Below are 55,315 nucleotides of genomic sequence, written 5' to 3'. Positions count from 1 at the left end.
CACGATCATCAACGGCTGATTCAGCCGGCCGCCGAGTAGCCTCCGTCGTCCGCCGGGCGCGCCGTGATGACCGGTTCGATGTCCAGCGTCAGGTCGATGATCGCGCGGAGGAGGCCGCCCATCGTCGTCGAGCGCAGCAGCAGCTGGCGGTCCAGCTCGCCCAGGGGCGCGAGGGCGGCCAGCTGCCAGGCGGCCTCGACCGGATCGTCCGACAGCGGGGTCGCGGCATCCCACCGCACGGCCTCGAGGCTGTCGGACGCGGCATCGCTGGCCCGGGCCACCACGCGGCGCACGATGGCCTCGGCCTCGCGGCGGAGCGCGGTCAGGGCGTCGTCCCACTCCAGCTCCGGCACGCCGGTGACCCGGGCACGTGGATGCGGGTCGTCGTCGAGCCATTCCGCGACCTCGAACCGACCACCCCCGACAGCGACGGCGTACATCGCCTCGTTCGCCGCCTCCACCCGGATCAGCCGCGCGAACGTCCCGATGCCGGTGCGCACGTCGCCGCCCCCGACCTCGCGCCCCCGCTCGATGAGCACGACCCCGAAACGCGGGTCCACCTCGTCCAGCAGCCTGCCGAGCATCGTCAGGTAGCGAGGCTCGAAGATGCGCACGAGGAGCGGCGTGTGGGGGAACAGCACGCTTCCCAGCGGGAACATCGCCACTTCGCGCATGGTCTCAGTCAAGCACGCACCCGGTCCCGCCCGGCCGTTCTGCCCGAACCCGCTCCCGACGGCCGGGGCCTGCCTAGACTTCGACCACGGGCATCCGTCCGCGGTGCGCCCGACCGACGAGTGAGGAGCGGCGATGCAGCTGGGAATGGTGGGCCTCGGCCGGATGGGTGGGAACATCGTCCGGCGTCTGATGCGCGACGGTCACGAGTGCGTGGTGTACGACGTCAGCCCTGATGCCGTCGCGACGCTCGCCGGCGAGGGGGCGGTAGGGGCCGCAAGCCTTGCCGACCTGGTGTCGAAGCTGGCCGCGCCCCGCGCGGTGTGGCTCATGATCCCGGCGGGACTGACGGGCAAGGTCGTCGACGAGGTGGCGGCCCTGCTCGAGCCGGGCGACATCGTCATCGACGGCGGCAACTCCAACTACCGCGACGACGTACGGCGCGCGGTCGCGCTGCAGCCCACCGGCGTCCACTACGTCGATGTCGGCACGAGCGGCGGCGTGTTCGGCCTGGAGCGCGGCTACTGCCTCATGGTGGGCGGGCCCGACGAGGCGTTCCAGCGTATCGAGCCGATCCTGCGCACCATCGCGCCGGGCAGCGGCGAGGCATCGCGCACGCCCGGACGCGAGGGCGACTTCGCGCCCGAGGAGCTGGGCTATCTGCACTGCGGACCGTCGGGGGCCGGGCACTTCGTGAAGATGGTGCACAACGGCATCGAATACGGCGTCATGGCCGCCCTGGCGGAGGGGCTGAACATCCTCGAGCACGCCGATGCGGGTGTCCAGGAGGCGGAGCACTCCGCCGAAGTGGCGCCGCTGGAGGAGCCGGAGTTCTACCAGTTCACGATCGACACGCCCCGGGTCGCCGAGCTGTGGCGACGGGGCTCGGTGATCTCCTCGTGGCTTCTGGATCTGACGGCGGCCGCGCTGCACGGGAATTCGACGCTCGACGGCCTCGCGGGCCGTGTGTCGGACTCGGGTGAGGGCCGGTGGACGGTCAAGGCGGCGGTCGACACCGGCGTCCCCGCCCCGGTGCTCGCGGCCTCGCTGTTCGAGAGGTTCGCCTCGCGCGACGAGGACCGCTTCGCCAACCAGGTGCTCTCGGCCATGCGGCTGCAGTTCGGCGGCCACCAGGAGCTCCCGGCCGGCGACGTCCTCGAGGCGGGCGGGCGGAAGTCCGAGTCGTCCGCGCATGGGCAGTCGCAGACAGCCGAGGACGCGGTTTGACGAAGGTCGACCTGAAGCGGACGATTCCCTCGTACACCGCCCGCCGGGGCGTGTTCGAGGTGGTCGAGGTGCCCGCGCTGCGGTATCTCATGGTCGACGGCTACGGCGATCCCAACACCTCCGCCGACTATGCCGACGCGGTCGCCGCGCTCTACGGCGTGTCGTATCGCATCAAGTTCCTCAGCAAGTCAGAGCTCGACCGCGACTACGTCGTCATGCCGCTCGAGGGGCTGTGGTGGTCCGATGACATGGAGACGTTCACGACCTCGCGCGACAAGTCGAGGTGGAGCTGGACGATGATGATCCTCGTGCCCGAGTGGATCGACGAGGCCGACGTGGAGCGCGCCCGCCGGTCCGTGGCCGACAAGGGCGGCACGCCTGCCGTCTCTTCGCTCCGGCTGGCAGAGCTCGCCGAGGGGACGTGCGTCCAGACGCTGCACATCGGCTCGTACGACGACGAGGCGCCGGTGCTGGCCGAGATGCACGACCGGTTCATCCCGTCGCGGGGACTGCGCATGACCGGACGTCACCACGAGATCTACCTCGCCGACCCGCGGCGGTCGGCTCCGGAGCGGCTGCGCACGATCCTGCGTCAGCCGGTCGAGCCCGTCGAGCCGACGGTGCCGGTCGAGCCGGTCGCGGACGACGGGGCGTAGACGAGCGGATGCCGCACCCCGGCCGGGGTGCGGCATCCGCTGTCCGTCGCGCCGGCGTCAGCGCGGAACGTCACCGCGCCAGGCGCCCGTCTCGCGCGGCGCCTTCTCGATGAACTCCTTGAAGTTCTCGAGATCCTTCTTCACGGCGTGCTTGCCGGCGCCGACGAGAGAGCCGAGCTTCTCGATCGCATCGGTCGGCTCCCAGTCGATCTGCACCGTCACGCGGGTCTTGTCCTCGTCCAGCTTGTGGAACGTCACCACGCCGGCGTGGGCGGTCTCGCCGCCGGTGCTGCGCCACGCGACGCGCTCGTCGGGATGCTGCTCGGTGATCTCGGTGTCGAACTCCCGCTCGAAGGGTCCGATCTTCACCTTCCAGCGGTTGTGGGTGTCGTCGATCTGGGTGATCGACTCCACCTCCTCCAGGAAGTGCGGGAAGCTCTCGAACTGGGTCCACTGGTTGTACGCCATCGTGACGGGCACGTCGACGTCGATGGTCTCGATGATCTGCGTCATGGTTCCAGCGTGCGCGGCGCACGCGACGCGGCGCACCCTCTTGACGAACGGCGGGCATCGCCCTATGGGGTCGCCGGACGCTGACTGCGCCCGAAAAGCTGGCGGATGTGCGCACTCTTCTGGTACTGCTGGTGGTCAGCGGCCCGATGGAGGGCCGCTCCGTGACCTCTGGGGTGGGGAGAGCGCATGCGAGGACGAGTGAAGATCGCCGCGATCGGGGCAGCCGCCGGAGTGGCGATCGCGGTCGCGCTGGCCGTGTCGCCAGCGTCGGCCGCGAAGCCCGGCGGCGGCGGAGGTGCCGTCACGACGGCGTACTCGTGCGCCACCTTCGAAGGGCTGACGTCGACGCAGTCGTCCGTGGTCTACAGCGGTGTCGGGCTGCGGGCGGGGGAGTCGATCACCGCGCGGGTGTCGCCTGCCGGGGCAGGCGACCAGATCAGTCTTAGCATGTCGACCGGACTGTCGTTCACGTTCTACGCGGCGGACGCATCGCAGGGCATCACCTTCGTGGCTCCCGCGAACGGGTCGTACAGTCTGGGCTGGAGCCTGCTGCCGGCGGGCACAGCGCCCGCGGCGGTCACGTGGACGTTCGACTGTTCGAGCGCGTCCGGCGGCGGCACGACACCCGTCCCGTCCGATGCCGACAGGGATGGCGCACCGGACACCGCCGACGCGTGCCCGGGCACCGTCCTGCCCGACGCGGTCAGCAAGCCCCTCGCCGGCCGGTACTTCGCCGACCGCGCGGGGCAGTTCATCGACGGAACCGGCCGCAGCGCCGGCGTGACGGTGGTCGACGCCGGCGGCTGCTCGACGCTGCAGATCGCGAAGGCGCTGCGACTGAGTGCGAAGGACTCCAAGTCGGGGATCCCGCTCACGACGCTCACGGCGTGGGCTTCGTCGCACTGACATGACGGATGCCGCGGCCTCGGGCCGCGGCATCCGATCCCGGTCACGTCACGCGGTGGCGTCGGCGCGCTTGGGCAGCACCCACCCGGCCCGCGGGAAGTGGCAGGTGTACCCGTTCGGGATGCGCAGCAGGTAGTCCTGGTGCTCGGGCTCGGCCTCCCAGAACGGCCCCGCGGGCTCGATTGTGGTGACAGCCTTGCCGGGCCACAGACCCGAGGCGTCGACATCGGCGATGGTCTCGCGCGCGACCTGCTCCTGCTCGGGCGTCAGGGGGAAGATGGCCGAGCGGTAGCTCGTGCCGATGTCGTTGCCCTGGCGGTTCAGCGTCGACGGGTCGTGGATCTGGAAGAAGAACGCGAGGATGTCGCGATACGAGGTCTTCGTGGGATCGAAGACGATCTCGACAGCCTCGGCGTGACCCGGGTGCTTGCGGTAGGTCGCGTGCGCGTTCTCGCCGCCGGTGTACCCGACGCGGGTGGCGAGCACGCCGGGCTGGCGGCGGATGAGGTCCTCCATGCCCCAGAAGCAGCCGCCGGCGAGGACCGCCGTCTCGGTGCCCGGGGTGCGGGTGATCTCGCCGGTGTCGAAGGGACCGCTGGTCATGATGCGTGCTCCTGGTTCTCGGTGGTGAAGAGGTGTCGGTAGGCCCCGTAGCCCTCGTCCTCGAGTGACGATGCGGGCACGAAGCGCAGTGCAGCCGAGTTCATGCAGTATCTCAGCCCGCCGGCCTGGCGGGGGCCGTCGCGGAAGACGGGGGGTTCTGCGGTACTCGATGCTCACGATTCCTCCTGAAGCGACGCAGCTGGCTGCGGCGTCACTGAGGAGAACGGATGCCGCGCCCGTTTTGGTCCCGCCAACCTGGGAGCGGGCTAGGAGTTCCCCGGCCGGCACCCCGTCGCGTCGCCGCAACGACGGAGATCACCGGAAACGCGGTCGGATGCGCCGCATCGGTCCGACGTTGCGGTGATCTCCGACATCCTGGCGCGGCGGGGCGAGAATCGGGGGATGGCGACCAGGCTCCTCCTCATCTCCGATACCCACATCCCGGGGCGGGCTCGCCGTCTGCCCGACGCGGTGCTGCGGGCGGCGGACGCCGCAGACCTCGTGATCCACGCGGGCGACTGGGTGGCGGCATCCGTCCTCGACGAGCTCGCACAGCACGCGGAGGTGTTCGGCGTCTGGGGCAACAACGACGGCCCCGACGTGCGGGCCCGGCTCTCTGAGGTCGCCCGCCGCACGATCGACGGCGTGCGGGTGGCGGTCGTCCACGAGACCGGGGATGCCCGCGGCCGGGAGCTGCGGATGGACGCGGCCTTCGCCGGCGCCGACGTGCTGGTGTTCGGCCACAGCCACATCCCCTGGGACACCGTGACGCCGGGTGGGATGCGGCTGCTCAACCCCGGATCGCCGACGGACCGTCGCCGTCAGCCCGCGCACACCATGATGACGGCGACCCTGGATTCCGGCGCGGTGGGTGAGGTGGTGCTGGCGGAGATCAGTCCTCGAGGAGCCTGACCCGCGCCACGAGGAGGCCGGCGGTCAGTCCTCCCAGTCCGCCGGCGGCCATGTCGCCGATGGTGTCCTGGTAGGCGACGAAGATCTCGTCCGAGATGAACCGCCAGCCGATCCACTCCAGCATCTCCCACACCGCGCTGAGGGCGAGGCCCAGCGTCGTGACGATGAGGACGGGCGTGCCGCGGCGCGTCCCGGGGTCGCCCGGCAGGGGCACGAAGCCGAGCCGCGCCAGCAGCAGGTACCCCATGGCGGCGAGCACGCCGGTGCACGCGAAGTGGACCACCAGGTCCCACCCGGGCACGGTTTCGTAGAGGAGGAGGACGTTGCTCCAGGCCGCGACGAGCACGGTGACGCAGAACGCGATGTCGAAGCCGGGTCGCACCCCGACGAAGCGCGGCAGGACGAGGCCGATGAGCGTGAGGGCGAGCACTCCGGCCGCGGCGGGCGTCCACCAGACGAATCCCGCGATGACGCTGAGCGGTCCCAGCACCCGGACGGCGTCGGCGAGCCACTCCGCCGCGCCCTGCGGGCGCCGGAGGAAGCGGCGGATCACTGCGCACCGCCCGTGGCGGGGAGGGCCACCACGGCCTGGACCGGCAGGTGGTCGGACGGCCACACCTCCTCGTGGCGGAAGTCGTTGATCGCCGCCCGCTGCACCGCGACGTCCGCGGTCACGACGATCCAGTCGATGCGCGGCCGGTCCGGTCGCGGGGCGCGGTAGTTCGCGAAGGTGCCGACGGATGCCGTCACGCGCTGCTCCGCGGCCGTCCAGGCGTCCCGGAGGGACGCGTCCGCGAGGAGCGCCCGAAGGGTGCGCGACCCCTCTCCGGCGTTGAGGTCGCCGGTGAGGATCGCGGGGCCCCGGGTGAGCATGGCCTGGAGGGCCTCGACCGAGCGGATGCGCGATCGGGGCGAGAACGGATCGAGGTGGGTGTTGACCGCCGTGAACGCGAGACCGGTGACCCGGTCGCGCAGGCGCGCCTCCACCGCGATGCGCGGGATGAAGTTGCCCCATGACCGGGAGCCCGGCTCGCGGGAACGCTCGGACAGCGCCGTCTGCTCCCACTCGACGAGCTCGAGCCGCTCGGCGTCGAAGAACAGCGGACACCCCTCACCGCTGCCTCGCGGGCCGTGCCCGCGACCGACGAAGCGGTAGCGCCCGCCCAGGGCGTCCCGCATCGCTGCGGCCTGATCCGGCAGCACCTCCTGGGCGCCGAGGATCGTCGGCTGCTCGGTGCGCAGGAGAGCACGGACGGCCGCGGCGCGGTGGCGCCAGCGATCGGCTCGCCGCCACGACGTCCCGTTCATCCGCCGGCGGACGTTGAAGGTCATCACGTGGATCGCCGGGCCGTCGACCGGGCCGATCAGCGGTCCGGTCCCGCGCCGTCCAGCGGGCGTCGACGGTCGATTCTGCATCGCTCACGGTAGGCAGATCCGGCCTCCCCGACGCAAGTCCTTGCGCACCCCGGCGTGCGCCCCTCAGGCGCCGCCCAGCCCGCCGCTCAGCCGTCCGTGGAACGAGGCGGCCGCGTCGCTCATCCCCTCGAGCTGCACGTGGATGCCGCGCTGCTGGTACTTGGTGACGATGGCATCCAACGCGGCGACGGTCGAGGCGTCCCACACGTGGGTCCGCGAGAGGTCGATGACCACGCGTCGCGGATCGGACGCGTAGGCGAACTGGGTGGTGAGGTCGTTGCTCGACGCGAAGAAGAGCTCGCCGTCGACCCGGTAGCGCGCGGTGTCGCCGTCGAGGGTGCGCGTGACGGTCGTGAAGTGCGCCACCCGCCGGGCGAACAGCGCCATGGCCGCCAGCACGCCGAGGATCACGCCGACGGCGAGGTTGTGCGTCCACACGGTCGCGATGACAGTGATGAGCATGACAGCGGTCTCGCTCAGCGGCATGCGTTTCAACGTGGACGGCTGAACGCTGTGCCAGTCGAACGTCATCACCGAGACGGCGATCATGACGGCCACCAGCGCCGCCATCGGGATCAGCCCCACGATGTCGCCCAGCACGACGACCAGCACCAGCACCCACACGCCGGCGAAGAACGTCGAGATGCGCGTGCGTCCTCCGGACGTCTTGACGTTGATCATGGTCTGGCCGATCATCGCGCATCCACCCGTGCCGCCGAAGAAGGCGGCGGCGATGTTGGCCACCCCCAGGCCCCACGCTTCTCGGGTCTTGCGCGAGTGGGTGTCGGTGATGTCGTCGACGAGCTTCGCGGTCATGAGCGACTCGAGCAGGCCCACCAGCGCGGCGGCGAACGCGTAGGGCGCGACGATCCGCAGGGTCTCGATCGTGAGCGGCACGTCGGGGATCAGCAGCTCGGGAAGGCTGCGGGGAAGCTCGCCCTGGTCGGCGACGTTCGGGACAGCAGACAGGCCGAAGACCACCACGGCGGCGGTCAGCACGACGATCGCGATCAGGGGAGCCGGAACCGCGCGGGTGATCCGCGGCCAGAGCGCCAGGATCACGATCCCGGCGCCGACGAGGACGTACACCGCCCACGGAACGTCGATCAGCTGCGGCAGCTGCGAGAGGAAGATGAGGATCGCGAGGGCGTTGACGAAGCCCACCATGACGCTGCGCGGGATGAACCGCATCAGCCGCGCCAGTCCCAGCACCGCGAACAGCACCTGGATCACACCCGCCAGCACGATCGTCACGATGAGGTAATCGGGCCCGTGCTCGCGCGCGACCGGAGCGATCACGAGCGCGACAGCGCCGGCGGCCGCGGTGATCATCGCCGGGCGACCCCCGGTGAACGCGATCACGACGGCGAGGATGAACGACGAGAAGAGTCCGACGCGCGGATCCACGCCCGCCACCACCGAGAACGCGATCGCCTCCGGGATGAGGGCGAGCGCTACCACCAGCCCGGCGACGACCTCGCGCGTGAGCAGGCGGGGCCGGCGCAGCGCCTGCCCCACGGTCGGCTCGATGCGGTAGCGGTCGGGGGACTCGGCGGCGGCCACGGCTGCTCCTCACGTCGTGCGCACGAGCGAGCGCCCGGAAGTCTGCGGAAACGGGATGCCGCGGACAGGCGCAGCCTCCATGACTCTAGCCCCGCACATCGCCGTGTCCCGTCGATCTATCCGACACCGGGCCCGATCTCAAGAGGCTCCCCACCGGAGGACAAGCACGGCAGACTCGCGGAATGGTCTTCATCGGCTTCCACGCGTCCCACGAGCAGATCCTTCCCAGCGACCTGCTGACCGCCGTGCAGCGGGCAGAGTCCGCCGGGTTCGACGGCGCGATGTGCTCCGACCACCTCGCGCCGTGGAACCCCCGGCAGGGCGAGTCGGGCTTCGCCCTGAGCTGGCTGGGCGCCGCGCTCGCCCGCACGGAGTTCTCCATCGGGATGGTCAACGCCCCCGGGCAGCGCTATCACCCGGCGATCGTCGCACAGGCGTTCGCGACGCTCGAGGAGATGTTCCCCGGCCGCTTCTGGGCGGCGCTCGGCAGCGGTGAGGCGATGAACGAGCACGTCACCGGCGACCCCTGGCCGCCCAAGGACGTGCGGACGACCCGCCTCGGCGAGAGCGTCGACGTCATCCGCCGCCTTCTCGCCGGCGAAGAGGTCACCCATGAGGGTCTCGTCACGGTGCACCGTGCGCGCATCTGGAGCCGACCGGTGACGCCGCCGCCGCTCCTGGCCACGGCGGTGAGTCCCGAGACGGCGGGCTGGGCGGCCTCCTGGGCGGACGGTCTCGCCACCGTCGCCCAGGCTCCGGATGCGCTCGAGCGGGTCGTCGACGCGTACCGCTCCCGTGGCGGAGCCGGCCCGTGCGTCCTGCAGGTGCACGTGAGCATCGCCGAGACGGATGCCGAGGCGTACGCCATCGCGAAGGACCAGTGGCGCAACGGGCTGGTATCTCCGCCGCTGGCGTGGGACCTCGAGCAGCCCGAGGACTTCGACGCCGCCGTCGGGGAGGTGGATGAGGCGAAGCTCCGTCAGGCGGTGCTGATCGACCCTGACCCGGTCGCGCTCGCCGAGCGCATCGGTGCCCTCGTCGATATCGGGTTCGACCGCGTCTACGTGCACCACGTCGGCCGCGATCAGTCCTCCTTCCTGGATGCCGCCGAGTCCGGCATCCTTCCCCGACTCCGGGAGATGCGATGAAGATCACCGACACCAGCGACCTGTGGTGGAAGAACGCGGTCATCTACTGCCTCGACGTCGAGACCTTCCTCGATGCGAACGGCGACGGGGTGGGCGACATGCGCGGTCTCGCCCAGCGCATCGACTACCTCGCCCAGCTCGGGGTGACCTGCCTGTGGCTCATGCCCTTCTACCCGTCGCCGGACCGCGACGACGGCTATGACGTCACCGACTTCTACGGCGTCGACCCGCGCCTGGGTGACCACGGCGAGTTCGTCGAGATGATCCGCACCGCGAACGACCGCGGGATGCGGGTGATCGTGGACCTGGTCGTCAACCACACCTCGGATCGGCATCCATGGTTCCTCGCAGCCAAGCGGAGCGTCAACTCGCCCTACCGCGACTACTACATCTGGCGCGACGACGCCCCGCCCAAAGAGCAGAAGAACGCGGTCTTCCCGGGTGAGGCGGACGGGATCTGGACGAAGGACGAGGCGTCCGGTCAGTGGTACCAGCACAGCTTCTACGAGCACCAGCCCGACCTGAACATCGCCAACCCCGCGGTGCGCGACGAGCTGGCCCGCGCGATCGGATTCTGGCTGCAACTGGGCGTGGCGGGGTTCCGGGTGGACGCGGTGCCGTTCTTCCTCGAGATGCCCCCCGGCACGCAGATCCAGGATCCGCATGAGCTGCTGCGAGACTTCCGGCGCTTCCTGCAGCGCCGGTCGAGCGAGGCCATCCTGCTCGGCGAGGTCAACCTGCCGTACGAGGAGCAGGTGGCGTACTTCGGCGGCGACGACGCCAACGAGCTGTCGATGCAGTTCGACTTCGTCGCGATGCAGGCCTTCTACCTCTCGCTCGCCCGCGAGGACCCCGCGCCGCTGGTCGAGGCGCTGTCGTCACGCCCGTCCCTGCCGGTCGAGGTGCAGTGGGCGAACTTCCTGCGCAATCACGACGAGCTCACCCTCGACAAGCTGTCGGACGAGGAGCGGGACGAGGTGTTCGAGGCGTTCGCGCCCGACGAGCGACAGCGGGTGTACGGACGGGGGATCACCAGGCGGCTGCCCCCGATGCTCGGCGACCCGCGCCGCATCCGGATGGCCTACAGCCTGATGTTCACCCTCCCCGGCACTCCCGTGCTCTTCTACGGCGAAGAGATCGGCATGGGCGAGAACATCGACATCCCCGGCCGGAACGCGGTGCGCACGCCGATGCAGTGGACCTCGGAGAAGAACGGCGGGTTCTCGCAGGCGGCTCCGTCGCGCCTGGTGGCTCGCCCTCCGGGTGACGGCTACGCTCCCGCTCACGTCAACGTGGCCGATCAGATCGAGGATCGCGCGTCGCTCCTGCACTTCTTCCGAGATCTCATCTCGCGCTACCGCATCTCGCCCGAGCTGGGCTGGGGCGACTTCGAGGTGCTGGATCAGCCGGTCGCGTCGATCCTCGTGCACTCGCTGCGGGCCGACATCGGCCGGATGGTCGCGATCCACAACTTCGCCGGCGTCCCGGCCACCACCCGGTTCGCTCTCGCCGACGAGCCGGAAGGGGCGACTCTGGTGGATCTGCTCGGGTCGGACCGCATGCCCCTCGATGACCGCGGCCGCGTGGAGCTGGAGGTCCCTGCCTACGGCTACCGGTGGCTGCGGGTGTCGCGGCCGGGGGACGGGCGGGTCTCGTAGCCCGCCGGGCGGACGGCGCGCATGACGTGCCGGGACCACCGCACGGGCGGGAAGTCCCGAGGGAAGTGGACCACCACGGTCCGCAGCCCGCGCCCCACGCGGCGCGCGAAGTCGCGACCGCTCGTGAACGGCCGCATCGACATCCCCATCCGCGCCCGCGGCAGGAAGCGGATGCGTCCGCGCTCGCCCAGGTGGAAAGCGAGATCCATGTCGTCGTGCAGCTCCGCGTCGTCGCGGTGGACGCGTGAACGGATGCCGCACCACGCGTCGCGTCGCATGCCGAGGTTCGATCCGAACAGCGGGAGATGGCCGAGCGTCGGCGTCATGACCGCGGCGTACGCTCCCAGGTAGACGGCGGCGAGCAGGTGGCGCAGTCTCGGCGGGCCGTCGATGAAGCGGGCTCCGCCGGTGAAGGCGACCACGTCCGGGCGTGCGGCGAAGGCCTCGCTCATCGCGCTCACCCAGGTGGGGTCGGGGATGCAGTCCGCGTCGAGCCGCAGGATCAGCTCTCCCGTGGCGGCGTCGTACCCGGCCGCGCTCGCGGCGGGGATGCCCGGCGTCGCGCACCGTTCCAGACGGGCGCCGAAGGCGCGTGCGACGCCGGCAGAGGCATCCGTCGATCCGTTGTCCACGACCACGACCTCGTCGGGTGCGAGGGTCTGACGCGCGAGTGCTTGCAGGCAGCGTGCCAGCTCGGTGTCATCGTCCTTGACCGGGATGACGACCGAGATGCGTGGGGCGTTCGACATGCGCATATTCCATCGGAGTGCGCCGGGGGCCAGAAGGGACTTGACCCCGGCCGGCCGGATGGGGGGCTGCGCGCCGAGGTCTCCGTCGGGCGGAATGCGATATCAGTGCGCTGTGTCGGATGTCAAGGGCAAGATGAACCCCACACGGCAACATACGCTTGCAGGGCAGGCAAGCAAGACAGCGCGGGGCGGTCGAGCTTCGGCGTTCGGGTCGCCGTCCAGTCTCCCGTAGTCGCGCGATGGTCCCGGTGGGAGGGCTACCCACCGGGACCATCCTTGCTCTGCGCGCCGGGTCGGCGCCGGCCGGCTCAGTACCAGCCGACGGACTGCGAGTGCCCCCACGCGCCGCACGGCGAGCCGTAGCGTCCCGCGATGTAGCCGAGGCCCCACGAGATCTGGGTGGCGGGGTTGGTCTGCCAATCGGCTCCCGCGCTGCCCATCTTGCTTCCGGGCAGCGCCTGCGGAATGCCGAACGCGCCGCTGGAGCGGTTGTACGCCTGGTAGTTCCAGCCGGACTCCTTGTGCCACAGCGACACCAGGCACGCGAACTGGTCGTCGCCCCAGCCGTAGCCGCCGATCATGCCGCGGGCGGTGGCCTGCGCGTCCGCGGGGCTCGTGCCCCCGACAGCACCGCCGGTGGCGTAGACCGGACGGGGAGCGGGCGACGAGCCCGAGCCCGAGCCGGACGGCTTCTTCGCAGCAGCAGCCGCAGCGGCGGCGGCGGCTTCAGCCTCCTGGCGGGCCTTCTCCTCCGCCTCCTTGCGGGCGCGCTCCTCGGCCTCGCGCTGCGCCTTGAGCGCGAGCGCTGCGTCGAGCATCCCGCGCAAACTCTGCGTCTCCTCGGCGACCGTGGCCGTCTCGGCGGTCACCGCCTCGGCGAACTCCTCCGAGTACATCGCGGGGAGCGCCTGCGCGCGCTCGAGCTGCTCGACGGCGGTCTCGAGCGCCGCGGTGTCGACCGTCGTGTCGGCCGTGCCGATGTCGAGGCCCGACGCGGCGATGTCGGCGGCCACGGTGGTCGCCGCGGCGACGGCGGTCGAGGCATCCGTCATCGCTTCCTCAGCGGCCGATGCCGACACCGACGCGGCGGTCGTGTCGAACGAGGCGGTGTGGTACGACGCGAGGGTGAACCCGCCGAGCGTGCCGGACGCCTGGGCCTCGGCGGCCGGCGCGGCCGTGGTGAAGCCGGCCGTCGCCAGGGCGCCGATCGCCAGCGACGCGACGACGAGAACGGGGCGGCGGCGGCTGCGTCGCTCCGCGCGGCGGAGCGTGCGGCGGGCGGGCGAAGTGGAGGGAGAGCGCATGAAGAACCGGTTCCGTATAGCGAATTCGCGCCGCGAAAGCGCGTCGTGACCGTTCGGGCGGGCACAAGTCCCCGAGTCTGGTCGCCCTTTCTGGGCGGTTCCGGTGCGTTACCTGAACGTTACATGTGAGGGAAGAGGCCGAAAAGTCCTGATCGCCGGGCACGGATTCCGCTGCACCGGGACCTCTCGGCGAGGCGGCTGGGTACGATCGGACCGTCCCGCCGCTGCTCTGTCAGGAGGCTCGTCCCGTGCCGTCACCCACCGCATCCGCAGCCGCGGAGGCCCTCCACCATGCCGACGATCTGGCGGACTTCGTCGCCGCATCGCCGTCCAGCTTCCACGCGGCGGCCGAGGTCGCACGGCGGCTCGAGGGTGCCGGATTCACCCGCGTCGACGAGGACGGCTCGTGGCCGGCGCAGCCCGGCGGCCGGTTCGTCGTGGTGCGCGACGGTGCAGCCATCGCCTGGGTCGTTCCCGCGACGGCGACGGCGGCCACACCGGTGCGCGTCTTCGGTGCTCACAGCGACTCGCCGGGATTCAAGCTCAAGCCGAAGCCGACGACGGGGCGGCTCGGGTGGCTTCAGGCGGCAGTCGAGATCTACGGCGGCCCGCTTCTGAACTCCTGGCTGGACCGGGAGCTCCGGCTCGCGGGCCGGCTCGTGCTCGACGACGGCACGACGGTCCTCGCCGCCACGGGGGCGCTGCTGCGTCTGCCGCAGCTGGCGATCCACCTCGACCGCGAGGCGAACGACCACCTCGCGCTCGACAAGCAGTCCCAGACCCAGCCGGTGTGGGGGCTGGGCTCCGTCGAGTCCGCCGACATCCTGGCGGAGCTCGCGGCCGAGGCGGGTGTCGACGCCGCGCGCATCCGCGGCTACGACATCGTGACGGCGGATGCCGCGCGCGGTGCGTCGTTCGGTCGCGACGGCGTCTTCTTCGCCTCCGGCCGCCTCGATGATCTCGCCTCCGTCCATGCGGGTGTCGTGGCTCTCGAACGCGCCGCCTCCGACCTCGCCGCGGATCACATCGCCATGCTCGCGGTGTTCGATCACGAGGAAGTCGGGTCCGGCACTCGCTCGGGAGCCGCGGGTCCGTTCCTGGCGGATGTCCTGGAGCGGCTGTGGCTCTCGCTCGGGGCAGACCGCGAGCAGCAGCTGCAGGCGCTGGCCGCCTCGTGGTGCGTCTCGAGCGACGTGGGCCACTCCATCCACCCCAACTACGCCGAGAAGCACGATCCCGTCGTGCAGCCGGTGCTCGGCTCCGGCCCGATCCTGAAGATCAACGCGAACCAGCGGTACGCGACCGACGCGGTCGGCGCCGCCGCGTGGAACGGCTGGTGCGCCGCGGCCGGCGTCACCAGCCAGGAGTTCGTGTCCAACAACGCGGTGCCCTGCGGCTCGACCATCGGGCCGATCACCGCCACCCGGCTCGGGATCCGCACTGTCGACGTCGGCATCCCGATCCTCTCCATGCACTCCGCCCGCGAACTGGCCGGCGTGAGCGACCTGTGGGACCTCGCCCGGGTTGCGGAGGCCTTCTTCCGCGGCTGAGGCCGGCACACGATACAGCACGAGCCCGCCCACGCAACCCCCTCTGCCCGCCCCACCGATGTCGCGCAAGGTGTCTTGAGACACGGGAGGCGTGAATGAAGGCGATGACGTACCGCGGGCCGTACAAGCTGCGGGTCGAGAACAAGCCCGAGCCGAGGATCGAGCACCCCAACGATGCGATCGTGCGGGTGGAGCTCGCGGCGATCTGCGGCTCAGACCTGCACCTGTACCACGGCATGATGCCCGACACCCGCATCGGTCACACGTTCGGCCACGAGTTCATCGGCCGGGTCGAGCAGGTCGGCGGCTCGGTGCGGACCCTGAGCGTCGGCGATCGGGTGATGGTGCCGTTCAACATCTACTGCGGCTCGTGCTTCTTCTGCGCGCGAGGGCTCTACTCGAACTGCCACAACGTCAATCCCAACGCCACGGCGATCGGCGGCATCTACGGGTACTCGCACTCGACGGGCGGCTACGACGGCGGGCAGGCCGAGCTCGTGAGGGTGCCGTTCGCCGATGTCGGGCCGACGGTGATCCCGGAGGACATCGCCGACGAGGACGCTCTCCTCCTCACCGACGCGTTCTCGACGGGCTACTTCGGCGCCCAGCTGGCCGACATCGTGGAGGGCGACACCGCGGTGGTGTTCGGCGCCGGGCCGGTCGGCCTGGCGGCGGCGCGGTCGTGCTGGCTCATGGGCGCCGGCCGCGTGATCGTCGTCGACCACCTCGACTACCGGCTGCGCAAGGCGGAGGAGTTCGCCTTCGCGGAGACCGTCTCGTTCGCGCAGGTGGGGGACATCGTGCGGGAGCTGAAGAAGATGACCGACGGCCTGGGCGCCGATGTCGTCATCGACGCGGTCGGCGCCGAAGCCGACGGCCACGTGATCCAGCACGTCACCTCGGCCAAGCTCAAGATGCAGGGCGGCTCGCCGGTGGCGCTCAACTGGGCGATCGACTCCGTGCGCAAGGGCGGCACCGTCTCGGTCATAGGCGCGTACGGTCCGATGTTCAGCGCCGTGCGGTTCGGCGACGCGATGAACAAGGGTCTGACGCTTCGGATGAACCAAGCGCCGGTGAAGCGCCAGTGGCCCCGTCTGTTCGAGCACATCCGCGCCGGCTACGTCCGCCCCAGCGAGCTCATCACGCACCGCATTCCGCTCGACGAGATCGCCGAGGGCTACCACATCTTCGCGTCGAAGCTCGACGACATCATCAAGCCCGTCATCATCCCGGCGACCTGACGACGCGCGAAGGAGAACCCCATGCCGTACACATCCGACAAGCCCGGCAGCACTCCCACCGCGGATGAGCTGCGCGCCCGCATCCCGGGCTGGGGCGCCGACCTCGATCCCGCCGATCGCCCCGCCTTTCCCCGCGAGCAGCCGGGCATCGCGACAGGAGCGCACTGGGACCTGCCCGAGGACCAGCCGCGGCGGGAAGGCCGGGAGAAGTCCGTCGAGCACGAGCGCCTGACCCCCGTCTTCGGGACCGCCCAGCCGCTGCACGGGCTCGCCGGCCGCGTCCGCCGGTTCGCGTACGACCGGTACAGCGAGGGCCAGACGGCCCACTGGCTGCTGCTCATCGTCGGTGACCGGATCGACTCGGCGACGGCGCACGCGCGGTCGCTGATCTCGCGCCGGCCGGACGATCCCTTCACGCAGTCGGGGATCCTCGGTGAGCGCGGTCACCGCCCCCTCGCGTCGCGGTTCGGACGCGGCAGAGCCGACCTCAAGCACGCCTGGCTGGATCCGATCATCGTCCTGGGGCCGTGGCTCGTGGTCGGCACGCTCGCATTCTCGCTGGTGCGGGCGGTGGCGCTGCCGGCGCGACGCCGTCACCGCGCGGCCGACTGAACCGGGGCCTCGGCGCTCCGGCGTACGCTGAACGGGTGCGCGTCGAACCGACCACCCGGACCGCGCGGGAGCAGCTCGCTGCCCTCGCCGACCCCACGGGGGATCGGCGGCCGCTGATCGAGCTTCCGCCCGAGCCGGATGCGCGTCCCGCCGCCGTGCTGATGCTCTTCGGCGTCCTCGACTCCTTCCCGAGCGACCGCGACGCCGAGAGCTGCGCGGTCTCGCGCGACCTCGACGTGCTCCTGCTGTCACGCGCGGTCACGCTGCGCGCGCACCCCGGCCAGGTGGCCTTCCCGGGAGGCCGCATCGACCCGGATGACGCGGGACCGGTCGCGGCCGCGCTCCGCGAGGCCCGTGAAGAGACCGGTCTCGATCCGGCCGGCGTCGACGTGCTCGGCGAGCTCACCGAGGTGCCGCTGGCCTTCTCGCGGCACCTCGTCACCCCGGTGCTCGGATGGTGGCGGCATCCGTCACCGGTCCGTGTGATGGACGAGGCCGAGTCCGCCGACGTCTTCCGTGCTCCCGTCGCCGACCTCCTCGATCCCGCGAACCGCGGCGTCACGGTCATCCGCCGCGACGGGCAGGAGTGGCGAGGGCCCGGCTTCCTGGTGGGAGACGGACCGGGTGGGCACCTGGTGTGGGGGTTCACCGGCATGCTGCTGGACGGCCTCTTCGACCGCCTCGGCTGGGCCGAGGCGTGGGATCGGGAGCGTGAGCTCCCGCTCACCCTCCCCGGCGAGTGACCGGGCTCAGCGGTGGCGGTAGTGCTCCGCACTGGTGTTGACCCACGACGCGAATCGGCGGGCATCATCCTCGCGTCCGGCGGCCACGGGCACCGCCCACACCTGCACGCCGCGCACGACGAGGTAGAGGGCGGCGCGGTGGATCGCGCGGTTGAGGACGCGCGGCGTGATGAGGCCGGCGTGGCCGATCAGCCGGCGCTCGGCCGCCGCCTTGGTGAACGCCGGGCTCCGCAGCAGCACGTCACCCGATTCCACGGATGCCGCCACCTCGCTTACTGCGACGCTCAACTCGCCGAAGTGCACCCAGCGCCCGTCGATCACGATCCCGCCGAAGTCCTGCTCCTGACCGCTGTAGCGCACGTTGCCGGTCCATCGCCGTCCGTCCCACCACCGCGTGCGCCCACGGCGGTCGTCGTACCATCCGGCCTGTGCCGCCGCGGCGGCGACGGGCCCGGCATCCGTCCGCAGCTGCGGGTCGGGCTCGCGCAGGTCGATGTACTGGTCACCCCAGCGCGTTCCGTCCCACCAGCGCTGCCTGCCGGTGCCGTCGTCGTACCACCCCGGTTCGGGCTGCGTCGCCATGATCCGAGGGTAGTTCGTGTCCCCCCGCGGCGGACCTGCCTCCCACGCGGCTCTCAGGCGGTGTACCAGCCGCTCGCGCCGATGTCGCCGCCCATGCGCGGCACGTACTGGTCGAAGTAGACGCGGGCGACCAGCTCCCGGCGGCTCGCGACGCCGGCCTTCTCGAAGATCGACTTGAGGTGGTCCTGCACGGTGTACGGCGACAGGTGCAGCTCGGCGGCGATCTCCCGGGTGTCGGCGCCCCGCAGCACGACCGCCACCACCTCGCGTTCCCGGGTGGTGAGCTCGAAGGCTGCCGCGACGAGATCGATCACCTCCTGGGGCCTCGCCTCCTCGATCGTGACGACCACGTCGCCCGCGCGGTCGCCCGCTCCCCCGAGCGGCGCGGCGTGCAGCACGAGCCACACGCCGTCGCCGGTGCGTGCCCGGATGCGTGGCATCCGCTCGACCTCCCCACGGGCGAGGCGCCGGGCGCCGCTGACGAGCGCCTGCACCGACGTCAGCGGATCGCCCATGCCGGGGGCGGCCGACATCCGCGCCAGATGCGCCAGGGCCGCCGGGGTGGACTGGACGATGCGATCGTGCGCGTCGACCACGATGACAGCGGGCCCGGTCTGCGTGGGGGCGGCGCTGCGCGTCAGCTGAGCGAGCAGACCGGTGCGGATGCCGCGGGTGAAGGCCGGCGCGACCGCCGCGAGGAACTCCAGCTCGTCCTCTGCGAAGGCGGCGTCGTCATCTCCGCGGAACAGCGAGATGTGACCCCACGCGCCGGTGCGGTCCACGAAGACCACGCGCGCCTCGTCGTGGAATCCGAAGTGGGGCACGAGCAGGTCGGACATCCGCACCGAGCGATCGAGCACGCCGCGCGTCGCGTCGTGCAGGCCCACCACGAGCCGGCCGGTCTTCACCAGCTCCGAGATCGAGGTGGGGTCGTCGCTGCCGTACTCGATCTGCGACCAGGCGACGTCCTGCTCGTTGCATCCGTCGAGCTCGCCCATCTTGCGGGCGCTCGAGACCATCGTCGTCGCGGGGTCCAGCGTCGACACGCACGCGGCGACGAACGGCACGACGGCTTCGAGCGCGGCTGCCGCCTCGTCCACGAAGCTGTGCAGCGGGAGTCCCGCGCGCGAGACGACGTCGATGTCGCTGCGCGCACGTCCGACGGCGAGAGCCGATGCCATGGATGAAGTGTGCACCCGCCCGATCGATCGCACCATCCCAGGTATCTGGGGGAGGGGAAGTCCCTCAGGATCTGGGATGGTCCGCGCCGATTCGGGCGAGGACAGTGGACGTTGCCCTCACCCGAGGCATCGAGACGAACCTGGGAGCACTCATGACCCTTTCCGACATCACCGCCGACGTGCGCGGCGATCGCCTCCGCGCGGCGCTGGGCGACCGCGTGATCCTTGAGGGCGACAGCGGCTACGACGCCGCGCGCCTGCCGTGGAACGTCGCGGTCGACCAGCGCCCGTTCGCCATCGCGCGCCCCGGAAGCGCCGAGGACGTCGTCGCCGTCGTCCGTGCCGCCACGGCGGCGGGTCTGCGCGTCGCGCCGCAGTCCACCGGGCACGGAGCGGGTGCCCTCGCCGACACGGATCTGTCCGAGACCGTTCTCCTCTCCCTCGCGGGGCTCCGCGGCGTCACGGTCCATGCCGAGACGCGTACCGCCCGCGTGCTGGGCGGCTCGCTGTGGAACGACGTGCTGGCCGCGACCGCGGCCCACGGCCTGACCGCGCCGCACGGCAGCGCCGGAGACGTCTCGGTGGCCGGCTACTGTCTCAGCGGTGGGCTGTCGTTCTACGGACGCGCGCACGGCCTCGCGGTCAACAGCGTGCGGGCGGTGCAGCTCGTGACGGCCGACGGCAGCCTGGTGCGCGCGAGCGCCGACGAGAATCCGGAGCTGTTCTGGGCCGTCCGCGGCGGATCCGGGGCGTTCGGCGTGGTGGTCTCGCTCGAGATCGACCTGCTGCCCTACGCCGACGTCTTCGCGGGCATGCTGCTGTGGGATGCCTCGCGCGCCGCCGAGGTCTCCCACGCGTGGGCGGCGTGGACGGCTTCTGCCCCCGAGTCGGCCACCACGACCCTGCGGATCATGAACTTTCCGCCGCTGCCGGAACTGCCCCCCTTCCTGTCGGGGCGGTCCGTCGTCGTCGTCGACGGCGCGGTCCTGGAGACGGATGCCGCCGCCGATTCGCTGCTGGCGCCGCTGCGGGATCTCGCGCCGGAGATGGACACGTTCGGCCGCATCCCGGCGGAGGCGCTGGTCACCGTCCACATGGATCCGCCCGGACCGACCCCCGCCGTCTCGCGCCACTCAATCCTCTCGGAGCTGCCGCCGGAGGCCGTCGAGGCCTTCCTCGCGACGGCCGCCGTGCCCGGTCTCTTCTTCGCGGAGCTGCGACACCTCGGCGGCATGATCGCCCGTCGGCCCGCGCACGCGGGGGCGGTGGGAGCGATCGCGGGCGAGTACCTCATGCACGCCGTCGCGATCGTGCCGGTGCCCGAAGCCCTGCCGGGGGCGGATGCCGCCGTGCGGGCCGGGATCGACGCCCTCGACTCCTGGCGCGCCGATGCCCTCGCGCTCACGTTCGTCGACGGTGGCGGCGTGGATCCGGCTGCCGGCTTCGGGAGTGCCGGCGAGCGGATGCGGGAGCTGAAGCACCGGCTCGACCCGAAGGACACGTTCGCCGCCGCGCACCCGGTCTGACGCGGGCATGCCCGGCCTCGGCCCGCCGGCACGAGCCGGCGGGCCGAGCGGTCAGCGCAGAGCCCGCATCTTCTCCAGCAGCGGCCCGGCGGCCTCGGCGAGGAAGCGGTCCTGCTGCTCGTCACCGATCTGGACGACCGCGATGTCGGTGAAGCCGGCGTCGAGGAACGGCCGGACGCTCTCGGCCAGCTCATCCAGATCCGGTCCGCAGGGGATCGACTCCGCCACGTCCTCGGGCCGGACGAACTGGCTGGCCGCCGCGAAGCCGGCGGGCGTCGGCAGCTCGGCGTTGACCGGCCAGCCGCCCGCGAACCAGCGGAACTGCTCGTGCGCGCGCTCGAGCGCGGCATCCCTGTCGGGATCCCACGAGACGGGGATCTGCCCGATCTTGCGAGAGGCCTGAGAGCCCTCGGCTTCGCGCGCCTCGTCCCACTGCGCGATGAGGTCGGCCTTGGGCTCGACAGCGATCAGGTGATCGCCGAGCGGTGCGAAGGCCCGCACGCCCTCCTCACCCGACACCGCGACCCCGATCTCGACCGGCTCATCGGGCACATCCCAGATCCGGGCGGAGTCCACCCGGAAGTGCTCGCCGACGTAGGTGACCAGGTCGCCGCTGTGCAGTGCGCGGATGATCTCGAGGGCCTCCACCAGCATGTCCTGGCGGGTGTCGACGCTCGGCCAGCCCTGACCGACCACATGCTCGTTGAGGCTCTCACCCGAGCCGACCCCGAGGAGGAACCGCCCCTCGCTGAGCAGCTGCAGCGTGGCCGCCTTCTGTGCGACGACGGCCGGGTGGTAGCGCATGGTCGGGCAGGTCACATAGGTCATCAGCTCGACGCGCGACGTGGCCTGCGCGACGGCGCCGAGGACCGTCCAGGCGTACGGGGAGTGCCCCTGGCTCACCAGCCAGGGCGAGTAGTGGTCGCTGGAGACCTCGAAGTCGAAGCCGGCGTCCTCGGCCGCCTGCGCGTACCGGACCAGTTCGCGCGGCCCGCTCTGCTCGCCCATCAGCGTGTATCCGAATCGTGTCATGCGCGCGACCCTACGTCGGTCGCTGCCGCGCCGTCGCGGGATTGCAGCCTCGGCGCGCGGGTGCTACCCACCCGCTTCCGGGCGGGCCGCCCATCGGCCAAGGTGGCGGTATGGCGACGGTGCTCTTCTGCCCCATCACGTTCAACCTGGCGGAGGTCACGCGAGGGATCGAAGTCGCGCGTGCGCTCGACCCGCGGCACGACGCCGTCTTCATGGGGTACGAGCAGGACTTCGCGCACCTGATCGGAGAGGCGGGCTTCGACTACCGCGCCTGCCGGCCGGCGTTCACCCCGCCGGAGCGGGCGCAGGCGCTCAAGTACGACCAGGGACGGACGCTCCGAAGCCCGTACACACGGTCGCTGGTCTCCGCGCGGGTCGCCGTCGAACGGGCTCTCATCTCCTCGACGGATGCCGCGGTGGTGGTCAACGGCACGAACCCCACCTCGATGATCTCGGCGCGGGCGGAGCAGGTGCCGCTCGTCTACCCGGTGCCCTTCGCCCTCACGCGGCCCCACGTCGAGCAGACGCGACGCCTGGGCCTGGTGCGCGGAGATTCCCGCGGTGCGCGTCTGCTGGACCGCGTTGCGACGGCTGCGCTGCGGTGGGCCTACAACCACGCGCCGCTCGCGCCTCGTGCATTCGCACGCGCGGCCCAGGACAACGGCGTCCGCCCGCTCAGGACGGTGGTGTCGCTGCTGGAGGCGGACGAAAACCTCCTCACGGTCATGCCGTGGGAGCTCGACGGCTACACCCTGCCGCCGGGCTACGAGCGCGTCGGGCCGATCTTCGCGCATCTCGATGCACCCCTGCCGCCCATCGTCGCGGAGTTGGCCGCGCAGGACCGGCCGCTCGTCTACGTGGGCCTCGGTTCTTCCGCGAGCCGGGAGCTGACCCTCGCTGTGGCCCGGCAGCTCGGAGAGCTGCCGGTCAACGTCATCGCGCCGGTGGCGCACTACCTCGAGGACAGGGACGAGCTGCCTCCCAACGTGCACGTGACGGGGCTGCTTCCCGCGCACCGCCTCGGGGGCCTCGTCGATGCCGCAGTCCTCCACGGCGGTCAGGGGACGGTGCAGACCGCGTGCGCCGCCGGCATCCCGTTCGTCGGCATGGGACTCCAGCCCGAGCAGGTGTGGAATGTGGACCAGTGCGTGACGCAGGGCAACGCGCTGGCGCTGGCGCCGCGTGACGCGGGCACGCCGGCGCTCGCGGGCGCCGTGCGTCGGCTGCTGTCCGACGGCGGCATCCGCGAGGCAGCCGCGCGCGTGCGCCGGGCGTTCGCGGAGGAGGACGGGGCTGCGGCAACCGCGCGGGTCATCGACCGGCTGATCGCGCGGGCGGGCTGACCGATGCCTGATCGGGTGTCGGGCTGTCGACGCCGCCGCTAGCGTGGGGCCGGAACCCGTCGCACGATCCGGAGGTCCGCATGTCACCCGTCATCGCCACCATGTCGATCTCGCTGGACGGGGTCGGCGCCGGCCACAACCAGACCGAGGAGCGGCCGTTCGGCGATGTGCCGGAGAACGCGCTGCACCGGTGGATGTTCGAGGCGCCCGACGAGAACCGACCCGAGATCGAGGCGATCCTCGGCGCCGGCGCGTACGTCATGGGCCGCAACATGTTCGGTCCGGTGCGCGGCGAGTGGGACCGCGACTGGCGGGGGTGGTGGGGACCGAACCCCCCGTACCACCGGCCCGTGTTCGTGCTCACCCACTACCCGCGCGAGCCGCTCGAGATGGAGGGCGGCACGACTTTCCACTTCGTCACCGACGGCATCCACGCCGCGCTCACTCGCGCCCGCGAGGCCGCGGGCGACCTGCCGGTCCATATCGCCGGCGGACCCTCGACGACCAACGCGTACCTCGCGGCCGGCCTCATCGACGAGCTCGCGCTGCAGATCTCCCCGAGCGTGATCGGGGCGGGTCTTCGGCCGCTCGAAGGCGTGGGCCCGATCGCGCTCGAGCAGATCGCCGGCCGGTCCACGTCCCTCGTCACCCACGTGCGCTATCGGGTCGTGGGACCGCCGACACCGTGACGCCTCACCGCCTCACCCGGGAGGAGGCGCGCCGGATCGTCGTGCGCGCGCAGCTGCTGGACGCCGACAGGCCCGGCGACGTCGTGGAGGTCGCCGAGCAGCTCGGCCATATCAAGATCGACCCGACGTCGACGATCGCGCCGTGCGAACACACCGTGCTGTGGTCGCGGATCGGCTGGTCGTACGAGCCGGTTCAGCTTCGCAAGGCCGTCGAGGACGACCGACTCCTGTTCGAGTTCGACGGGGCCTTCCGGCCGACGAGTGTACTGCCGCTCATGCTGCCGGCGATGCGCCGGTGGCCCCAGCGGGACAGCAGCCGGCGATGGCGATCGGTTCGGCGGCATGCTGGATGCGGAGGTCGACCGCGAGCGCGCGGTCCTGCGGGTCGACGCGGTGCACGGGTTCTGGCCGCTCGAACCGGAGGAGTCCGAGATGGTCCGCGCCGAGATCGGGGAGCTCGCGGAATGGCTCGGCGTCTCGGTGACAGGACTCGCATGAAGGAGGGCGGATGCCGCGGCCTCACGCGGCGGACCGGCTCAGGGGATGCGGTTCGACACGGTGAGCAGCACCACCGCGTCCTCCAGCGCCTCGAGGCTGTGCCGTGCCGCCGGGACGGTGAGATGGTCCCCTTCCGAGCCCTCCCACGCGTCGGCGCCGGCGAGGAGACGCACCCGCCCGCGGAGCACCTGCAGCGTCGCTTCGTGGGGCGCCTCGTGCTCGGCGAGCTCGTGTCCGGCCCGCAGCGCGATGACGGTCTCCCGCAGCGCGTTCTCGTGGCCGCCCCGGATGGTGCGCGCCGCGCGGCCGCTCGAGGCGCTTCGCGCCTTGGCCGCCAGCTCGTCGATCAGGTCGGCCAGATCGGTGCCGTCCATGTGCATCGCCTCCATCGCCTGCGCTGGCCGGAGTCTACCTGCGGTTCCGCGGGTCTGCACCAGCCTCACCCTATCGGCTCGGCGCCGCCTTCGTCCGGCGGTTCTGAGACCACGAACAGCCCGCTCGGGGAGTTGGCCGTGCGCATCAGCGCCTCGAGCCAGGCGCGGTTGATGCTCGCCGGGCGCCCGCCGTAGTAGTTGAAGACCAGGCTCGCTCCCGAGTGCACCCACACCGTGGTCCGGCCGCCGCCCGTGCTGAGGTCGCCCTGCCAGGTGAAGAAGAAGGGCTCATTGCGTCGGAGCTTCGTCCCGATCGCCACCTGGAGGTGCGAGAGCACCCGGTCGTCGAAGTCCGTCCGGATGCTGCTTTCGTAGATGAACTTGCCCACACTGTCTCCCTGCACGGGCGCATGCCCGTACCAAGACTCTGCGACAGCCAGCACGCATCGGGCGGACATCTGCTCGGTCGGCGAAAGCGCGGCCCTCTAAACGAACGGGTGACCGTCACCCGCCGCGGAGCGTCTGCCGCGGGGTGCGTCCGTACGCGTCGCGGTAGTGCTTGGCGAAACGGGACGCACTGGCAAAGCCCCAGCGGAGGGCGATCTCGCCGACCGAAGAGGCGGTGCCGGCCTGCATCTCGGCGTGTGCGCCCTCGAGCCTGCGGCGGCGGAGGTAGTCGGTCGGGGTCATGTCCAGGGCGCGCCGGAACGCGTATTGGAGTCCGCGGGTGGAGATGCCCGCCGCTTCAGCCACGTCGTCGATCGTGATCGCCTCGTGCGCGTGCTCCTCGAGGTACGCGATCGCGCGCTGCACGCTGCGCGGCGCGGCACGCCGCTGGACGGACCGCTGGAGGGCGAGCCCGAACTCCGGCGAGAACGCGGCGAGCGTGGCGTGGAGCGCGTGTCGGCGCAGCTCGGCCTCGATGAGATGCGAGCGGGGGCCCGGTGCGAACAGCGAGCCGGCGATGTGGAGGAACACCCGCTCCCAATGCGCTGCGAAGTCGCGGTTCACGGGGGAGGACCCCACACCCGGATGGCGCAGCGAAAACCGGTCCTCGCCGGTGAGCCGCCGCACCTCTGTCTCCGCCCACTCGCGATCGAAGACGAACGCCCGCACCTCGGCGCGGTCACGCCAGCGTGCTGACGTCGGGCCGTCCAGCGCGACCCACGGGAGCCCCGCGTTGAGCTCCCCCCGCGGTGTGCCGACCCAGCTGCCCCGGGATGCCACCCGGCAGGCCATCAGCTGGCCCTCGGGATCGATCGCCGACTGCACCGACGCGGACAGCTCGTACCGCACGGTCGAGAAATGCGGCAGTGCGGCCGAGGACCAGGAGAACGCGAACGTCCGCGGGTCGACGCGCTGCAGGGCCGCCGACGGCACGAACTGGCGCCAGGTGTCCTCCACGACTCCGATGTCGCGCGACGACAGCGTCAGAACCTCCCCCAACACCCCTCCCTCGCCGAGTCCCGTGCCGATGGCCGCGGCCAGTGGAGCCACTCTAACCCGCCCGCGCCCGCACCGGCGGTGCTCGGATCAACAGGCTGACGTGACGGCGCCGTCGATGATCAGCGGGCGGGCTCCCACCCCAGCGCGGGCGCGACGTGCGTTGCGAAGGACTCGACGACGCGCAGGTTGAACTCCACGCCCAGCTGGCTCGGGATGGTCAGCATCAGGGTGTCGGCTGACGCGATCGCGGCGTCGGCCCTCAGCTGTTCGACGAGCACGTCGGGTTCGGCGGCGTACGTCTTGCCGAACGTCGAGCGCATGCCGTCGATGACGCCGATCTGATCCCCGTCCTGGCGTCCGCCGAAGTACAGACGATCCTCGGTCGTCGTGATCGGGAAGATGCTGCGGCTCACCGAGACACGCGGCTCACCCGCGTGTCCGGCCTCACGCCAAGCGGTGCGGAACGCATCGATCTGCTGGGCCTGGAGGAGGTCGAACGGGGTCCCGTCGGCCTCGGTGAGCAGCGTCGACGACATGAGGTTCACGCCGATGCGCCCGGCCCACTCCGCGCTGTCGCGGTTTCCGGCTCCCCACCACACGCGCGAGCGCAGACCGGGGGAGTGCGGCTCGACGCGCTGCAGGCCGGTGGCGCCGGTGCCGAACGGCGACGACGGGTCGCGCTCCGCGAGACCCTCCCCATCGATCGCGCGCAAGAAGAGCTCGAAGTGTCGTCGCGCGATGTCGGCGCCACGGGGATCCTCAGAGCCGGTGTAGCCGAAGGCCTCGTAGCCGCGCACCACGGTCTCGGGTGACCCACGTGAGACGCCCAGCGCGAGCCTGCCGCCCGAGATGAGGTCGACGGCGGCCGCCTCCTCCGCGAGGTGGAGCGGGTTCTCGTAGCGCATGTCGATGACCCCCGTGCCGACCTCGATGTGCTCGGTGCGCGCGGCGATCGCAGCGAGGAGCGGCATGGGCGACGCCTGCTGGCGCGCGAAGTGATGCACGCGGAAGTACGCCCCGTTCACGCCCAGCTCGTCCATCCCCACGGCGAGGTCGATCGCCTGGAGCATCGAGTCCGCGGCCGTCAGCTGCCGCCCGCCGCCGAGCGGTCCGTAGTGTCCGAACGAGAGGGTTCCGAAGCGCTGCATGTCGGATGCAACGGTACGCCCGCGGCATCCATTCCGGTGAATGAAGTATGCGGGTTGATGAAGCTCCGACGGGGTGCATCCAAGAGGGGGTCCGAGCGGGAAAGACCTCGTATCGGGTGAACACGCACCCGCCATGAGGAGGGAATATCCAATGAAGCGCATTCTCGCCACCGGAGCCATCGCCGCTCTCGCCGTGTTCGGCTTCGCCGGCACCGCTCATGCCGCGCCCGCGGATGCCGCGTGCTTCGGGCAGATCCACAAGACCATCAACACGGAGGGCGCGCTGAACTTCACCGGCGTCGGCGAGGTCGTCAAGACGTTCGGCGGCCAGGGCAAGAACGAGATCGCCCGCGGCCTCTGCGGTTGATCGACTGACGCTCTCTCGCAGCCTCGTCGGCGGGCTCGGACGCTTCCGTCCGGGCCGCCGACGCGTTGCAGGCGTAGGTGCGCAACCCCTGTCCCCGACATACGGGGCGTGCCTACGATGGCCTCGGATGCCCCGGGAGGCGTCCGCCGGATGATGCGGAGAGAGGTGACGATCGTGGTCCAGGTTCGGGTGGCCGGCGTCGCGCTGGACGCCTCCGGTCAGCACGTCCTCCTTCTCAAGCCGGTCGACCAGATCCCGGGCGACGGTCTGGTGCTCCCGATCTGGATCGGGCAGCTCGAAGCGACGTCCATCCTCGTCGCGGTCGAGAACGCCGAGGTCCCGCGTCCCCTCGCGCATGATCTGATGCGCCTGATGCTCGACGCGCTGGACGCCTCGGTGGCACGCGTGGAGGTCACGCGCATCGATGACGGAACCTTCTACGCCGAGATCGTCCTCTCGACGCCGCTGGGCGACCGCGTGGTGGACGCCCGGCCCTCGGATGCCATCGCACTCGCGTCCCGCACGGGCGCCGCCATCTGGGTGGCCGAGGAAGTCATGGCCGATGCCGGTGTTCCGGATGTGCTCACCGAGACCGACGCGGCCGAGCGGCTCGACGAGTTCAAGCGGTTCCTCGACGACGTCGAGCCGGAGGACTTCGAGGGCTGACTCGTTCGCCGGTGGGTCCTCCCTCCGTCGCGCACCGCGCTGAGCGCGTCGTCGGGTCTATGCTTCGAGCCATGGGAACGATCTTCTACGGGGGCTCGGCGACACCGATCCACATCGAGGACCGGGCACTGGCGCACCTGAAGGTCGTCATCGCCACGAAGCTGCGCCGCGGCGAGAGCTTCACGCTGTCGTGGAAGCATCCGGACGGCCAGCCCGGCGGGCGGAGCACCATCTGGCTTCACCCCTCCATCCCGCTGCGGTTCGTCTTCGACGATCCGCAGCAGCCCGAGCTGAGCCGGAAGTGGATCGAGGATCTCGCGTCGTCGGCGAACAGCTCGGGCGGCATCACCCTGGTCGAGGAGAACATCGACACCGGCCCCGTTCCCACCGGCGCAGAAGACGGCGCCGATGTGACGCTCGGCGAAGTGCGGGTCGACAGCCTGGACGTCGACCGTCTGCGCGTCGCCGGCACGGACTTCACGCCGAACGATCCGAGCACCTGAGGCTCGCTCCGGGCGCGCCCGACCGGCGTCGTGTCAGACCCCTCGCGCGTCCCGCGCCGAGGTCGTACGATCACAGCACCGCAGTCCGCGCGACCGGCCGGACGAGTATCGAAGGAGATCTCGATGAGCACGCAGAACCTTGCACTGGTGGTCGGGTCGTACGACGACGCGTCCGCGGCGTCGGACGACTACCAGGCGCTTCGGAGCGGGCAGGATTCCGGCGGCTACGAGGTCATCGGCGCCGTCGTCCTCGTTCGTGACAAGGACGGCAAGGTCGAGGTCAAGGAGCACGGCGACAAGTCGGTCGGTCACGGCGCCGCCTGGGGCGCCGGCGCGGGTGTCGTGGTGGGGCTCTTCGCGCCGCCGCTCCTGGCGGCCACCGCGGTGGGGGCGGGGATCGGCGCCATCCTCGGCAAGATCAAGAAGAACCGCGAGGAGAAGAAGCTGGGCGTCGATGTCGACGAGTACCTCGCGCCCGGCACGTCGGCGCTCGTCGCCGTCGTGGACGACCGGTGGGCCGACAACGTCGAGAAGGCGCTCATCCGAGCCGACAAGCGGATCAGCAAGGCGATCGACGCCGACGACTACGAGAAGCTGCGCAAGGCCATCGAGGAGTCGGCGGACGACGTCGTCCAGCAGATCAACTCCTAGTGGAAGCAGGGCGCACGTCGGCGGTGCACGCGCCGCGTGACCACAGCGCACTCGGCGTGGGTCGAGCCGGGTCGTTGCGCCGCCTGACCGATCATCGGCGTATGGCGACAACCCCGCCCAACGCACACACGAACGCCATCGCGTAAGCCATCGACGCATAGGATCCGAGTGCCCCGGCCAACAGGGCGGCGACTCCCGGAGCCAGTGCCGTGAGTGCGGTGACCGGTGCGGCGAGGACGCCGTTGAGCCTGCCGTACGACTCCGCGCCCCATCGATCGGCGACGGCCGACGCCTGGATGAGGGTGAGGGCTCCACGGATTGCGCCGGCTGCGAGCCCGGCGACGAGGATACCCGCCGTGCCCGAAGCGATTCCGTAGGCGGTCAGCACCGCCGCCCCGAGCGCGCCGACCGTTGCGGGCGCGATCCAGGGCGCCGCGGTGTGGGGGATCGCCAGGTACAGGAGGCGGCCGAGTACCTGGCCTGCGCCGATGAGCCCGAGTACCCACGCCGCGACCTGCAGGTTCACCCCCTTTTCGACCGACGAAGGGACCGCGGACAGCGTGACCGCATAGAGCGAGAAGGACATGAGCGCGAACGAGCCGGCGATGATCCAGAAGCGGGCGGATCGAAGCACGCGCACGTCGTCCCCGTTGCCGATCGCAGGTGCGCTTGAGGGAGGCCACCGGGCCTCGACGGTCAATGCGTAGACCGGAATCACGACCACGAGCAGGGTCCCGGCCAGAGCGACGAACGCCGTCCGCCAGCCGACAGCCAGGACGAGCCATCCCGTGAGCGGCGCGAAGATCGTGGATGCGAGGCCGCCCGCAAGCGTCACCAGTGTCAGCGGACCACGTCGGGCTGACCGGTAGCGGTGAGTGATCACGGTGAAGGCAGCTTGGTAGAGCACAGCGGACTGTGCTGCGCCACAGGTGATCCAGGCCGCAATGAAGATCCAGATCGTCGGGGAGGCTGCGGCCGCCACGAGGGCGGCGGTCGCCAGGATTGAACCGGCGACCATGACGCGTCGTGGATGTCGGTCCAGCCAGCGCCCGACGGGAATCGCGCACACGGCGGAGGTCAGCAGTCCCAGTGTGATGGCGATGAAGATGGCACCGTCGTCCCACCCCGTGTCGCTGGCGATCGCGGGGGCGGCGACCAGGACGGCGTAGTAGAGCACTCCCCACGCGACGACCTGGGCCAGCGCGAGTGCTGCAAGGCGGGCGCCTCCGCGCGAAGATCTCTGCATCAGCTCCGCGCGACGGCGGGCGCGGGCACCCCTACCGGGAACAGCACCCGGACCGCCGAGTATCCCAGCGCCGCGCCGACGAGCTGCGCTCCGATGAACGGCAGCACCGACGCGGGGGCGATGCCGGCGAATGTGTCGCTGAACATGCGGCCGATTGTGATGGCGGGGTTGGCGAAGCTCGTCGACGAGGTGAAGAAGTATGCGGCGCCGATGTAGGCGCCCACGGCGGGAGCAGCAAGGTTCGACCGGCCCGTTCGCACGAGGGCGAAGATCAGCAGGACGAGCCCGGCGGTCGCCACCACCTCGGAGAGCAGCAGCGGCCAGGCAGAGCGGTCGGTCGTGCTCCATGCGATCGCCGGTGCAGCGAACATGACGTTGGCGAGCACTGCTCCCGCGACGCATCCGATCACTTGGACGGGCAGGTAGACACCGGCGGTCGTCCACGACCTTCGGTGCAAGGTGATGTCTACGAGTGTCACCACGGGGTTGAAGTGCGATCCCGACACCGTCGCGAAGACGACGATCAGCACGGCAAGCCCGAGCGCCGTGGCGAACGCGTTTTCCAAGAGCTGGAGACCGACATCACCGGGGGAGAGGCGCTGGGCGGCGATGCCCGATCCGATCACGACCGCGGCGAGGCCTGCGCTGCCGAGGAACTCACCGGCAGCGGCACGAATAGTGTTGCTCACGAGGCGACGAGGAGCTGTGAGACGCGGTCGAGCGCGCCGGGCACGAGCTTGAAGTACGCCCACGTTCCGCGCTTGCTGCGTGTGAGGAACCCCGCGGTGGTGAGGATCTTCAGGTGGTGCGAGACGGTCGGCTGGCTGAGCCCGACCGGCTCGATCAGGTCGCAGACACATGCTTCGGAGTCGTCTGACGCAGCGACGATGGACAGGAGCCGGAGCCGGGTCGGATCGGCGAGAGCCTTCATCGTCACGGCGAGCTGCTCGGCCTCTTCGGCGGTCAGTGGCTCGCGAACGAGGGGTGTGCAGCAGACGCCGGCGGTGATGTCGGTCACGTCGAGCATCGTGGTCATATATTGAGACTAGTCGATATTGACAGACGTCGATAGATGGGTTCAGAATCGTGGCATCGAAGTTCATCGATATCCGTTGGAGGACGTTGTGACCCTGCTCGACCTGACCCCCCGCGTCGCCGACGCCGGCCCGCTGTCGACGCTGCCCGTCGCGATCATCGGCGCCGGCCCGATCGGCCTGGCCGCCGCTGCCCATCTGCTCGAGCGTGGCATCGACTTCCTGGTCTTCGAAGCGGGCGACGAGGTTGCGGCGAGTGTCCGAGCGTGGGGGCATACCCGCCTGTTCTCGCCGTGGAAGCACCTCGTCGACCCGGCATCGCGCCGGCTGCTGGAGGAGCGCGGTTGGGAACTGCCGGACCCTGAGCGGGCGCCGACGGGAACGGAGCTGGTCGACAAGTATGTCGCGCCGCTCGCCGCGCTCGACGAGATCGCCCCGCACATCCGCACTGGCGTCGAAGTCATCGGCGTCACCCGCGAGGGGATGGATCGGACCCGCACCGCCCGCCGCGCCGCCACTCCCTTCGCGGTACGCGTCCGGACGGCGAACGGCGACGTGGAGGACATCCCCGCGCGCGCGGTGATCGACGCATCCGGCACGTACACATCCCCCAATTCGCTGTCGTCCAGTGGTCTGGAGCTCCTGGGGATGGCCGACATCCGTGACAATGTCACTCCGGCGCTTCCCGACGTTCTCGGCCGGGACCGTGCTGTGTTCGCGGGCCGTCGCGTGACCGTGGTCGGCGCGGGGCACTCCGCCGCCAATACCCTGCTGGCCCTGGTGCAGCTCGCCCGGGAGGAGTCGGGCACCACGGTGACCTGGCTGATCCGCAACGCCAAGGCGGTGCGGGTCACCTCCTCACCGGACGATGAGCTGATCGGTCGTGCAGATCTCGGCAACCGGGTCGACCGAGCCGTGGAACGCGGCGACGTCGCGCTCGTCGATGGCTTCGAGATCGTCCGTGCTCGCCGCGCGGGTGACGTGGTCGAGCTGGTCGGCCACCGCCACGGAGAGGTCGTCACCCACCAGGCCGACATCGTCGTGAACGCCACCGGCTTCCGGCCGAACCTCGACATCCTCCGAGAGATCCGCCTCGAGCTGGACGAGATCGTCGAAGCCCCCAAGCGCCTCGCGCCGCTGATCGACCCGAACGTCCACTCCTGTGGCACCGTCGAGCCGCACGGCTTCCGCGAGCTCACGCATCCGGAGCAGGGCTTCTTCATCGTGGGGATGAAGTCCTACGGGCGCGCGCCGACGTTCCTGCTCGCCACCGGCTACGAGCAGGTGCGCTCGGTGACGGCCTGGCTCGCCGGCGACACCGCATCCGCGTCGAACGTGGAGCTCGTGCTTCCCGTGACCGGGGTGTGCTCCACCGATGCAGGCAACGGCGGTGGCTGCTGCTGATGACGGAAGTGCGCGCGATGACGCCGGCCGATTGGCCGGCGGTCGAGGAGATCTACGCACATGGCATCGAGGACGGGGAGGCGACATTCGAGGTCGCCACCCCGACCTGGGAGGCGTTCGATGCGGCGAAGCTGCCGGCCCTGCGGTTCGTCGCTGTCGACGCGGGCGGCGCCCTGGTCGGCTGGATCGCCGCGTCCGCGGTGTCCTCCCGTCCGGCGTACCGCGGAGTCGTCGAACACTCGGTGTACGTCTCTCGCAGTGCCCGCGGACAAGGCATCGGCCGCCGCCTGCTCGACGTGTTCATCGACGCCGCCGAGGTCGCGGGCATCTGGACGATCCAATCGAGCATCTTCCCGGAGAACGCCGCGAGCCTCAGGCTCCACGCCGCTGCGGGCTTCCGAGTGGTGGGGCGGCGCGAACGCATCGCACGATCGGGTGCCGGCCCGCACGCCGGCTGCTGGCGCGACACCCTCCTCATCGAGCGTCGTAGCGCAATGGACGGCGACTGAGCATGGATGACGCGACCATCCGTGACGAGTCTGGGGGTTCATGCCCTTGATCTGGCGTCTGCGGTCGTGCGACGCCGGCCGGGGTGGTCGATAGACTTCCGTCTATGAAACCTGCGGTGGGTATCACCTCATTGGGGGATCCGACGCGCGTGCGCATACTCGGCCTGATCCGCGACGCGCAGGACGGGCGAGCCCTCGTCGGGGATCTGGCGAAGTCGCTGGAGCTTCGGCAGCCGACGGTCAGTCACCACATGAAGGCGCTGCACGACGACGGTATTGTCGTGCGCGAGCCGGACGGGCGCCGCGTCTGGTACTCGATCGCCCCTGCCCACGCCGACCTCGTCGGCTCGATCGTCGGCGGCCGAGAACCCGCGGACGAGCCCGACCTCGAGCGCATCGCCGACGCCCTGTCCGTGCGCTTCCACGGTGTGTTCAGCCGCGAGACCGTTTACGCGGTCGTCCTGGACAGTCACCGACGCCTGGCCGGTCACTCGCAGTCCCCGATGTTGACCAGCCGCACGGCCATGTTCGCTGCTGCGCGGCTCGAGGCGCTCCATCGTGACGACGCGCCCACCCCGACCGTGCCCACGGTGCTCTTCGTCTGCGTGCAGAACGCCGGTCGCTCTCAGATCGCCGCCGGAATCCTCCGACAACTCGCCGGCGACAGAGTGGCGGTGCGAACAGCCGGCTCGCAGCCGGTCGGCGATGTGCGCCAGAGCATCGTCACAGCGCTCAACGAGATCGGCGTCTCGCTGGGGGGCGAGTTCCCGAAGCCGCTCACCGATGAAGCCGTCCGCGCGGCCGACGTCGTCGTCACGATGGGTTGCGGTGACGCATGCCCGGTCTACCCCGGCCGCCGGTACCTGGACTGGGAGCTCGACGACCCGGTTGGCAAGTCGCCCGAGCGGGTTCGTGTCATCAGGGACGACATCGAACGGCGTGTGCGCAGCCTGCTCCTTGAGCTGTTCCCCGAAAGTTTACCTGCAGCAACTCGTGCATAGATAGATAGCCGTCTATGCTTTCTCCTGAGAGAAAGAGGCACCGCTATGAGTGACAAGCCGACCGTTCTGTTCGTCTGCGTCCACAATGCCGGCCGATCCCAGATGGCTGCAGGCTATCTCCGTGCGCTCGGGGGAGACGACGTCGAGGTGCGCTCGGCAGGATCGGCCCCGAAAGATGTCATCAACCCGGTCGCTGTGGAGGCGATGGCTGAGGAGGGTATCGACATTGCGGGCAACACGCCCACCGTGCTGACCGTCGACGCCGTGAAGGAATCGGATGTCGTGATCACCATGGGCTGCGGCGACGCCTGCCCGATGTTTCCGGGCAAGCGCTACGAGGATTGGGAGCTCGATGATCCTGCTGGTCAGGGGATCGAGGCGGTGCGTCCGATTCGCGATGAGATTCGTGGTCGGGTGGAGGCGCTGCTTGCGGAGATTCTTCCGACACGTAGTGCGGCATGATCGCGGCGACCGGGCAGGCCGCCCTGGCGGTGTGGGTCGGAGACCGCGCAACTATGTCACCGACTTGCCACCAAACTTCGGAGGAGTCCCGATCCCTTGAAAACACTGGGATCACAGGTGCGGAGGATGGGGGATTCGAACCCCCGAGGGCTTGCACCCAACACGCTTTCCAAGCGTGCGCCATAGGCCACTAGGCGAATCCTCCAGGCGGCCCCGGAGGGCCGCCGACCATCCTACCCTGCCCGGCTACCGCGCCCGAACCGGGGCGGATCCGGCATAGACGCTGCCCGGCCGGATGATGAGCGATCGGGGGGCTGCGAGCGCCAGGATCCGGCGCGAGGGCGGAACCGACGCCAGCAGCGACGCCCGCACCGCGGCGGCCGCGACGGCCGCGGCATCCCCCATCCAATAGGAGCGGGTCCCGGCCTTGGAGTAGCTGACGCGCTCGATGGCGGTCAGGACCGTCTCGATGTCGGATGCCTCCACCCCGTGCTCTTCGACCAGCCTGCGCGCGAACGCGCGCGGTGTCTCGCTCGCGGGGACCGGGATGGCCACGTCGATCGCCGCCTCCTGCACCGACTGCCATGCGGCAGCGGCGTCTCCGGTACGCGCGGCGGCGTCCAGCTGCCGCCGGCGAAGCTCCCTCACGACCAACGGCACAGACAGCAGCACGAGCACCCCCGTCACGATGCCGACCAGCGGCAGCGGATCGACGGCGTCACGAGAGGTTCCCGGTCCGTCGGCGGCCTGCTGCTCCTCCGCGTCGATGCGACCGGCGTCCGCCGGCAGCGACGGCGTCGCGGTCGGCTGGGACCCGACGGTTCCGGGATCGGTCGTCTCGCCGGGCGCCGTCGAGGAGGCCGAGAAGAGCGTCGGAGTGCCGAGGCCCGACGTCGGCTCGAAGGGGATCCAGCCGATGCCCGCGAAGTAGACCTCGGGCCACGCGTGCAGCTGAGAGCTCAGCACGGAGTACACCGGCTGCCCGTCGATGCTCTCGGTCGTGGGCGTGCCGGGCAGGTAGCCGACCACGATCCGCGACGGCATGTTGAGGGTGCGGGCCATGAGCGCGAAGGCGGACGCGAAGTGAACGCAGTAGCCCTCCCGCACCTCCAGGAATCTCGCCACCGCCTCGGCGCCGCTGCCGTCGAAGCCCTCCTCGACCGGCGCGTCGAGCGAGTAGGTGAACTCGACCCCACGGAACCACCGCTGCAGGAGGGTGAGCTTGTCGTAGTCGGTGGTGGCGCCGGCTGTCACCTGCGCGGCCAGCTCACCGATGAGCGGAGGGATGTCGGCGGGGAGCTCGGTCGTCTCATCCCGCACCTGCGAGCCGACGGAGGTCGCCGCACGCACCTGCTCCAGCGTCGGCCGGGGGTAGGCGGTCGTCACCTCGTACGACTGGCCCATGGTGGAGTCGCTCGTCGTGGCCACGGTGCGGTTGTAGGGCACCGCCCCCCACAGCCCGCGGAGGCCGGTGATGCCGACGGCGGGATACGGCACGGGCGCCCACGGGGAGTCGAGGTTCACCACATCGACCTTGGTGGTGTACTCCGAGATGCGGATGTCCTCGGTGTGGTCGATCTCGCCGAACGCGCGCTCGCTCTCCAGGGAGACGGTCTGGGCGCGGTCGGGCTCCCACACGCCGCCCTCGAACCGGCTCAGCGTCGTGGCGCGCAGGTACGGCACCGAGGGCGAGTCCGTGCGCACCCGGATGACCTCCACCTCCTGGGGCCGACGCAGGTCGTCCCCGAGCTGCAGCGTCGCGTCGATGCCCGGCCCCGGGCCGAGCCCGGCCCCCGGGCGCGCACTCGGCTGCGGGAGGGCCGGTGTGACGACGACGGCCACCAGGACGGCGACGGCTCCGATGCCGAGCGCCGTGGCCGGGACGCCGGCCGTGCGCTCCTCCTCGCGCTCCAGCGGCTTCTCGCGGGAGCGGGTCTCGGAGCGGATCAGAAAGAGGATGGTCACCGCCAGGAAGACGAACCCGATGACGTCGACGGCGGCGGGCGCGGCGATCGCCGGGATGAGCGAGACCGTGACGATGCCGACGGCGGCCAGCAGCGGCATCCGTGCCGTCACCACGACGTGGTCCACGATGATCGTGAGCAGTCCCATGGCGCCGACCACGACGAACGCGAGCGGAAGGGTGGGCTCGAGGGGCGCCGCACCGAGCTGGATCTCCTGCATCGCCGCCTCGACGACCACGGGCACGCTGCGGAGGGTGTCGAGGGTGGGGATCACCCACAGGAGGGCGGTGTCGCGAAGGAACACGAACGTGAGGAACACGGTCCACAGCGCCATCTCGATGAGCGTCACCGCGACGGCGGGAAGACGGTAGAGGCGGGCGGTGTAGCCGGCGGCGAGGACGAGCGCGGCCAGCATCAGTGCCGCCAGGAGCCACCAGCCGGGCTCGATGACGCGAACGACCGGGAGCAGCGCGGCCACCAGCGCCGCGAGGATCGAGAAGGTCAGCAGCCGCTCGCCTCCGCGAGCACGGGCCGGCTCACCCGACGACATGGTGCACCCCCCGGCCGACCGCGTTCGCCCACGCCGGTGCGAGGTCGCGTTCGGGATCGATGGATGCCACGTGCCAGCCGTGGTCGGCCGCGCGATCCAGAGCCGCACCGAAGGGAGCGGTGGCCAGCAGGATCGGCAGTGTGCTGTGATGGGCGACCGGTCCGATCGCTGCCGCGTCGGAGGCGTCCAGCCGCCCGACGACGAGCACGATCGGCCCGGTCGAGACGCCGGCGAAGAGCCGGGGCAGCCGCGGCAGCTCGTCGTCGCGGCGCGCCGTGAGCGTGGCGAGCTGGACGAGCAGCCCGTCGACGGACGTCATGTCGCCGCCGTCGATGCGTTCCATCAGCACCGTGCCCTCGGTGTCGAGCACCTCCACCGCGTAGCCGTCGTGCACCAGCCGCGCGACCGCGGACACGCAGGCCGAGACCGCCGCCTCGAAGCCGGGGTCGGTGCCCGGCGCCTGCAGGGCCTCGGGCGACCATCGCCGCGCAGCGCGGTCGATGACGACGGATGCCTCGGGCGTGGACTCCTGCTCCTCCTGACGCACCATGAGCTCGTCGCGGTGAGCGGTCGCGCGCCAGTGGATGCGGCGCATCGAGTCGCCGGACGCGTAGGGCCGGGCCACCAGGTTGTCGGCGCCCTGTCCAAGCTGGTCGTTCGTCGTGTGGAGCATGCCTCCGGCGGCACCGGCGTAGTCCACCAGCGGCGCGAGATCGATCACGGCCGGGGCGACCGTGACCGGTGTGCGCTCACCGAACAGCACCGTGCGCCGCGCGAGCCCGAACGGGTCGGACGACCGGACGGTGAGTGGGCCGAGCGGGTGGACGCCCCGCCGGGCGCCGGTGACCGTGTAGACGAGGTCGACGCTCCGTGCACCGCCGCGCTCTCCGCCCAGCAGGCCCGACCCCAGCGCCGGGAAGACGCCGGTGGCTTTACCGCGAAGTCCCGGGGGCAGCGTGTCCCGCCAGATGCCGGGCGCGGTGGGCACGGCCGATCTCACGCCCACGCGCACGGCCACCCGCGCCTCGAGGCCGACCGAGACCACCTCGGGCGAGAGCGACCTGGTGACCGACTCGGTGCGGCGGCCGACGTACAGCGCCCCGACGCTGGCGGCGACGGCCGCCAGCAGCAGGATGCCGAAGTACATCAGCTCGCTCAGGCTCGCCTCGTTCGCCACGATGAAGCAGACGATCGCGAGCACGACCGCACCCGTGCCCCGGGCGGTCAGCGGCCACACGCGTCTCATCGGAGGGTCACTGTCGTGAGGCGATCGGCACGCGCACGCTCGCCGCGATGCGCTCCAGGATCACGGCGATCGCGTCGGCCGCATTCCCGCCGCGCGCCCCGCCGGCGGCACGTGTCGGGATGAGGCGGTGGGCGAACACCGGAGCCAGCAGCGCGGTGATGTCGTCGGGGATGACGAACGCCCGCCCGTCGAGGGCCGCCCACACCTTGGCGGCGCGGACGAGCTGAAGCGTCGCGCGCGGGCTCGCGCCCAGGCGCAGGTCGCTGTGGCCGCGCGTCGCCTGCGCCAGTGCGACGGCGTAGTCCTCGATGGCCGGCGCCACGTGCACCGCGCGGGCCCACGCGATGAGGTCCGAGACCTCGTCGGCCGACACCACGGCCGCGAGCTGATCCAGCGGGTTCACGGTGTCGCGCTGGCGCAGCATGAGCGCCTCGGAGCGAGGGTCGGGGTAGCCCATCGAGATGCGCATCATGAACCGGTCCCGCTGCGCCTCCGGGAGGGCATACGTGCCCTCCATCTCCAGCGGGTTCTGGGTGGCCACCACGAGGAACGGGTCGGGCACGAAGTGGGTGCGCCCGTCCACGGTCACCTGGCGCTCCTCCATCGCCTCGAGCAGAGCGGACTGCGTCTTGGGGGAGGACCGGTTGATCTCGTCGGCGATCACGATGCTGGCGAAGATCGCCCCCGGCTTGAACTCGAACTCCCGGTCGACCGGGTTGTAGACGCTGACCCCCGTCACATCGCCGGGCAGCAGGTCGGGGGTGAACTGGATGCGCCGCACGGTCGCGTCCACCGAGGTGGCCAGGGCGCGGGCGAGCATCGTCTTCCCGACGCCGGGCACGTCCTCGATGAGCAGGTGCCCTTCGGCGAGCAGACAGACGAGGGCGCTGCGCACCGCATCGGGCTTGCCGTCGATCACGGTGCCGACGGCGTCCAGGATGGCGCCGGTGATGCGGGCGAATCCCGCCGCCGTCAGCCCGGCCTCGTGCGCGCCGGGCGCGGCATCCGTCATCGCGGTATCCGTCATCGCGGCCTCCTGGTCCGCTCGGTGAGCGGTTCGGCGGGTGAGCGCGGGCACCCTCGCCCACGCGTCGATCCTATCCGCGGCGCAGGAGGGGTGGCACTGGGAGAAGCCTGGACGAGACCCCGCCGCGTGCGACGCGCCGGAGCGGACCCGCGGGGAAAGGCCGCCCGCTCGGTCATCATGTGAGCATGAGCAATGACGCCCCTCGCCGGCGCTGGGCGCTCCCGGCCCTCCTGATCGGGATCGGTCTGGTGGTCGTGACCGCGATCGTGGTCATCGTCGTGCGGGGTGGTCCGCAGGACTATCCGTCCGACACGCCGGAAGGGGTCGTCCAGCGCTACTCGCAAGCCGTCATCGACCGGGATGTCGACGCCGCGCTGGACTACGTCGTGCCCGAGGTCGCCGACGACTGCGAGCGGGAGTGGTTCGGCGGCGACGACCACCGCGTGGCGCTCGTGCGCACGACCGAGCGGGCGTCGGGCGCGACGGTGGACGTCCTGATCACCACGGTCTACGACTCGGGGCTGCTCGGACCGGGCGAGTCGGAATCCGAGGCCAGCTTCCTCCTCGTCGAGCAGGACGGGGAATGGCTCATCGAGCGTGCGCCCTGGCAGCTGTCACTGTGCAGGGAGCTGGGGCTGTGACGGACACGCCGAGCGCGGGTGCCAGCCGATCCGTCACGGCGCCCGATGCCGCCCGCGCCGGTGGGGGCGCCGGCGCGGTCGTGCGGCGGATCATCCTGCTCTCACTGCTGTTCGCGCTCGTCACCGTGGCGGCGATCGGGATCGCGGGGCTCGTGGAGTGGGCGATCGGATCGGCGAGCGTGATCGCCCAGGGCGAGGCTCCGCTGGCTCGCTCGCTGGCCTTCGCGGTGGTCGGCACCCCGCTTGCCGCCGCGCTGTGGTGGTGGCAGCGGCGCCGTCTCGGCGAGCCCGGCGAGCAGGCATCGCTGGTGTGGACCCTCTACCTCACCGCGATGACGCTGACGGCGCTGGTGATCGCGACGGTCGCACTCGGCCAGGTGGCCGGTGACGGGATCAGCGGCGAATGGCGGCCCGGGGACGCCGCTGCCGCCGTGGTGTGGGCAGGGGTGTGGTGGTGGCACCGCCAGCTGCGCCGGGGACCGCGGACCGCGCCGACGCGCCTCGGCGACCTGCCGGTCGAGCTCAGCGCCGTCTGGGGCCTCGTCGTCGGGGCGCTGGGAGCCGTCGCGGCGCTCGCGACCGTCATCTCGCGAGCCCTCGCCGGCGGGCCGGGACTGCTCGTGGCCGGCCAGGCCTGGTGGCAGTCCGCTCTCCAGGCGCTCGTGTGGTTCGTGCTGGGCACCGTGATCTGGTGGTGGCATTGGCACCGCGAGGGCGCGCGCCGGGTGCCCGGCCCGTTCGCGGACGTGGTCGTGGTCGTCGTGGTGGGCGCTGCGGCGGCCGCGACGCTCGTCTCGCTCGCGAACGCACTCCACCTGCTGCTGCGGCTGGCCGTATCGGGCGACGGCGCTGACGTGCAGGCGTCGCTGGACACCGCCGTCGCCGGCGCCGCAGTGGGAGCTGTCGTGTGGGCGTATCACGCCGGTGTGCTCGGGGGGCGCGCCGACGGTGCCCGTCGCGCAGGGCGCCTCGTGGTCTCGGCCATCGCACTGATCCAGGCCGCGAGCGGGTTCGGCGTGATCGTCAACGCCCTGCTGGCCAGCGTCGCCTCTGTGCTCGCGGACGACGAGAGCGGGAACCTCCTGCTCGGCGGGATCAGCGCCCTCGTGGTGGGCGGCGTCGCGTGGTGGGCGTCCTGGCGGCCCGACCGGGTGGAGACGACGGATGCCGCCGACCCGGGTCGCCGCGTCTACCTCGTCGTCGTCTTCGGCGCGAGCGCGATCGCCGCGGTGGTGACGCTCCTGCTGATCGGATACCGACTGTTCGAGTTCGCGCTGGGCGAAGGGGCGAGCGGCGGCCTGCTGGAGTTCCTGCGCGCGCCGATGGGCGTGCTCAGCGCGACGGCGATCGTGTTCGCCTACCATTTCGCGATCTGGCGACGGGATCGCGCCGCGGCGCCGCGGGCGGCGAGACGCCGGATCGGACGTGTGATCCTCGTCTCCGCCGGCGACGTGTCGGCGCTGGGGGCAGCCGTGCGCTCGGCGACCGGGGCCGCGGTGACGGTGTGGCGCACGGCGGAGGGGGAGGGGACGTTCGGTCCGGATCCCGCACCGGTGCTCGCGGCGCTGGAGGAGGTCGCTGCGCCGCGGGTGCTGGTCCTCGCCGAACCTGGTGGCGCGGCGCGGGTGGTGCCGCTCGCCGACTGAGGAAGGCCCCACGTGGCTCGCGCCCGGGCGCGGGCGGGTTAGACTGTTCGCAGCTCTCCGCGAGGCGGCATCCAGGCCAACTCCCCCAGGACGGAAACGTAGCAAGGGTAACCAGGCTCTGCCGGGTTCGCGGAGAGTCTTACTTTTCCGGGGCGGCCGCTCCTGGCCGACGGCCGCGGCCCGCCCATAGGCTGGACCGGTGGCGCAGAGCATCTACATCACGTCGGCCGAAGGCCACTCCGGGAAGTCCACGGTCGCACTCGGCGTCCTCGACGCGCTGAGCCACGCGACACCGCGGGTCGGGGTGTTCCGTGCCATCGCACGGTCGACGGTCGAGCGGGACTACGTCCTGGAGATGCTCCTGGACCACGACGGCGTCGACCTGGCGTACGACGACTGCTTCGGCGTCACATACGACGACGTGCGCCGGGATCCGGATGCCGCTCTGGCGACGATCGTCGAGCGCTACAAGGCGGTCGAGGCGCAGTGCGACGCCGTCGTGATCGTCGGCAGCGACTACACGGACGTCGGCAGCCCCGCCGAGCTGGCCTACAACGCCCGGATCGCCGCCAACCTCGGCGCCCCGGTGCTGCTCGTGCTGGGCGGCCGGTCGGCGCAGTACCAGACGCAGCCCGAGCAGCTGGGCTCCTCCCTGGCGCGCACGCCGGAGGAGGTGGGACAGATCGCCGACCTCGCGCTCGCCGAGCTCGAGCACGGCCGCGCGAAGCTCTTCGCCGTCGTGGCGAACCGCGCCGACCCCGAGCGGCTCGACGAGACCATCGCGGCGCTGCGCCGGTCGGTGCGAACCCATTCCCGCGAGGCATCCGGCGATCCCTCGGCTGAATCAGTGCCGGTGTGGGCGATCCCCGAGGACCGCTACCTCGTCGCCCCGTCCATCCGCGGGATCATGCGGTCCGTCGACGGCGAGCTGATCGGCGGCGACGCGGACCGCCTCACGCGGGAGGCGCTCGCGGTGGTCGTCGCGGGGATGTCGATGGTCAATGTGCTGCCGCGCCTGCTCGAAGGGGCCGTCGTGGTCATCCCGGCCGATCGATCCGAGGTGCTGCTCGCGACGCTGCTCGCCAACGCCTCGGGCACCTTCCCGTCCATCTCGGGCATCGTCCTCAACGGCGGCTTCGAGATCCCCGAGCCGGTGACCCGGCTGCTGGAGGGCCTCGGCTCCAGCGTCCCCATCATCACCACCGAGCTCGGCACCTACGAGACGTCGGTGCGGATCATGGGCACGCGCGGCCGCCTCGCCGCCGACTCGCAGCGCCGCTACGACACCGCGCTCACCCTCTTCGAGCAGAGCGTCGACACCGACGAGCTGCTCGCCGCGTTCGGGGTGGCCCGCGCGACCGTGGTCACCCCGCTCATGTTCGAGTTCCAGCTCATCGAACGGGCACGCGCGCAGCGCAAGAAAATCGTGCTGCCCGAGGGCGATGACGACCGCGTGCTGCGAGCCGCGGCCACGGTCCTCAAGCGCGGCATCGCCGACCTCGTGATCCTCGGTGAGCCGTTCGAGGTGCGCGCCCGGGCGATCGAGCTCGGAATCGACATCCAGGCGGCCGAGGTGCTCTCGCCGCTGGACGCCGTGCACGTCCACAAGTTCGCCGAGGAGTACGCCCGCCTGCGGGCTCACAAGGGCGTCACCGTCGCGCAGGCCGCGGACACGGTCACCGACGTGTCGTACTTCGGCACGATGATGGTGCACCTGGGCCTCGCCGACGGCATGGTGTCGGGGGCGGCGCACACCACCGCCCACACGATCCGGCCCGCCTTCGAGGTGATCAAGACCAAGCCCGGCGTCTCTGTCGTCTCCAGCGTCTTCCTGATGGCGCTCGCCGATCGCGTGCTCGTCTACGGCGACTGCGCCGTGATCCCCGACCCCACCGCCGAGCAGCTCGCCGACATTGCGATCTCGTCGGCTGCGACCGCGGCGCAGTTCGGGATCGACCCCCGCATCGCGATGCTGTCGTACTCGACCGGCGAGTCGGGATCGGGTGCGGATGTCGAGAAGGTGAGGGATGCCACGGCCCTGGTGCGCTCGCGCGCCCCCGAGCTGCCCGTGGAGGGCCCCATCCAGTACGACGCCGCAGCCGACGCCGCCGTTGCGGCGGCGAAGATGCCGGGCTCCGCGGTGGCCGGTCGCGCGACGGTGTTCGTCTTCCCCGACCTCAACACCGGCAACAACACCTACAAGGCGGTGCAGCGCTCGGCCGGCGCCGTGGCGATCGGCCCGGTGCTGCAGGGCCTGAACAAGCCGATCAACGACCTCTCGCGCGGTGCGCTGGTGGACGACATCGTCAACACCATCGCCATCACCGCGATCCAGGCGCAGGGGGAGTGAGCGCATGACCCCGGTGCTCGTCATCAACAGCGGCTCGTCTTCGTTCAAATACCAGCTGCTCGACATGGACACCGAGCGCACGCTCGCCTCGGGGCTCGTGGAGCGGATCGGCGACGCTCTCGGGGTTGCGCGGCACACCGTGTACGCAGCGCCGACGGACGGCCCGGCGGCGGCGTTCCTCGACGCCACCCGCACGCGCGAGCTGCCGATCGCCGATCACACGGCAGGGTTCGGCGTCATGCTCGAAGCGTTCGAGTCGGATGGGCCGTCGCTCACCGACTCGCCGCCCGGCGCCGTCGGGCACCGCGTCGTCCACGGCGGCGCGCGGTTCTTCGAGCCGACGCTGATCACCCCCCTCGTCGAGATCAACATCGACGAGCTCGCGGTGCTGGCGCCGCTGCACAACCCGGCCAACCTCGCCGGCATCCGCGCGGCGCGGGCCGCGTTCCCCGACGTGCCCCACGTGGCGGTCTTCGACACGGCATTCCACCAGACCCTCTCACCGGCCGCCTACACGTACGCGATCGACGCCGAGATCGCGGCATCCCACCGCATCCGCCGCTATGGATTCCACGGCACCTCCCACAAGTTCGTGAGCGACGCGGCGGCAGCCTTCCTGGGGCGCCCGCTGAGCGAGCTCAAGCAGATCGTGTTCCACCTCGGCAACGGGGCCTCGGTGACGGCGATCGACGGCGGCCGATCCATCGACACCTCGATGGGCTTCACGCCGCTCGAGGGTCTGGTCATGGGCACCCGATCGGGCGACATCGACCCGGCCGCGCTGTTCCACCTCTCTCGACGTGCCGGGATGTCGATCGACGAGCTGGACGACCTGGTGAACAGGCGAAGCGGGCTGCTGGGGCTCGCCGGATCCAACGACCTGCGCGACATCCGCGCCGCCATCGCGCGCGGCGACGAGCGCGCCATGCTCGGGTTCGAGGTGTACGTCCACCGGCTGCGCTCGTACGCCGGGGCGTATCTGGCGCAGCTGGGCGGCGCCGACGTCATCTCCTTCACAGCCGGCGTCGGCGAGAACGCCCCGGCGGTGCGAGCCGGTGCGCTGGCGACACTGGGCTTCGCGGGCGTGGAGATCGACCCCGTCCGCAACGAGGCGCCGGAGCGCGGCATCCGGATCATCTCGACGGATGCCTCGGCCGTGACGGTCCTCGTCGTCCCGACCGACGAAGAGCTCGAGATCGCGCGTCAGACCTTGGGTGCCGCACGGCCCTGATCCGAGGGTGTGAAGCGGGCCTGCGCCCGCATTACGCTTGCTGAACGGCGCCCCCAGGTGCCGATGCACCTCACCCCGCCCTCGGAGGTTCTGTGGCTCCCGACGCCCTGCCCGATCTGACGTCCTTCGACGCCGTGCTCTTCGACCTCGACGGCGTCCTCACGCCGACCGCCGACGTGCACATGCACGCGTGGCGGACCATGTTCGAGGAGCTCTTCGCCGCCTGGGACATCACGCCGGCGTACACGGAGCGCGACTACTTCGATCACCTGGACGGGAAGAAGCGGTATGACGGAGTGGCGAGCCTGCTCCGCTCGCGCGACGTCGAGGTTCCGTGGGGCGATCCCTCCGATCCGCCGACCGCCGACACCGTGTGCGGCATCGGCAACCGCAAGAACGCCGTCTTCGAGCGCGTGCTGCGGGCCGAGGGCATCACCGCGTACCCCGGGTCGCTGCGGGTGCTCGACCTGCTGGCGGATGCCGGCACCCCGGTGGCCGTGGTCTCGAGCTCGAAGAACGCCGAGGAGGTGCTGGCCGCCGCCGGCATCCGCGACCGATTCGCCGTCGTCATGGACGGCGTGATCGCCGAGCGGGAGCACCTGGCGTCCAAGCCCGCGCCGGACGTCTTCGTCGAGGCGGCCCGGATGCTGGGCGTCGAGCCGTCCGCGAGCGCCGCCGTCGAGGACGCGATCAGCGGCGTGCGCTCGGCGGTGGCGGGCGGCTTCGCGCTCGTCGTGGGCGTCGACCGGGGTGCCGGCTCGGCGGACCTCTCAGACGCCGGTGCGCACGTGGTGGTGAAGGACCTCGAGGAGTTCACGCGATGATCAACCGGGACCGCTTCCCCGTCGACCCGTGGCGCCTCGTCGAGAAGTCGTTCGACATCGACGACGCCGGCGTCACCGAGACGCTGTTCGCCGTCGGCAACGGCTATCTCGGCATGCGCGGCAACCACCCGGAGGGTCGCTTCGCCCACGAGCACGGCACCTTCATCAACGGCTTCCACGAGACGTTCCCGATCCGCCATGCCGAGCAGGCCTACGGCTTCGCCGAGGTGGGGCAGACGATCGTCAACGCGCCGGACGCGAAGATCATGCGCGTGTACGTCGATGACGAGCCGCTGTCGCTGGACGTGGCCGACGTGCGCGACTACGAGCGCGTCCTCGACATGCGCGAGGGTGCGCTGCGACGCCACCTCGTCTGGATGACCCCGTCGGGCAAGGAGGTGCGGATCGAGTTCGAGCGGATGGTGCCGTTCGAGGAGAAGCACCTGGCCGTGATGACGATCGACGTGACCGTCCTCAACGCCGACGCCCCGGTGACGGTGAGCTGCCAGATGATCAACCGGCAGGACGGCGAGGACGTCTACGGCGGCACCCCGTCGGCGCCGCGGCGCGCGGGGTTCGACCCGCGCAAGACGGAGAAGCTCCCGGAGCGCGTGCTGCAGCCGCAGGAGTACTGGCAGGACCGGCTCCGCTCGGCGCTGTCGTACCGGGCCACCGAGTCGGGCATGACCATCGCCATCGTCGCCGACCATCTGGTCGAGACCGCGAACGACTTCACCTCTCGCACCCTCATCGAGCCCGACATCGCCAAGAACGTGTTCCGGGTGCAGGCGCGGGCGGGCGTGCCCATCCGCATCACCAAGCTGGTCAGCTATCACACGTCGCGCGGCGTGCCGGCCCGTGAGCTCGTCGACCGCTGCCGCCGCACCCTCGACCGGGCGCTCGCCGAAGGGCTCGATGAGATCCGCGCCCGGCAGCGCGCCTGGCTCGACGCGTTCTGGGAGCGCTCCGACGTGCGCATCGGCGGCCACGACGACCTGCAGCAGGCGACCCGCTGGTGCCTGTTCCAGCTGGCGCAGGCCGCGGCGCGCGCCGACGGTCAGGGCGTGCCGGCGAAGGGCATGACGGGATCCGGCTACTCAGGCCACTACTTCTGGGACACCGAGATCTACGTGCTGCCCTTCCTCGCGTACACGACCCCGCTGTGGGCGCGCAACGCACTGCGCATGCGCTACCTCATGCTGCCGGCCGCCCGTCGGCGCGCCTTCCAGCTGAACGAGGCGGGGGCGCTGTTCCCGTGGCGGACGATCAACGGGGAAGAGGCATCCGCCTACTACGCCGCCGGCACGGCGCAGTACCACATCAACGCCGACGTCAGCTACGCGCTGGCGAAGTACGTGCGGGCGACGGGCGACGACGAGTTCCTCTACCGGGAGGGCGTCGACATCGCCGTCGAGACGGCGCGCCTGTGGGCGACGCTCGGATTCTGGCGCTCCAATGACGGCGTCATCGACGGGGAGGGCGACTCGTTCCACATCCACGGTGTCACCGGGCCAGACGAGTACACCACGGTCGTCAACGACAACCTCTTCACGAACGTGATGGCCCGGTTCAACCTGCGGTTCGCCGCCCGCACGGTGCGCGAGATGGCCGAGATCGACGGCGAGGTGTACCGCCAGATGGTGGACCGCCTGTCGCTCGAGCCCGGCGAGCCGGACGCCTGGGAGCGTGCCGCAGAGGCCATGCACATCCCGTTCAGCCCGACGCTCGGCATCCATCCCCAGGACCACGTGTTCCTCGAGCGCGAGATCTGGGATCTCGAGAACACCCCGCCCGACAAGCGGCCGCTGCTGCTGCACTTCCACCCGCTGGTGATCTACCGCTACCAGGTGCTCAAGCAGGCCGACGTGGTGCTCGCGCTGTTCCTGCAGGGCAACCACTTCTCGCCGGAGGACAAGCTCGCCGACTTCGAGTACTACGACCCGCTGACGACCGGCGATTCCACCCTCTCAGCCGTGGTGCAGGCGATCCTCGCCGCCGAGGTCGGCTACCAGGACCTCGCACTGGAGTACTTCCGGGAATCGATCTTCGTCGACCTCGGCGACCTCCACCACAACGCCGCCGACGGCGTGCACGTCGCCTCGGCGGGCGGCGTGTGGACGGCGCTCGTCTCGGGATTCGGCGGCATGCGCGACCACTTCGGCGAGCTGTCGTTCGACCCTCGCCTGCCGGCGGCCTGGCCCTCGCTGGACTTCGTCCTGCACTGGCACGGCACGCCGCTCACCGTCACCGTCACGCGCGACGAGCTGCGGGTGCGCGCGGCCGCCGGCGACCCCGTCGGCTTCAGCGTGCGGGGCGTGGGCTACGTCGTGGGCGCCGGTGAAGAGGTCGTGGTGCCGCTGGAAGGGCAGGGCCCGGTGATCTCGGGGCGGCCCACGCTGCGCGAGCTGGGCGACGCCCGCCGCGAGGACGGCTCGCTGCTGTCGGCGTCGGTCCCGACCGTGACGTCCTCGATCCCCATCATCGTCGGCGCCGCCGACGTCCAGCAGGGCGCCGACGTCTGAGTCCCCCGGACGGAGGATGCCCCGGGCCGCCGGTCGCGACCGGACTGGCGGTTTGACAACTCGGGACCGGACTTCGGCGCGCGAGCGCGGCTGCCGGGGCCGACGGCATCGTGCTCCAGGCGCTGGGTCCGGAGGGATCTCGCGGGGCCCCGGCGCGGCGGCCGAGAGGGCGGGCGAGGTGTCGGCGCCACGCCGTAGGCTGGGGGCGTGACCACCGCCCTCTACCGCCGCTACCGGCCTGAGTCGTTCGGCGAGATGATCGGCCAGTCCCAGGTCACCGAACCGCTCATGACGGCACTGCGCAGCGATCGGGTCGGGCACGCGTATCTCTTCTCCGGCCCGCGCGGCTGCGGCAAGACCACGTCGGCGCGCATCCTCGCACGCTGCCTGAACTGCGCCGAGGGTCCCACCGACACTCCCTGCGGCACGTGCGAGAGCTGCGTCGAGCTGGGTCGCGGCGGGGGCGGCTCGCTCGACGTCGTCGAGATCGACGCCGCCAGCCACAACGGCGTCGACGACGCGCGCGATCTGCGCGAACGGGCCGTGTTCGCCCCCGCGCGCGACCGCTTCAAGATCTTCATCCTCGACGAGGCGCACATGGTGACGCCGCAGGGCTTCAACGCCCTGCTCAAGCTCGTCGAAGAGCCGCCCGAGCACGTCAAGTTCATCTTCGCCACGACCGAGCCCGAGAAGGTCATCGGCACGATCCGCTCGCGCACGCACCACTACCCCTTCCGCCTCGTTCCGCCGGCGGCCATGCTCGAGTACGTCGAGCAGCTGTGCGCGCAGGAGGGCGTCGAGGTCGAGCAGGGCGTGCTTCCGCTCGTCGTGCGGGCCGGCGGCGGCTCACCCCGCGACACGCTGTCGCTGCTCGACCAGCTCATCGCCGGCTCCGACCCGACGGCAGGCACCGGTGCGCTGACGGTGCGGTACGCGCGGGCCGTCGCCCTCCTCGGGTACACGCACGCCGAGCTGCTCGACGAGGTCGTCGACGCCTTCGCCGCCTCCGACGCCTCAGCGGCCTTCGGGGCCGTCGATCGGGTCGTGCAGACCGGTCAGGACCCCCGTCGCTTCGTCGACGACCTGCTCGAGCGCCTCCGCGATCTCATCGTCGTCGCAGCGACGGGCCAGGACGCCGCCGCGGTGCTGCGCGGGGTGTCGGCCGACGACCTCACCCGCATGCGACGGCAGGCGGACGCCTTCGGCGCGGCACGTCTGTCGCGCATCGCCGACCTCGTCGTCGGCACGCTGGACGACATGACCGGCGCCACATCGCCCCGGCTGCAGCTCGAGCTCATGGTCGCCCGCGTGCTCGCCCGGGGTACGGATGCCGCGCCCGCGGCGGCTACCGCCAGCGCCGGGGCGACCGCAGCGACCCCTGCGAGTGCCGGCGCGCCCGTGGCGGCCGCCGCGAGTGCCGGCGCGCCCGGCACCGCGGGCGGGTCCCCGGTCGGCCCTGTCGAGGGCGCAAGCTTGCGCCGGCCGGAGCAGGCGGCTCCCGCGGCGGGTTCCCCTCCGATCCCGCCGGCCGACGCCCCGCCGCCGCTCCCCGCCGGTCCGGTGACGGTGGAGCGCATGAAGGACGCGTGGCCGCGGGTGCTCGGGCGACTGGAGGAGATCAGCAGGTCCTCGTGGATGCTCGCCTCGGGCGCCCGCATCCTCGCGTTGGACGGCGACGTGCTCACCCTCGCGTTCACGAGCCAGACCGACGTCGGCAAGTTCAAGCACCTCGCCGCCGGCAAGGGGCCGAGCGAAGACCTTCGCCAGGCGATCCTGGCCGAGCTCGGCATCCGCGTGAAGTACATCGCACGGCACGACCCCGCCGGCGGACCAGGAGGTCCGGGGGATCCGCGCGGTCCCGGCGGCGCCGGCGGACCCGGCGCCGGCGATTCCGGCGCCCCCGAGGTGCCGGCCCCGGCGTCGCCCGGAGGCCGGGCGGACGTGCGCCCCGTGCCGCCGGCCCCCGATCACGCGCCGCCGTCCCGGGATGCACCGGTCGCGACCACTCCGCGGGCGTCGGCGTCACCGCGGGCGTCCGGCGGCGGCCACTCCGCCCCGGCTGCGGCGGCGCCCGTCACCGAGTGGGCGGTCGCGCCGATCCCCTCCGACGCCGATGCGCCGCCGCCCGATCCGGGCCCCGCAGCGTTTCCCGTCGTCGCTGCCGGCCAGCTCGCCGTCGACGATGAGCCCGAAGACGCCGCGGCGACGGCGCCCAGCCGCGTCGCCACGCTCGCGCCCGCACGGGAGGGCGACGTCCTGCCCCCGTCCGAGGTCGCACCTTCGATCGAGAGCGACGACGACGCCGACGAGACCGATGTCGACGCGGTCGATGCGGTCGTCGATCCTCCGGTGCCACCCACCGTGGCACCTCCGCTTGCTCCGGCGTTGCGCACGCGCAACGGGGGCGTGCAGCGGTACGGCGAGGCCGTGGTCCGCCAGGTCCTGGGTGCCCGGTTCGTGCGCGAGGAGCCCTACGAGCCGCCCACGAGGTTCAGCTAGCCCATGTACGACGGCATCGTCCAAGACCTCATCGACGAGTTCGGCCGCCTTCCCGGCATCGGCCCCAAGTCGGCGCAGCGCATCGCCTTCCACATCCTGCAGACCCCCGACTTCGACGTGTCCCACCTCGCCGCGCTGCTGAGCGAGGTGCGCGACAAGGTGCGCTTCTGCGAGGTGTGCGGCAACGTCTCCGAGCAGGAGCGGTGCTCGATCTGCCGCGACCCCCGTCGCAATCGGACGCTGGTCTGCGTCGTCGAAGACGCGAAGGACGTCGCCGCGATCGAACGCACCCGAGAGTTCCGTGGTCTGTACCACGTGCTGGGGGGCGCCATCAGCCCCATCGCCGGCATCGGTCCCGACGACCTCCGGATCACGCAGCTCATGCAGCGCCTCGCGGACGGCACCGTGCAGGAGGTCATCCTCGCCACGAACCCGAACCTCGAGGGTGAGGCGACCGCCACGTACCTCAGCCGCCTGCTCCACACCCTCGAGATCACCGTCACCCGTCTCGCCTCGGGTCTTCCCGTCGGCGGCGACCTCGAGTACGCCGACGAGGTCACCCTCGGGCGGGCGTTCGAAGGCCGCCGCTCGGTCTAGCGCCGATGTCGGGAGTCCGCCGTATATTGGCGGTCGTCCGTCTCGCGTGCGACCACCGCGCGGGCCACTCTTGATCCGGGACGGTGCCTGCCGCCCGCGGCGTCCGACACGGAGGGACACCCATGAACTCCCCACAGCGGTTCGACACGCGGGCGTGGCTCCTCTTCGCCGCGATGGCGCTGCTGTGGGGCATCCCGTATCTCTTCATCAGCGTGGCGGTCCAGTCGTACTCGCCGGCGGCTGTGGTGGCGGGACGCACGCTGCTCGGGGCGCTGCTGCTGCTGCCGTTCGCCCTGAAGCAGAGGGCCCTCCGTCCGGCGTTCGGGAAGATCGGCTGGGTGCTCGTGTTCGGGGCGATCGAGATGGCGGGCCCGTTCCTCCTCCTCGGCCACGCCGAGCAGACCCTCCCCTCCGGGCTCACCGGCCTGCTCGTCGCGACCGTCCCCCTGTTCGCCGCGCTGATCGCCTTCGGCGGAGGCGACCGCTCGGTGCTGCGGCCCGCCCGGGCGATCGGGCTGATCGTCGGGTTCATCGGGGTGTTCGTCATCGTCGCCGGACCGGGTCTCGCCGTCGAGGGCGGCGGCGGTCTCTTCGCCGTCGGGGAGGTGCTGCTCGTCGCGCTCCTCTACGCGATCGCGCCGTTCGTCATCGCGACGAAGCTTCGCGACGTGCCGGCACTGGGCACCATCACGCTCGCTCTGCTCGCGGTGGGTATCTTCTACACGCCGATCGCGTTCCTCACCCAGCATGAGGTGCCCACGCTCGAGAGCACGGTGTCGCTGGTCCTGCTCGCCGTGCTGTGCACGGCGGTGGCGTTCATCGCGTTCTTCGCGCTGATCGCCCGCGTCGGTCCGGTGCGGGCGCCGCTGTTCACCTACGTCAACCCGGTGGTCGCCATCGTGCTCGGCACGATCATCCTCAGCGAGCCGCTCACGCCCGGCCTGCTGGTCGGCTTCCCGCTGGTGATCGTGGGCTGCTGGCTGGCCGCGACCGGCGGGCGGCTGCGGGCTCCCCGGGCCGATGCGGAGTTCCCGCCCGTCCCCACGCCGTGACGTCGGCCGTCGCGACCACGTCCGTCGAGGGGCGCGCCGCGAGGGGCGCTCAGCGCAGGACTTCGACCAGCACGATCCACGAGACCATGAGCGCCGCCATGATGGCGAGGATCGAGCCGACGGCGAACCACACGAGCCCCTGATCCCGGCCGGCGACGAGCAGCGCGCCGCCGACGAGGTACGCCGCGGGCGCGATGAATCCGACCGCCGCCTTGCCCGTCCGCAGTCGATTGCGCGGATGGTGGTTCTCGAAGATGCGTCGCGTCGCCTGCGCCGCGAACACGGCGGCGGCGAGGGCGAGGACGATCATGGCGATGCCGTACCCCTGCGCGCCGATGCCCGGAATGAGGCCGATGGCGGAGCCGGCGAGGGCGAGCACGAGCCCCGCGATCCCTGCCGCCAGCCGGGCGGTGAGCGAGGACTCCTTGATGATGTCGCCGATGTTGACGCTCGCCGCCACGATGACGAGTCCGGCGAGCGCGGCGGTCGCGCCCACCATCGCGACGTTGAACTCCGACCACGCCTCGATCTGGTCCATGCTCGGATGGTAATGCCGTGGCACGCCGCGTACACCGCCGTCACATGGCCGGGCGCGCATCGACCCGTCCGTAAGATGGAACGTCGGGCGCGGCATCCGTTCCCCGTCCCGCCCCCTCGAGACACGCGTGGAGACTCATCGTGGCGCTGATCGTCCAGAAGTACGGCGGATCGTCGGTCGCAGACGCCGAGAGCATCAAGCGCGTCGCCAAGCGCATCGTCGACACCCGCCGCGCCGGTCACGACGTCGTCGTCGCCGTGAGCGCGATGGGCGACACCACCGACGAGCTGCTCGACCTCGCCGGTCAGGTGGCCCCGATCCCCGCGCCGCGCGAGCTGGACATGCTGCTGTCCAGCGGCGAGCGCATCTCGATGGCCCTGCTGGCGATGGCGATCCACTCGATGGGCTTCGAGGCCCGCTCGTTCACGGGCAGCCAGGCCGGCATGATCACGACAGCCGACCACGGGTCGGCGCGGATCGTCGACGTCACGCCGGTTCGGCTGCGCGAGGCCCTCGGCGAGGGCGCCATCGTGATCGTCGCGGGCTTCCAGGGCTTCAACCGCGACACCCGCGACATCACGACGCTCGGCCGGGGCGGCTCCGACACCACCGCCGTGGCACTGGCGGCGGCGCTCGAGGCCGACGTGTGCGAGATCTACAGCGACGTCGACGGCATCTTCACCGCCGACCCTCGCGTCGTGCCCAAGGCCCGCAAGCTCGGATCGGTGTCCGCCGAGGAGATGCTCGAACTCGCTGCGAACGGCGCGAAGGTGCTGTACATCCGCGCGGTGGAGTACGCGCGCCGCCACGGCGTGCTGATCCACGCCCGCTCCACGTTCAGCTCGGGCGTGGGGACCTATGTGCTCGGTCCGGGGATGAGCGTCCCCGACGCCGAAGAGGGAGAAGAGATGGAAGAGCCCATCGTCGCCGGAGTCGCCACCGACCTCGGCCAGGCCAAGGTCACGATCACCGGGGTCCCCGACGTCCCCGGCAAGGCCGCTGAGATCTTCAAGGTCGTCGCGAAATCCGGCGCCAACGTCGACATGATCGTGCAGAACGTGTCGGCGGCCGCCACCGGACGCACCGACATCTCCTTCACCGTGCCCAAGACCGACGCGGCCGTCGCGCTCAAGGCTCTCGCCGGTGACCAGGCCGAGATCGGCTTCGAGAACCTCGTCCACGACGACCAGATCGGCAAGCTGTCGGTCGTCGGAGCCGGCATGCGCACGCACTCCGGCGTGTCGGCGACCCTGTTCGAAGCCCTCAGCGTCGCCGGCATCAACATCGAGATGATCTCGACGTCCGAGATCCGCATCTCGGTCGTCGTCCGCGGCGACGATCTCGCCGAGGCCGCCCGCGTCGTCCACACCGCCTACGGCCTGGACGGCGACGTCGAGGCGACCGTCTACGCCGGCACCGGCCGCTGAGAGCCCGCCCGTCGGGATTGACGGATGCGGCGCGCGAGTGCACGACGCGCGCACGAATGCACGGGC

Annotated in this window: 54 protein-coding genes, 1 tRNA gene, 1 other RNA gene and 2 pseudogenes (1 of these 58 only partly in view); 34 read left to right on the top strand and 24 right to left on the bottom strand. The window is 71.2% G+C overall.

From position 1 onward, the window contains the following. Positions 1 to 19 carry the end of a DUF1345 domain-containing protein gene (locus IR212_RS11835; protein ID WP_194396103.1) on the top strand. It extends 641 nt beyond the left edge of the window, so 19 of the gene's 660 nt are visible here — the last part of the coding sequence; its start codon lies beyond the left edge, outside the window; it ends in the stop codon at positions 17 to 19. A 1-nt stretch (position 20) separates the two neighbouring features. Here IR212_RS11835 and IR212_RS11830 read toward each other — a convergent pair whose 3' ends face one another. Next, positions 21 to 674 carry an LON peptidase substrate-binding domain-containing protein gene (locus tag IR212_RS11830; RefSeq protein ID WP_194396102.1) on the bottom strand — a complete coding sequence of 218 codons (654 nt, stop codon included), beginning with the start codon at positions 672 to 674 and terminating at the stop codon, positions 21 to 23. A 133-nt stretch (positions 675 to 807) separates the two neighbouring features. Here IR212_RS11830 and gnd point away from each other — a divergent pair, with 133 nt between their 5' ends. Further along, a complete protein-coding gene (gnd, locus tag IR212_RS11825; RefSeq protein ID WP_194396101.1) occupies positions 808 to 1,899 on the top strand; it encodes a phosphogluconate dehydrogenase (NAD(+)-dependent, decarboxylating) in 1,092 nt (363 codons plus the stop codon). Then, entirely contained in the window at positions 1,896 to 2,555 is a 660-nt protein-coding gene (locus tag IR212_RS11820; protein ID WP_194396100.1) for a GyrI-like domain-containing protein, read from the top strand. The genes gnd and IR212_RS11820 overlap by 4 nt, the downstream gene beginning before the upstream one ends. Positions 2,556 to 2,612: 57 nt before the next feature. On the opposite strand, the gene IR212_RS11815 is transcribed toward IR212_RS11820, so the two are convergent. After that, complete coding sequence (locus IR212_RS11815) at positions 2,613 to 3,068, bottom strand: SRPBCC family protein (protein WP_194396099.1); 456 nt, start codon at positions 3,066 to 3,068, stop codon at positions 2,613 to 2,615. A gap of 186 nt (positions 3,069 to 3,254) precedes the next feature. Between IR212_RS11815 and IR212_RS11810 the strand changes: the two genes are divergently transcribed. Next, entirely contained in the window at positions 3,255 to 3,974 is a 720-nt protein-coding gene (locus IR212_RS11810; protein ID WP_194396098.1) for a hypothetical protein, read from the top strand. A 48-nt stretch (positions 3,975 to 4,022) separates the two neighbouring features. Here IR212_RS11810 and msrA read toward each other — a convergent pair whose 3' ends face one another. Beyond that, entirely contained in the window at positions 4,023 to 4,577 is a 555-nt protein-coding gene (msrA, locus tag IR212_RS11805) for a peptide-methionine (S)-S-oxide reductase MsrA (RefSeq protein WP_194396097.1), read from the bottom strand. Further along, a pseudogene (locus IR212_RS11800) lies at positions 4,574 to 4,726 on the bottom strand (peptide-methionine (R)-S-oxide reductase); the annotation flags it as partial. The pseudogene IR212_RS11800 and the gene msrA, both read right to left, overlap by 4 nt. Before the next feature lie 253 nt (positions 4,727 to 4,979). Between IR212_RS11800 and IR212_RS11795 the strand changes: the two are divergent. Further along, entirely contained in the window at positions 4,980 to 5,489 is a 510-nt protein-coding gene (locus tag IR212_RS11795; RefSeq protein WP_194396096.1) for a metallophosphoesterase family protein, read from the top strand. Here the strand turns inward: IR212_RS11795 and IR212_RS11790 are convergent. The 3 genes from IR212_RS11790 to IR212_RS11780 form a co-directional block, all read right to left on the bottom strand. Beyond that, the gene (locus IR212_RS11790) at positions 5,470 to 6,042 is read right to left on the bottom strand and encodes a DUF2238 domain-containing protein (RefSeq protein ID WP_194396095.1); all 573 of its coding nucleotides are present in this window, start codon (positions 6,040 to 6,042) and stop codon (positions 5,470 to 5,472) included. The genes IR212_RS11795 and IR212_RS11790 overlap by 20 nt on opposite strands. After that, positions 6,039 to 6,905 (bottom strand): endonuclease/exonuclease/phosphatase family protein, encoded by an 867-nt coding sequence (locus IR212_RS11785; RefSeq protein WP_194396094.1) that lies wholly within the window; start codon positions 6,903 to 6,905, stop codon positions 6,039 to 6,041. Before IR212_RS11785 ends, IR212_RS11790 begins: the two co-directional genes overlap by 4 nt. A 63-nt stretch (positions 6,906 to 6,968) precedes the next feature. After that, complete coding sequence (locus IR212_RS11780) at positions 6,969 to 8,468, bottom strand: SulP family inorganic anion transporter (RefSeq protein WP_194396093.1); 1,500 nt, start codon at positions 8,466 to 8,468, stop codon at positions 6,969 to 6,971. 182 nt (positions 8,469 to 8,650) lie between these two features. On the opposite strand from IR212_RS11780, the gene IR212_RS11775 reads away from it, so the two are divergent. Together IR212_RS11775 and IR212_RS11770 are read left to right on the top strand one after the other, a co-directional pair. Beyond that, positions 8,651 to 9,616 carry a TIGR03885 family FMN-dependent LLM class oxidoreductase gene (locus IR212_RS11775; RefSeq protein ID WP_194396092.1) on the top strand — a complete coding sequence of 322 codons (966 nt, stop codon included), beginning with the start codon at positions 8,651 to 8,653 and terminating at the stop codon, positions 9,614 to 9,616. After that, positions 9,613 to 11,274 (top strand): alpha-amylase family protein, encoded by a 1,662-nt coding sequence (locus tag IR212_RS11770; protein ID WP_194396091.1) that lies wholly within the window; start codon positions 9,613 to 9,615, stop codon positions 11,272 to 11,274. The genes IR212_RS11775 and IR212_RS11770 overlap by 4 nt, the downstream gene beginning before the upstream one ends. On the opposite strand, the gene IR212_RS11765 is transcribed toward IR212_RS11770, so the two are convergent. Both IR212_RS11765 and IR212_RS11760 read right to left on the bottom strand, forming a co-directional pair. After that, on the bottom strand, positions 11,226 to 12,023 hold the full coding sequence (locus IR212_RS11765) for a glycosyltransferase family 2 protein (protein ID WP_194396090.1): 798 nt from the start codon (positions 12,021 to 12,023) through the stop codon (positions 11,226 to 11,228). The genes IR212_RS11770 and IR212_RS11765 overlap by 49 nt on opposite strands. Before the next feature lie 308 nt (positions 12,024 to 12,331). After that, positions 12,332 to 13,327 (bottom strand): aggregation-promoting factor C-terminal-like domain-containing protein, encoded by a 996-nt coding sequence (locus IR212_RS11760; protein WP_194396089.1) that lies wholly within the window; start codon positions 13,325 to 13,327, stop codon positions 12,332 to 12,334. A 248-nt stretch (positions 13,328 to 13,575) separates the two neighbouring features. Here IR212_RS11760 and IR212_RS11755 point away from each other — a divergent pair, with 248 nt between their 5' ends. The 4 genes from IR212_RS11755 (at position 13,576) to IR212_RS11740 (ending at position 17,473) form a co-directional block, all read left to right on the top strand. Further along, positions 13,576 to 14,877, top strand: coding sequence for a M18 family aminopeptidase (locus IR212_RS11755; protein WP_194396088.1), 1,302 nt, complete (start codon positions 13,576 to 13,578; stop codon positions 14,875 to 14,877). A gap of 95 nt (positions 14,878 to 14,972) precedes the next feature. Beyond that, the gene (locus IR212_RS11750; protein ID WP_194396087.1) at positions 14,973 to 16,118 is read left to right on the top strand and encodes a zinc-dependent alcohol dehydrogenase; all 1,146 of its coding nucleotides are present in this window, start codon (positions 14,973 to 14,975) and stop codon (positions 16,116 to 16,118) included. A gap of 21 nt (positions 16,119 to 16,139) precedes the next feature. Next, positions 16,140 to 16,730, top strand: coding sequence for a hypothetical protein (locus IR212_RS11745; RefSeq protein WP_194396086.1), 591 nt, complete (start codon positions 16,140 to 16,142; stop codon positions 16,728 to 16,730). A gap of 35 nt (positions 16,731 to 16,765) precedes the next feature. Next, positions 16,766 to 17,473: an NUDIX hydrolase gene (locus IR212_RS11740; protein ID WP_420488599.1), complete on the top strand. Its 708-nt coding sequence runs from the start codon at positions 16,766 to 16,768 to the stop codon at positions 17,471 to 17,473. Positions 17,474 to 17,479: 6 nt separating this feature from the next. Here the strand turns inward: IR212_RS11740 and IR212_RS11735 are convergent, their stop codons facing one another. Both IR212_RS11735 and IR212_RS11730 read right to left on the bottom strand, forming a co-directional pair. After that, positions 17,480 to 18,055, bottom strand: a complete 576-nt coding sequence (locus IR212_RS11735) for a DUF2510 domain-containing protein (RefSeq protein WP_194396085.1) — start codon at positions 18,053 to 18,055, stop codon at positions 17,480 to 17,482. Between the two features lie 53 nt (positions 18,056 to 18,108). Continuing rightward, positions 18,109 to 19,236 carry a helix-turn-helix transcriptional regulator gene (locus IR212_RS11730; RefSeq protein ID WP_194396084.1) on the bottom strand — a complete coding sequence of 376 codons (1,128 nt, stop codon included), beginning with the start codon at positions 19,234 to 19,236 and terminating at the stop codon, positions 18,109 to 18,111. 152 nt (positions 19,237 to 19,388) lie between these two features. Between IR212_RS11730 and IR212_RS11725 the strand changes: the two genes are divergently transcribed. Further along, on the top strand, positions 19,389 to 20,762 hold the full coding sequence (locus IR212_RS11725) for an FAD-binding oxidoreductase (RefSeq protein WP_194396083.1): 1,374 nt from the start codon (positions 19,389 to 19,391) through the stop codon (positions 20,760 to 20,762). A gap of 51 nt (positions 20,763 to 20,813) precedes the next feature. Here IR212_RS11725 and IR212_RS11720 read toward each other — a convergent pair whose 3' ends face one another. Further along, on the bottom strand, positions 20,814 to 21,794 hold the full coding sequence (locus IR212_RS11720; protein WP_194396082.1) for an LLM class F420-dependent oxidoreductase: 981 nt from the start codon (positions 21,792 to 21,794) through the stop codon (positions 20,814 to 20,816). Positions 21,795 to 21,904: 110 nt separating this feature from the next. Between IR212_RS11720 and IR212_RS11715 the strand changes: the two genes are divergently transcribed. The 3 genes from IR212_RS11715 (at position 21,905) to IR212_RS11705 (ending at position 24,324) form a co-directional block, all read left to right on the top strand. After that, the gene (locus IR212_RS11715) at positions 21,905 to 23,137 is read left to right on the top strand and encodes a glycosyltransferase (protein WP_194396081.1); all 1,233 of its coding nucleotides are present in this window, start codon (positions 21,905 to 21,907) and stop codon (positions 23,135 to 23,137) included. 80 nt (positions 23,138 to 23,217) lie between these two features. After that, positions 23,218 to 23,826, top strand: a complete 609-nt coding sequence (locus IR212_RS11710; protein WP_194396080.1) for a dihydrofolate reductase family protein — start codon at positions 23,218 to 23,220, stop codon at positions 23,824 to 23,826. A 342-nt stretch (positions 23,827 to 24,168) separates the two neighbouring features. Then, complete coding sequence (locus tag IR212_RS11705; protein ID WP_194396079.1) at positions 24,169 to 24,324, top strand: hypothetical protein; 156 nt, start codon at positions 24,169 to 24,171, stop codon at positions 24,322 to 24,324. A 38-nt stretch (positions 24,325 to 24,362) separates the two neighbouring features. On the opposite strand, the gene IR212_RS11700 is transcribed toward IR212_RS11705, so the two are convergent. The 4 genes from IR212_RS11700 to IR212_RS11685 all read right to left on the bottom strand — a co-directional run bounded on the left by IR212_RS11700 (position 24,363) and on the right by IR212_RS11685 (position 27,292). Continuing rightward, positions 24,363 to 24,698, bottom strand: coding sequence for a cupin domain-containing protein (locus tag IR212_RS11700; protein ID WP_194396078.1), 336 nt, complete (start codon positions 24,696 to 24,698; stop codon positions 24,363 to 24,365). A 65-nt stretch (positions 24,699 to 24,763) separates the two neighbouring features. Further along, positions 24,764 to 25,087, bottom strand: coding sequence for a DUF7882 family protein (locus tag IR212_RS11695; protein ID WP_194396077.1), 324 nt, complete (start codon positions 25,085 to 25,087; stop codon positions 24,764 to 24,766). A gap of 115 nt (positions 25,088 to 25,202) precedes the next feature. Continuing rightward, a complete protein-coding gene (locus tag IR212_RS11690; RefSeq protein WP_228479291.1) occupies positions 25,203 to 26,144 on the bottom strand; it encodes a helix-turn-helix transcriptional regulator in 942 nt (313 codons plus the stop codon). Between the two features lie 119 nt (positions 26,145 to 26,263). Beyond that, positions 26,264 to 27,292, bottom strand: coding sequence for an LLM class flavin-dependent oxidoreductase (locus tag IR212_RS11685; protein ID WP_194396076.1), 1,029 nt, complete (start codon positions 27,290 to 27,292; stop codon positions 26,264 to 26,266). 151 nt (positions 27,293 to 27,443) lie between these two features. Here IR212_RS11685 and IR212_RS11680 point away from each other — a divergent pair, with 151 nt between their 5' ends. The 4 genes and pseudogenes from IR212_RS11680 to IR212_RS11665 all read left to right on the top strand — a co-directional run bounded on the left by IR212_RS11680 (position 27,444) and on the right by IR212_RS11665 (position 29,479). Continuing rightward, a complete protein-coding gene (locus IR212_RS11680) occupies positions 27,444 to 27,659 on the top strand; it encodes a hypothetical protein (protein WP_194396075.1) in 216 nt (71 codons plus the stop codon). Between the two features lie 165 nt (positions 27,660 to 27,824). Continuing rightward, positions 27,825 to 28,325 carry a bifunctional nuclease family protein gene (locus IR212_RS11675; RefSeq protein WP_228479290.1) on the top strand — a complete coding sequence of 167 codons (501 nt, stop codon included), beginning with the start codon at positions 27,825 to 27,827 and terminating at the stop codon, positions 28,323 to 28,325. Positions 28,326 to 28,396: 71 nt separating this feature from the next. Further along, positions 28,397 to 28,699, top strand: a pseudogene (locus IR212_RS11670) (DUF7882 family protein); the annotation flags it as partial. Between the two features lie 252 nt (positions 28,700 to 28,951). Then, positions 28,952 to 29,479 carry a DUF1269 domain-containing protein gene (locus tag IR212_RS11665; RefSeq protein WP_194396074.1) on the top strand — a complete coding sequence of 176 codons (528 nt, stop codon included), beginning with the start codon at positions 28,952 to 28,954 and terminating at the stop codon, positions 29,477 to 29,479. Between the two features lie 91 nt (positions 29,480 to 29,570). Here IR212_RS11665 and IR212_RS11660 read toward each other — a convergent pair whose 3' ends face one another. The 3 genes from IR212_RS11660 to IR212_RS11650 are packed head-to-tail and all read right to left on the bottom strand — an operon-like array spanning position 29,571 to position 31,761. Continuing rightward, positions 29,571 to 30,725 (bottom strand): MFS transporter, encoded by a 1,155-nt coding sequence (locus IR212_RS11660; protein WP_194396073.1) that lies wholly within the window; start codon positions 30,723 to 30,725, stop codon positions 29,571 to 29,573. Then, complete coding sequence (locus IR212_RS11655) at positions 30,725 to 31,414, bottom strand: aquaporin (RefSeq protein ID WP_194396072.1); 690 nt, start codon at positions 31,412 to 31,414, stop codon at positions 30,725 to 30,727. The genes IR212_RS11660 and IR212_RS11655 overlap by 1 nt, the downstream gene beginning before the upstream one ends. Further along, a complete protein-coding gene (locus tag IR212_RS11650; protein WP_194396071.1) occupies positions 31,411 to 31,761 on the bottom strand; it encodes an ArsR/SmtB family transcription factor in 351 nt (116 codons plus the stop codon). Before IR212_RS11650 ends, IR212_RS11655 begins: the two co-directional genes overlap by 4 nt. Before the next feature lie 88 nt (positions 31,762 to 31,849). Here IR212_RS11650 and IR212_RS11645 point away from each other — a divergent pair, with 88 nt between their 5' ends. The 4 genes from IR212_RS11645 to IR212_RS11630 all read left to right on the top strand — a co-directional run bounded on the left by IR212_RS11645 (position 31,850) and on the right by IR212_RS11630 (position 35,135). Further along, entirely contained in the window at positions 31,850 to 33,163 is a 1,314-nt protein-coding gene (locus IR212_RS11645) for an FAD-dependent oxidoreductase (RefSeq protein ID WP_194396070.1), read from the top strand. Further along, the gene (locus IR212_RS11640) at positions 33,163 to 33,672 is read left to right on the top strand and encodes a GNAT family N-acetyltransferase (RefSeq protein WP_194396069.1); all 510 of its coding nucleotides are present in this window, start codon (positions 33,163 to 33,165) and stop codon (positions 33,670 to 33,672) included. The genes IR212_RS11645 and IR212_RS11640 overlap by 1 nt, the downstream gene beginning before the upstream one ends. A 104-nt stretch (positions 33,673 to 33,776) precedes the next feature. Beyond that, positions 33,777 to 34,673, top strand: coding sequence for a metalloregulator ArsR/SmtB family transcription factor (locus IR212_RS11635; protein ID WP_194396068.1), 897 nt, complete (start codon positions 33,777 to 33,779; stop codon positions 34,671 to 34,673). A 45-nt stretch (positions 34,674 to 34,718) separates the two neighbouring features. After that, a complete protein-coding gene (locus tag IR212_RS11630) occupies positions 34,719 to 35,135 on the top strand; it encodes an arsenate reductase ArsC (RefSeq protein WP_194396067.1) in 417 nt (138 codons plus the stop codon). A 120-nt stretch (positions 35,136 to 35,255) separates the two neighbouring features. Here the strand turns inward: IR212_RS11630 and IR212_RS11625 are convergent. From IR212_RS11625 to IR212_RS11610, 4 genes are all read right to left on the bottom strand, one after another. Then, positions 35,256 to 35,340, bottom strand: a tRNA-Ser gene (locus IR212_RS11625). 41 nt (positions 35,341 to 35,381) lie between these two features. After that, positions 35,382 to 37,649: a transglutaminase TgpA family protein gene (locus IR212_RS11620; protein ID WP_194396066.1), complete on the bottom strand. Its 2,268-nt coding sequence runs from the start codon at positions 37,647 to 37,649 to the stop codon at positions 35,382 to 35,384. Next, on the bottom strand, positions 37,636 to 38,895 hold the full coding sequence (locus tag IR212_RS11615) for a DUF58 domain-containing protein (protein WP_194396065.1): 1,260 nt from the start codon (positions 38,893 to 38,895) through the stop codon (positions 37,636 to 37,638). Before IR212_RS11615 ends, IR212_RS11620 begins: the two co-directional genes overlap by 14 nt. A 7-nt stretch (positions 38,896 to 38,902) precedes the next feature. Continuing rightward, positions 38,903 to 39,922, bottom strand: a complete 1,020-nt coding sequence (locus IR212_RS11610; RefSeq protein ID WP_194396064.1) for an AAA family ATPase — start codon at positions 39,920 to 39,922, stop codon at positions 38,903 to 38,905. Positions 39,923 to 40,107: 185 nt separating this feature from the next. Between IR212_RS11610 and IR212_RS11605 the strand changes: the two genes are divergently transcribed. From IR212_RS11605 to IR212_RS11560, 10 genes are all read left to right on the top strand, one after another. After that, the gene (locus IR212_RS11605) at positions 40,108 to 40,563 is read left to right on the top strand and encodes an LpqB family beta-propeller domain-containing protein (RefSeq protein WP_194396063.1); all 456 of its coding nucleotides are present in this window, start codon (positions 40,108 to 40,110) and stop codon (positions 40,561 to 40,563) included. Continuing rightward, positions 40,560 to 42,209 (top strand): DUF5671 domain-containing protein, encoded by a 1,650-nt coding sequence (locus tag IR212_RS11600; protein WP_194396062.1) that lies wholly within the window; start codon positions 40,560 to 40,562, stop codon positions 42,207 to 42,209. Before IR212_RS11605 ends, IR212_RS11600 begins: the two co-directional genes overlap by 4 nt. Before the next feature lie 48 nt (positions 42,210 to 42,257). After that, an RNA gene (gene ffs, locus IR212_RS11595) (signal recognition particle sRNA small type) lies at positions 42,258 to 42,354 on the top strand. Positions 42,355 to 42,408: 54 nt separating this feature from the next. Continuing rightward, positions 42,409 to 44,559 (top strand): phosphate acetyltransferase, encoded by a 2,151-nt coding sequence (gene pta, locus IR212_RS11590; RefSeq protein ID WP_194396061.1) that lies wholly within the window; start codon positions 42,409 to 42,411, stop codon positions 44,557 to 44,559. A 4-nt stretch (positions 44,560 to 44,563) separates the two neighbouring features. Further along, positions 44,564 to 45,790, top strand: a complete 1,227-nt coding sequence (locus IR212_RS11585) for an acetate/propionate family kinase (protein WP_194396060.1) — start codon at positions 44,564 to 44,566, stop codon at positions 45,788 to 45,790. A gap of 92 nt (positions 45,791 to 45,882) precedes the next feature. Continuing rightward, positions 45,883 to 46,614: an HAD family hydrolase gene (locus IR212_RS11580; RefSeq protein WP_194396059.1), complete on the top strand. Its 732-nt coding sequence runs from the start codon at positions 45,883 to 45,885 to the stop codon at positions 46,612 to 46,614. Continuing rightward, positions 46,611 to 49,136 carry a glycoside hydrolase family 65 protein gene (locus IR212_RS11575; protein ID WP_194396058.1) on the top strand — a complete coding sequence of 842 codons (2,526 nt, stop codon included), beginning with the start codon at positions 46,611 to 46,613 and terminating at the stop codon, positions 49,134 to 49,136. Before IR212_RS11580 ends, IR212_RS11575 begins: the two co-directional genes overlap by 4 nt. Positions 49,137 to 49,343: 207 nt before the next feature. Then, a complete protein-coding gene (locus IR212_RS11570; RefSeq protein ID WP_194396057.1) occupies positions 49,344 to 51,635 on the top strand; it encodes a DNA polymerase III subunit gamma and tau in 2,292 nt (763 codons plus the stop codon). Positions 51,636 to 51,638: 3 nt separating this feature from the next. Continuing rightward, positions 51,639 to 52,232: a recombination mediator RecR gene (gene recR, locus IR212_RS11565; RefSeq protein ID WP_194396056.1), complete on the top strand. Its 594-nt coding sequence runs from the start codon at positions 51,639 to 51,641 to the stop codon at positions 52,230 to 52,232. Positions 52,233 to 52,354: 122 nt separating this feature from the next. Then, positions 52,355 to 53,284 (top strand): DMT family transporter, encoded by a 930-nt coding sequence (locus IR212_RS11560; protein WP_194396055.1) that lies wholly within the window; start codon positions 52,355 to 52,357, stop codon positions 53,282 to 53,284. Between the two features lie 49 nt (positions 53,285 to 53,333). Here the strand turns inward: IR212_RS11560 and IR212_RS11555 are convergent, their stop codons facing one another. Continuing rightward, positions 53,334 to 53,822: a hypothetical protein gene (locus IR212_RS11555; RefSeq protein WP_194396054.1), complete on the bottom strand. Its 489-nt coding sequence runs from the start codon at positions 53,820 to 53,822 to the stop codon at positions 53,334 to 53,336. A 140-nt stretch (positions 53,823 to 53,962) separates the two neighbouring features. Here IR212_RS11555 and IR212_RS11550 point away from each other — a divergent pair, with 140 nt between their 5' ends. Then, entirely contained in the window at positions 53,963 to 55,249 is a 1,287-nt protein-coding gene (locus IR212_RS11550; RefSeq protein ID WP_194396053.1) for an aspartate kinase, read from the top strand. Positions 55,250 to 55,315 lie beyond the last annotated feature (66 nt).

Origin of the sequence: Microbacterium atlanticum (assembly GCF_015277815.1) — a bacterium.
In the GTDB taxonomy this organism is placed as follows: Bacteria; Actinomycetota; Actinomycetes; order Actinomycetales; family Microbacteriaceae; genus Microbacterium; species Microbacterium atlanticum.
This window is presented reverse-complemented; position numbering and strand designations above follow the sequence as displayed.

What these genes read in the sequence shown, in the direction of transcription:
- IR212_RS11585 (WP_194396060.1), top strand. Translation starts at nt 44,564, where the DNA reads ATGACCCCGGTGCTCGTCATCAACAGCGGCTCGTCTTCGTTCAAATAC.
- IR212_RS11715 (WP_194396081.1), top strand. Translation starts at nt 21,905, where the DNA reads ATGGCGACGGTGCTCTTCTGCCCCATCACGTTCAACCTGGCGGAGGTC.
- IR212_RS11830 (WP_194396102.1), bottom strand. Translation starts at nt 674, where the DNA reads ATGCGCGAAGTGGCGATGTTCCCGCTGGGAAGCGTGCTGTTCCCCCAC.
- IR212_RS11665 (WP_194396074.1), top strand. Translation starts at nt 28,952, where the DNA reads ATGAGCACGCAGAACCTTGCACTGGTGGTCGGGTCGTACGACGACGCG.
- IR212_RS11700 (WP_194396078.1), bottom strand. Translation starts at nt 24,698, where the DNA reads ATGGACGGCACCGATCTGGCCGACCTGATCGACGAGCTGGCGGCCAAG.
- IR212_RS11635 (WP_194396068.1), top strand. Translation starts at nt 33,777, where the DNA reads ATGAAACCTGCGGTGGGTATCACCTCATTGGGGGATCCGACGCGCGTG.
- IR212_RS11680 (WP_194396075.1), top strand. Translation starts at nt 27,444, where the DNA reads ATGAAGCGCATTCTCGCCACCGGAGCCATCGCCGCTCTCGCCGTGTTC.
- IR212_RS11560 (WP_194396055.1), top strand. Translation starts at nt 52,355, where the DNA reads ATGAACTCCCCACAGCGGTTCGACACGCGGGCGTGGCTCCTCTTCGCC.
- IR212_RS11620 (WP_194396066.1), bottom strand. Translation starts at nt 37,649, where the DNA reads ATGTCGTCGGGTGAGCCGGCCCGTGCTCGCGGAGGCGAGCGGCTGCTG.
- IR212_RS11785 (WP_194396094.1), bottom strand. Translation starts at nt 6,905, where the DNA reads ATGCAGAATCGACCGTCGACGCCCGCTGGACGGCGCGGGACCGGACCG.
- IR212_RS11555 (WP_194396054.1), bottom strand. Translation starts at nt 53,822, where the DNA reads ATGGACCAGATCGAGGCGTGGTCGGAGTTCAACGTCGCGATGGTGGGC.
- IR212_RS11815 (WP_194396099.1), bottom strand. Translation starts at nt 3,068, where the DNA reads ATGACGCAGATCATCGAGACCATCGACGTCGACGTGCCCGTCACGATG.
- IR212_RS11710 (WP_194396080.1), top strand. Translation starts at nt 23,218, where the DNA reads ATGTCACCCGTCATCGCCACCATGTCGATCTCGCTGGACGGGGTCGGC.
- IR212_RS11630 (WP_194396067.1), top strand. Translation starts at nt 34,719, where the DNA reads ATGAGTGACAAGCCGACCGTTCTGTTCGTCTGCGTCCACAATGCCGGC.
- IR212_RS11615 (WP_194396065.1), bottom strand. Translation starts at nt 38,895, where the DNA reads ATGAGACGCGTGTGGCCGCTGACCGCCCGGGGCACGGGTGCGGTCGTG.
- IR212_RS11685 (WP_194396076.1), bottom strand. Translation starts at nt 27,292, where the DNA reads ATGCAGCGCTTCGGAACCCTCTCGTTCGGACACTACGGACCGCTCGGC.
- msrA (WP_194396097.1), bottom strand. Translation starts at nt 4,577, where the DNA reads ATGACCAGCGGTCCCTTCGACACCGGCGAGATCACCCGCACCCCGGGC.
- IR212_RS11650 (WP_194396071.1), bottom strand. Translation starts at nt 31,761, where the DNA reads ATGACCACGATGCTCGACGTGACCGACATCACCGCCGGCGTCTGCTGC.
- IR212_RS11660 (WP_194396073.1), bottom strand. Translation starts at nt 30,725, where the DNA reads ATGCAGAGATCTTCGCGCGGAGGCGCCCGCCTTGCAGCACTCGCGCTG.
- IR212_RS11610 (WP_194396064.1), bottom strand. Translation starts at nt 39,922, where the DNA reads ATGACGGATACCGCGATGACGGATGCCGCGCCCGGCGCGCACGAGGCC.
- IR212_RS11725 (WP_194396083.1), top strand. Translation starts at nt 19,389, where the DNA reads ATGACCCTTTCCGACATCACCGCCGACGTGCGCGGCGATCGCCTCCGC.
- IR212_RS11745 (WP_194396086.1), top strand. Translation starts at nt 16,140, where the DNA reads ATGCCGTACACATCCGACAAGCCCGGCAGCACTCCCACCGCGGATGAG.
- IR212_RS11735 (WP_194396085.1), bottom strand. Translation starts at nt 18,055, where the DNA reads ATGGCGACGCAGCCCGAACCGGGGTGGTACGACGACGGCACCGGCAGG.
- IR212_RS11730 (WP_194396084.1), bottom strand. Translation starts at nt 19,236, where the DNA reads ATGGCATCGGCTCTCGCCGTCGGACGTGCGCGCAGCGACATCGACGTC.
- IR212_RS11795 (WP_194396096.1), top strand. Translation starts at nt 4,980, where the DNA reads ATGGCGACCAGGCTCCTCCTCATCTCCGATACCCACATCCCGGGGCGG.
- gnd (WP_194396101.1), top strand. Translation starts at nt 808, where the DNA reads ATGCAGCTGGGAATGGTGGGCCTCGGCCGGATGGGTGGGAACATCGTC.
- IR212_RS11720 (WP_194396082.1), bottom strand. Translation starts at nt 21,794, where the DNA reads ATGACACGATTCGGATACACGCTGATGGGCGAGCAGAGCGGGCCGCGC.
- IR212_RS11760 (WP_194396089.1), bottom strand. Translation starts at nt 13,327, where the DNA reads ATGCGCTCTCCCTCCACTTCGCCCGCCCGCCGCACGCTCCGCCGCGCG.
- IR212_RS11640 (WP_194396069.1), top strand. Translation starts at nt 33,163, where the DNA reads ATGACGGAAGTGCGCGCGATGACGCCGGCCGATTGGCCGGCGGTCGAG.
- IR212_RS11770 (WP_194396091.1), top strand. Translation starts at nt 9,613, where the DNA reads ATGAAGATCACCGACACCAGCGACCTGTGGTGGAAGAACGCGGTCATC.
- IR212_RS11810 (WP_194396098.1), top strand. Translation starts at nt 3,255, where the DNA reads ATGCGAGGACGAGTGAAGATCGCCGCGATCGGGGCAGCCGCCGGAGTG.
- IR212_RS11775 (WP_194396092.1), top strand. Translation starts at nt 8,651, where the DNA reads ATGGTCTTCATCGGCTTCCACGCGTCCCACGAGCAGATCCTTCCCAGC.
- IR212_RS11575 (WP_194396058.1), top strand. Translation starts at nt 46,611, where the DNA reads ATGATCAACCGGGACCGCTTCCCCGTCGACCCGTGGCGCCTCGTCGAG.
- IR212_RS11750 (WP_194396087.1), top strand. Translation starts at nt 14,973, where the DNA reads ATGAAGGCGATGACGTACCGCGGGCCGTACAAGCTGCGGGTCGAGAAC.
- IR212_RS11605 (WP_194396063.1), top strand. Translation starts at nt 40,108, where the DNA reads ATGAGCAATGACGCCCCTCGCCGGCGCTGGGCGCTCCCGGCCCTCCTG.
- IR212_RS11705 (WP_194396079.1), top strand. Translation starts at nt 24,169, where the DNA reads ATGCTGGATGCGGAGGTCGACCGCGAGCGCGCGGTCCTGCGGGTCGAC.
- recR (WP_194396056.1), top strand. Translation starts at nt 51,639, where the DNA reads ATGTACGACGGCATCGTCCAAGACCTCATCGACGAGTTCGGCCGCCTT.
- IR212_RS11765 (WP_194396090.1), bottom strand. Translation starts at nt 12,023, where the DNA reads ATGTCGAACGCCCCACGCATCTCGGTCGTCATCCCGGTCAAGGACGAT.